We start from the raw sequence: 57671 nt of genomic DNA on the forward strand, positions 1-57671 counted from the left end.
GAAGTAGCCAAAAAATTTGAAACTTATATCAGCCTTGTATTAGAAAAAGAGCAGATGATGAGCTTTAAATACGAGCTAGCTTTGCCCCATGGGCTCGTTTTTTTTGAAGCAAGAATAAATAAAATAACAGAACATAACCAGTTAATGGTTATTATTCGAGATATTACAGAACAGCATAAATCAGATGAAATAATTAGACATCAAGCGTATTACGATAGTCTAACTTTACTACCAAATCGTTTTTTAGCACTTGATCGTTTGTCGCAATTACTTATTGAAGCACAAAGAAATAACGAAAAAGCGGCAGTACTGTTTTTGGATTTAGATGATTTTAAAAAAATAAACGACTCTTTAGGCCATGAAACAGGAGACAAACTTTTAATTGAATCAGCGCAAAGGCTGCAAGAGGCACTTCGAAAAGACGACACGGTAGGGCGACTCGGTGGAGATGAGTTTATCGTATTACTAAGAGGTATAACTGATCACCATGCAGCGCTAAAAATTACTGAAAAGCTGCTCAATAACTTTAGAGCTCCTTTTAAAATTGAAGGCCGGGAGCACATACTTACAGCGAGTATTGGTGTAGCCATATATCCTGAAAATGGCACTACAGTCGCTGATTTACTACGAAATGCCGATACAGCAATGTATCAAGCAAAATCATATGGTCGTAATACTTATTCATTTTTTACTAAAAAAATGAACGTAATTATTCAGCGCCGACTAGTAATAGAAGAGCAGATGCGTGACGCCCTTGAACGCAATGAATTCGAGCTATTCTACCAGCCCCAATTTGACGCCAAAAATAAACACATCATTGGTGCAGAAGCGTTATTACGTTGGCATAACCCTGTGTTAGGTAATGTAACACCTGATGAGTTTATACCTATTGCCGAAAATACAGGATTAATTGTACCTATTGGCAAGTTTGTAATTAGCCAAGCTTTACACTTTTTAAACACATGGCAAAGTACCTGTAAACGCCAACAAAAATATACAATGGCTGTTAACTTATCACCTCGCCAATTTAGAGACGTAGGACTACTCAGTTTTATTCAAAACTCATTGAGTGAAGCAAACGTAAACCCCGAAAGTTTAGAGCTTGAAATAACTGAGGGAGTATTGATGAGTTGCCACACTAATGTTGTTGATATACTGACTGAAATTACTGCATTAGGCATTAACTTATCAATGGATGACTTTGGTACAGGTTATTCGTCATTAAGTTATTTGAGAGAATACCCTTTTAATGTACTCAAAATAGATAGAAGTTTTATTGACGGTATTGTACTAAACAATGAAGATTGTAATCTCGTAAAGGCAATTATTGCTATGTCACACAGCTTAGGACTGACAGTGGTAGCCGAAGGTGTAGAAACAAAAGAGCAGCATACTTTATTGAACGAATTGGGTTGTGATTTTATGCAAGGCTTCTATTTTAGTAAACCAATACCAGCAAAACAGTTTCTTGATTTTTCGATGAATTTTGATAAAAAGTAAGATTAAACACTCGATTGTAACAATTCATTGCACGGCTATTGACCTTATTGTCCCATCGCGAGTAACCTGTTATAGAAACAAATAAAAAGGATTCTATAATGCGTTTAAAACCTCTTGTAGCTACATTAGTAGCTACATTTTCTTTATCACTTTCAAGTAGTGCCATAGCCGACGAAGGCATGTGGCAACCACACCAACTTCCAGAGTTAGAGTCAATATTAAAAGCCAAAGGGCTTGAAATTGATGTTGAATCTATTTCTAAATTAACCGAATTCCCAATGAATGCAGTAATTAGCCTAGGTGGTTGTACAGCATCGTTTGTATCGCCTAAGGGTTTAGTTGTGTCAAACCATCACTGTGTTTATGGCTCGGTTCAGTACAACTCAACGCCTGAGAACAATATTTTAGAAAATGGCTTTTTAGCTAAAAGTCCTAAAGAAGATTTACCTGCAGCGCCGGGCTCACGCGTATATGTAACAAAAACGGTTACCAACGTAACAGATGAAGTAATTAAAGGTACTAACGAGTTAACAGCAAAAGCACGCTACGACGCACTCGAAAAAAATGAAAAAGCGCTAGTAGCCCAATGTGAAGCCGACGAAAGCTATCGTTGTAACGTGTATTCGTTTCATGGTGGTTTAGAGTTTTACCTAATTAAGTCACTTGAAATTAAAGACGTACGCTTAACTTATGCACCGGCAATGGGCGTAGGTAAATACGGCGGCGATATAGATAACTGGATGTGGCCGCGCCACACAGGCGACTTTGGATTTTACCGCGCTTATGTAGGCAAAGATGGAAAACCTGCAGAGTACAGCGAAGACAACGTACCTTACGTACCTGACTCTTACCTAAAAGTAAGTGCCAAAGGCGTGCAAGAAGGCGACTTTGTAATGGTTACAGGCTACCCAGGGCGTACTAACCGCTACCGTATAGCAACAGAGGTAGATAACGTATTTAACGACAGTTACCCTAAAGCACGCGTTCATAACTCAAAATACGTGTCGCTTATCGAAGAAAACTCAGAAGACGGCAGTAAAGCGCGTATTGCTTATGAAAGCACCATTGCAGGTTATAACAACTATATTAAAAACTATGGTTCGATGATCGAAAGCTTCAATAAAGGCACTATGCTTGAGCGCAAAAAACAGTTTGAGCAAGAGCTAACACAATGGATCAATAGTGATGGTGAGCGTAAAGAACAATACGGAAGCGTATTAGATGAGCTATCTGATCTAATTGCACAATCACAAGAGCACAGTGAACGCGACAGAATGTTAGGTTATGTACATCGCTCACAAATGATCAGCACAGCACGACGTTTATACCGCCTAGCTTATGAAAAACAAAAGCCAAATAGCGAACGTGAATCTGGTTATCAAGAACGTGACTTACCTCGCATTAAAGCAGGGCTTGAGCGTATGACGCGCCGTTATGATAGCAAAGTAGACAAAGCTATTTTACTGCACTTTTTAGAACTGTATGCAGCACTTCCAAAAGAAGAGCGTTTTAGCGACGTTGATAACGTATTTAAAGTACAAAATGGGTTTGATAAAGCAACCCAAAGCGCGTTACTTGATAGCATGTATGAGCAGTCAAGACTCGATAATGCCACTGTTCGCAATTCATTATTTGAGCAATCGTTTAGCCAGCTAAATCAAAGCCAAGACCCATTTGTGCAGTACGCTAAAGCAATCTTTAAAGTAATGAAAGCACAGGAAGATAAATCAAAAGCACTTGCAGGTAAATTACAAGCAGCTCGCCCCGAGCTAATGAGCGCAATAATTGCGTTTAACAAAGCTAAAAACAAACCTGTATACGCCGATGCCAACAGCACACTACGAGTAACCTATGGCACTGTAGGCGGCTACTCACCTCAAGACGGCTTGGTAGCAACACCTTTTACCTCGCTTGAAGGATTACTAGCTAAAAACACCGATGTTGACCCATTTAATGCACCTAAAAAGTTACAAGAGCAAATTAAAGCCAAGCTTTATGGTGATTACACGGGTGGCATGAATACAGTACCCGTTAACTTTTTATCAAATGTAGACACTACCGGTGGTAACTCAGGTTCGCCAACACTTAACGGTAAAGCAGAGCTTGTAGGCTTACTGTTCGACGGTGTTTACGAAAGTATTATTGGTGACTGGGATTACAACCCTGAGCTTAATCGCTCAATCCACGTTGATTCACGCTACATGCTGTGGGTAATGGATAAAGTAGATAATGCACAAAACTTGTTAGACGAAATGACAATCGTAAAATAAGTAATTAGTGAGATAAGAGAAGGGCGCTTACCGTAAAGGAAGCGCCTTTTTTGTTGATGTTTGATTCGTTTATTTATGGCTACTATTTGATTCGTTTATTTATGGCTACTAATTGCCAGCTATAAATATTATGCTTTCTGTAGCCTATATAAACATGTAAAAAAGAGGAAAGTTCCTCTTTTTTCACTAAATTAATGACTACTCACATAAATGACCGGTTATCGCTCAAAGCGGGGGCTTGCGTCAGTAAAATTTAGAATTGAAGCTTTGATTATAAATTTTTGGTACCTTATGAAATAAATTAAAAATTTCTACCTAGTTGTAATTGAATAGCTTTAATAATATCGTGTAAAACAGTCCGTATTTACTATAAAAAAGAAGAAATGCAAAATCTAGTCACTTTGATTTTTATTACTATATTAACAACGCTTGCTTTAGTAGCGATTTTATTTGTTAATAATTTTGGTGTTGGGTTTTCTAACAAGATAACCGACTGGTCAAATACTGCGACTTTATTTAGTGGTACTTTAACCCCCATACTCAGCTTTTGTAGCCTGCTACTCATTCTACATACATTGCGCCAGAATCACGATGCTCTACAAAACTCAAAAAACTCAATAGACCTCTCAGCAGCGCAACTTAATAGATCGGAAATACAAGCCAGATTAAGCAATTTTGAATCTTCATTTTATAGCTATATGAAATTTCTCACAGAGCTGGTTAATAATCTTTCTATTTCACGAACTCAAAACAGTGATTACCTTCATGACTTTAATTTCGATCATAGTTTATTTAATGAATTTAAAGGAGAATTTTTTGTAGATAATTTGGAAAATATTAATTTCGAAAAAGCTAAAGGAAATGAAGTATTTAAATCGATTGTTAATACTATTGAATGCGTTCACTACTGTTCTAATGGGAGAGGTAATTTAGCAGATATAACAAAATTAGTTCTTGAGATGGACGGAAGCTTTACAAGAAATTATCTTAAACTTCTTTGTTCAATACTTAACTTTGTTGATCAGGCTGATGGTATAGAATTTAAAGATATTTATTTTAATATTATTAAAGCCCAAATAAATGAATATGAAAAGTCTTTCATTTTTTTAGTCTTACTAGCAAATGATCCAAGCTTTAGGGACTTGAAAGAGCTAGTTGTTAAATACAGTCTTTTAGAAGATATTTCATGTATTATAGATGAAACAGGTTTAGATGGAATAACCCCACTTCAAATAAATATTGAAGAAGCATTACTTTCAAATTATGTAAGTGTAAATAATAACTGTTTTATAAGTGCATTCGGTGCAGAAACACTGCTTGGAAAACTCTCAGTGGAAGCCTATAAAAATGAAAACTAGCTCACTTATACAATATTCCTATCGAAGCTTTTGGTTATCTAATGCAGTATAAAAAAAGAAAAGGATTTAAGTTGTAACTCAGGCATCATTATCCAAACTTTTCAAAATTAGATATTGCTGGTTGCCGATTATTGTCTTAGTACCATTTGCGGACATTATAACTAACTCGTTTATGCCCCAAAACGAGTTAACATGAATGGTTTAGGTGTCTACTTTTGTGGAGTCAGATCATAACAACTGAAGAGCACCAAGAAAATTTCTGGCACTCTTCAGAGGAGGCTCATTAGAACTTACTGAAATTATTTATTAGCGGCTGCATGCGGTTGTGGATCTTTCGCCAGTACGGCTTTTGACTTGCTGCTAGAGTAAATGAAATATAGTGCAATGCCCAAGCAAACAATAGCTCCGAGTCGGCTCGGCGAGAATGGAATTGGTTCATTTCCCAGCCAACCGAAATTATCGATCAGCATACTCATGGTCAACTGCCCAAAAATGACGGCGACAGTGGCAACAGCTGCGCCAATGCGCTGAACGGCCAGTACCATAATAACGATATATGGCACACCAAACATTGCTCCCAGCAGTTGCCATTTAGGAACGTCCATCAGGGTCAAGGCGTGTTTAGGTTCGAAGAAAAAGATCAGCAACCCCGTCACTAGCGCTCCAATCGAAAATGTTAGGAACGCGCTTTTGAATACACCAACTTTACTTCCAAGCTGGCTGTTGATAGCCGCTTGAATACTCAGCATAGCTCCACCGATGATGGTGAGAATAATCATGATAATAGTCATAAAGTTACCTTAGCCTTGTGCAACCATAACCAGCGCTACAATGATAAAAATCAGCGCGATTATACGTTTAATGTCAATTTTTCTGTGTGGCGTACCAAGTAGGCCAAAGTGATCGATTATTAGGCTCTTAAAGACCTGACCTGCTAGGATGCCAATCATGGTCATGGCGATGCCGATTGCCGGCGTTGTTACGGTCAGGATAATAACGTAAATAGGTCCTAGTATGCCGCCAAGCAGTTGCCAAGATGGCTGTGCAAAGAACGATGGGCTGTTACGCGGGCTGAAAAATAGCATCAGCAAGAAAGTAAGCGCCGCGCCCACTCCAAATACACTAAAGGTGGCCCAGAGATCACCGACTTCCTCGCCTAGTGGTCCTAGCAATCCAGCCTCTATGGACAGCCCCATACCTCCGGCAATTACAATTAAAATTAGTATCAGTTGCATATCAATCTCCTGTGGTTCAGGTAGATAATGTTACGCCTTAACATGGATGAGAAAAATGCTACAATTAGATAAACACCTTTGCAGGATATGCATAAATGAGTAAACCTGAGAACATCAACATACGCGCCTTGATGATTTATATAAATGTTTATGAAACACAGAATTTCTCTGTGGTGGCACGGGGGAAAGGAATATCAGCCTCTCAGGTGTCGCGCGTTATCCATCAAATAGAAGATGCACTCGGACAACAACTCTTTTATCGTAATACTCGGGCAATCATTCCGACGGAAAGCGGCCACCTTTTTATCCGTTATGCACGTGCTATGACGAGCAGCTTGGAGGAGGCGCGACGAGAACTCAACGAAAGAACGCTAGAACCTTCAGGTATGGTCCGCATAAACGCACCGGTATTCTTTGGACAGCGACATGTAGCACCGGCGTTAGCTGGTCTAACTAAACGATATCCAAGGCTAAGCATTGATCTCACGCTGACCGATGATTACATCGATCCTCACCGGGATTCAGCTGACGTAATTTTCCGGATTGGCGTGCTAACAGACTCCTCATTTCATGCTCGTGTGTTTGGCCAGCAGTTCTATCATCTAGCTGCATCACCAGATTATATCCGTCGACACGGCATACCTGAATCACCTGAAGAGTTAATCCATCATAAATGCTTGGTCTATCGCGGTTCGTCAGGACCAAACCGCTGGCTGATGCGTAGGCACGGGGAGAAATGGGTGCACTATCCAGTATCGCCCCTTATGTCATCCAATAATGCTGAAACGTTGTTGATTGCTGCACTCGGGGGAATGGGGATCGTGCTGTTTCCTGATTGGCTGATTGGAGACCAACTCAAGCGAGGAGAACTAATCGTACTACTGCCGGAGCTGGATAAGTCTATAAAAACGGAGTCGCAACACATCGCGGCAATCTACCCGAATGCCCGTCATCCTTCGCTGAATGTTCGGGCGATTATCGATTACTACCTTGATTCGTTCGGTTCTCCGCTTTACTGGCAGTTTGAATAAGAGCTGGTCGCTAGAAACATCGCATGTGATTTGAATAAGTTTAATACCAAGTAAGATTCATACTGAGTGCTTTATCATGCTAAAAAGGCAGCGTTCGATAATTGGAGTACTGCTTTTCTAAAAAGTTTATGTCCAAAAGTGTTTTAGAGCGACTGTCCGCTTCTCGCTCTTATCCGCCTTTAACTTAAATCAAATCACCTCACCACCCTTTAATATATTTCATGTACATTTTATAACCAAGAAGTGCTAGGTTAGTGGTAAATTAATTGAAGGAAATAATTATGAAATTAGAGTCATTAGCACTGCACCACGGTTACGAATCTGAGGCTACGACCAAATCGGCAGCCGTGCCTATTTATCACACTTCTTCTTATACATTTGATAACACGCAGCATGGCGCTGATTTATTCGATTTAAAAGTACCTGGAAATATTTACACCCGCATAATGAACCCAACCAATGCCGTACTTGAACAACGTATTGCAGTAATGGAAGGGGGTATTGGTGGGCTAGCTGTTGCCTCTGGGATGGCTGCTATTACGTATGCTATTCAATGTTTGTGCGAAGTAGGCACTAATATTGTAAGCACCAGCCAAGTATATGGTGGTACGTATAACTTATTTGCTCATACACTACCTAGGCAAGGTATTGAAGCACGCATGATTAAAGCCGATGACTTTACCGCGTTCGAGAATGCAATTGACGACAACACCCGTGCTGTTTTTTGTGAATCTATTGGTAATCCAGCAGGTAATATTGTTGATATTGAACGTTTAGCACGTATTGCACACAGCAAAGGTGTGCCGCTTATTGTTGATAATACCGTGGCTACGCCGTATTTATGCCGCCCATTTGAGCTGGGCGCCGATATAGTGGTTCACTCGCTGACAAAGTACATAAACGGGCACGGTACTGCCATTGGCGGCATGATTGTCGACTCTGGTAAGTTTGATTGGAAAGCGAATGCCACGCGTTTTGCAATGATGAACGAGCCCGATCCGTCGTATCACAATGTGGTTTATACCGAAGCTTTTGCTGAAGCTGCATTTATCGGTCGCTGCAGAGTAGTGCCACTTAGAAATACTGGCGCAGCGCTTGCGCCTAAAAACGCATCTGACATTTTAATCGGCCTTGAAACCTTAGGTTTAAGAATGGATCGCCACTGCGAAAATGCACAGCAGTTAGCTGAGTATTTAGAAAATCATCCAAAAGTGCTTTGGGTTAATTACGCAGCGCTTAAATCAAGCCCGTATAACGAAATAAGCCAAAAAATTACCAGTGGTAAAGCATCGGGTATTTTAAGCTTTGGTATTGCTGGTGGCCTAGAAGCGGGTACTCGTTTTATTGATGCGCTAAACATGATTTTACGCTTAGTTAATATTGGCGATGCCAAGTCGCTTGCATGTCATCCAGCGTCAACCACACACCGCCAATTAAATGATGAAGAGCTTGCTAATGCGGGCGTAAGTCGCGATTTAATTCGTTTGTCGGTCGGTATTGAAAACATTGTAGATATAATTGCCGATGTAAGCCAAGCGCTCGATAAAGCTTAAAATTACATTAATTAGAAATGCTTGTTCAGCTTTACTGTAAATACAGTATTGTTTGTTAAAAAGGTTTAGGTTTTCTAAACCTTTTTAGCCATTCATTTAGCTACAGTTTAAATACAGGCGGTAGGCTAAATATTTATTACTTTAACCTAAATAAAATGGGCTAAAAGTAGTGATTTTTCACAATAGTTGGTATGTTACAAGTAACATTTTATTTAATTGTGTGTGATGAAAAAAAACAAACGTTCTTCTCTTCAAGATATTGCCGATGCGGTTGGTGTAACCAAAATGACGGTGAGTCGTTATTTACGTAATCCCGAAAAAGTATCAGAGTCTACTCGCACTAAAATTAGTGCAGCTATTGATACGCTAGGTTACATTGCAAATAAAGCCCCTGATTTACTCTCTAATGCTAAAAGTTACTCTATTGGTGTACTAGTCCCATCGTTAACGAATCACGTGTTTGCTCAAGTTATAAAAGGCATTGAAGATGTAACAGGGCCTGCAGGGTATCAAACAATGTTAGCCCATTATGGTTATAACCCTGAAATTGAAGAAAAACGGGTTGAGTATCTATTGTCGTATCACGTTGATGGTTTAATTTTATCAGAAACCACACACACAGACAGAACGCTAAAAATGATTGAAACGTCAGGCGTACCTGTGATTGAAATAATGGATACTCATCACTCTCCTATGCAGCAAGCGATTGGTTTTGATAACGTTAAAGCCGCTTTTGATATGACGACGGCACTTTTAAATAAAGGCTATCGCAATATTGTTTATATAGGTGCAAGGCTCGATGTACGAACACGCCTAAAATTTCAAGGTTATTCAGATGCTATGTTAGCTAAAGGCTTTACGCCTAAAAGTGTGATGACTGATCAAGCTTCATCTTATAGTTTAGGCGCTGAACTTTTACAAAAAGCGCGTACTGACTACCCAAATACTGACTGTTTGTTTTGTACTAATGATGATTTAGCAATTGGGGCTATTTTTGAATGCCAGCGAAACAACATTTTAGTGCCTAGCCAAATAGGGATTGTGGGTTTTCATGGTCATGATATTGGCCAAGCAATGGTGCCTCAATTAGCAAGTGTGATCACCCCTCGTTATCAGATAGGTAATGTTGCGGGAAGAGAGTTGTTGAGCCGCATTAATTCCGATTTGGATACTAGCATGAATTATAAGCAAGTAATTGATACTGGTTATATAGTTCATCTAGGTGAGAGTGTTTAAATACTTAAATTACCTGAGCCTAATTACCTGAGCCTAAATAACAAAAGGCTCAGGTAATTTTTATATGTGTGATGATAAATCTACGTATTGTAAATTTACAAAAACAGAGAAATAATCATAGCGACAAGTGCGCCAACAGTACCAATAATAGTTTCCATTACTGTCCACGTTTTAAGAGTTTGCATTTCGCTCAAACCGAGATAGCGACTCGCTAACCAAAATCCTGAGTCGTTTACATGGGAGAGCACAATAGAGCCCCCACCAATAGCGATGGTGACAGCGGCAAGCTGCGCTCCATCAAGGCCTAAAGGCTGAAGCATTGGAATAATTAAGCCACACGCTGTAAGCATAGCTACAGTCGCAGAGCCTTGAATAACCCGCACAGCGGCTGATAATACAAAAGCGAGTATTACAATCGGTAAGCCTGAGCCAGCTAAGTAATTACCTAGTGCCGTACCTACTCCTGAATCAACTAATACTTGTTTAAATACCCCACCGGCACCAGTGACAAGAATAATAATTCCCGCAGGTTGTAAGGCACTACCACAAATTTCCATGATTCTAGCATTAGGGACACCGCGCCTTGCACCGAGCAAATAAAATGCCATTAGGCAGGCAACTAAAATTGCTGTAAATGGATGACCTATAAAGGCTAACCAATTATATAAATCAGAGTCTTTTTCAACAAAGCGGCTACCAATAGTATTTAAACTAATCATAATTAACGGCAGAGCAATTAAACCTAATGCTAATCCAAAACTAGGCGCGCCTTTACCAACTCTTTGGTTATCGTCGATTTGTTCGTGTTGTGGGAGTTCTACATGAATAGATTTAGAAATAATAGAGCCCCAAATTGGACCTCCTATAATCATTGCCGGTATGGCAGCAATAAGGCCAAATAAAATCATATAACCATAGTCAGCGCCTAATTGAGAGGCAACCAAAATCGGCCCTGGCGCAGGAATAAGAAACGCCTGACAAGACGCTATCCCAGCAAGTAGCCCAATACCAATTTTAACAACGCTGCCACCGCCTTTTCGTACCACAGCAAAAACAATACCGATTAAAAGTACAACGGCTACATCAAAAAAGAGGGGGAGGGCACAAATAAAGCCCGTAAAGGTAAGCGCCCAATTAGCGTTTTTTTCTCCAAAACGGTGTAAAAGAGTGTGGGCAATACGATCCAGCGCGCCGGTTTCTTCCATTACTTTGCCAAACATGGCACCTAAAGCGACCACAACCGCTACAAAGCCTAGTGTTCCGGCCATTCCTTTTTGAATTGTAGCGGCAATTATTTCTGGGCTCATTCCTGAGAATAATCCTGCAATCATAGAAACAAGGATCAAAGAGACGACAGCATGTAGTCGTACTTTCATTACTAAGAAAAGCAATAAAAATATGGAGCCTGCCGCTGTTAGTATTAATGATAAATCTGACATTTTTCCCTACTTATATTCAGTGTGAATTATGATGTTTAGTGTGTTTAACTTCACTTTCGTATTTGTTACGGGTAACATGTTACCCGTAACTCAATATAATATATACATTGAAAATAATTAATTATTAAATTAAGGCGAGGGTAAATACATGAGTAACACAAATGTAGGTCGTGTTTATATTGTAATGGGGGTTTCAAGCACAGGAAAGTCAAGTGTGGGTGATGCATTAGCAAAGCGCATTGGCGCTAAATTTATCGACGGAGACGACTTACATCCCAAGGCTAATATATTAAAAATGTCATCTGGGCAGCCTTTAAACGATGCTGATCGTGTGCCTTGGCTAGAAAGAATACGTGATGCTGCATTTAGCATTGAAAAGAAAAATGAAATTGCGGTAATAGTCTGCTCTGCATTAAAAAAGAAATACCGAGAACAAATATGTGACGGAAATATAGGTATTACCTTTTTACATCTTTATGGTGATTTTGAACTGGTTAAAAGCCGTATGCAGGACAGAAAAGGGCATTTTATGCCTGTTGATTTACTCAAAAGCCAATTTGAAACGCTAGAAGTACCAAAAGAAGATGAGCCCAATGTTATAAATATAGATATTAATAACTCATTTGAGCAAGTAGTCGAAAGCTGTATTAGCGCAACTAAATGAATAGCCACAACACGTAAAAAGTTTTTAGTTAATCAATTAACTGTTACTTTTAACATTTAAAGGCTTTATTTGTTATGAGTTAGCGTCTGCTCGTGGTGTTTCTAAAATCGCTTTTTTTTCATCTTCAGATAATATTATCCAATCAAAAATTTCTTCGTTAGTACGCCCACAACCGGTGCAGTAACCGCTGCGCCTTTCGCATATTCCTAGGCAATCAGTTTTAAATTTAGATTGTTTTTTGTTTTGATTTAATTGGCGCATATTAAAGTCCTAGTGGTGGTGCAATTTCAAAGCGAGAAGAAAACCCGTTACCTTCTTGATTAGTAGCAAGTGTAATGACTGGGGTTTTAGTATCAAGTACAAAGGTGCTGTAAATTGAACTTGCTGTTTCTTTTTGGCTTTCCAACCAACCTGTTTTGGTTAAGCATTGGCGTAATTGCTTAGCCAGTTTTTGATGAGACTTTATTGTTTGCGTTTGTGTTTTAACAGGTGTTTGGCATTGGTAGCTTGCTTGCTCTGACTTATTTAAAGTAACCGTACAGTTTGCTCCAATCATATGAGCACTAGTACGCCATTGATTAGTAAACTGGTTATTTACTTTATCTGTTTTGATTGAATTAAAACCAGACTCATAACTGCTTATAAGGTTATTTATGGTGCTGCATTCGTCGGGTGTTACTGTGGTTTTTACAGACTGATTCGTTGTAGTAGTAGTGGTTGTTGTAGTTGTAGTCTGATTAGTTTTGCTGGTACAGCCCGCTAAAATAAACGCGACAATAGAAGGAATAATATAGTTTTTCATGTTTCACAGTAACCGATTAATTTAGCCACGCACTATATCACACGTGATTTACTGTAAAAATAAAAAGGCCCATATAAATATGAGCCTCTTTGTTAGTTGCAACTAATGCTATTTATGGCGACCTTGCAAGCATTTAACTACATCTTCAAGGGCTAAGCCTTGGCGTTGTAGTAATACTGTCAGGTGATAAATTAAATCAGCAGACTCGTTTGTTAGCTCATCGTTATCGTGTTTCATAGCGGCAAGAGCAACTTCTACGCCTTCTTCACCTACTTTTTGACAACTACGGCTTAAGTCTTTTGCAAATAATGACGCTGTGTAGCTTTTTTCAGGGTCGTCGTTTTTACGCGCAACAATCACATCTTCTAACTGTGCCAAAAAGCTTAAACTTGGTTTTGCTTCATCACCAAAACAGCTTTGTGTGCCTAAGTGGCATGTTGGGCCTTCTGGGTTGGCAAGTACTAAAATTGAATCGTAGTCACAATCTGTATGCACAGATACTACGTTTAAGTAGTTTTCTGATGACTCGCCTTTAGTCCATAAACGCGATTTTGAACGCGAGTAAAACGTTACCTTATTGGTATCAAGCGTAACAGCGAGTGCTTCGCTGTTCATAAAGCCTTGCATTAAAATAACACCAGAGCGGGCATCTTGAATAATAGCAGGGATCATGTCACTTTTAGCGAAATCGACCTGAGCTTGGTTTTGTTGTGTTACTTGCATAATCTTGCTGCCACTTGGTTATCTGTTAAAAATTGTTTTAGTTCGCCAATGTTAATCACATTTTTATGAAAAACGCTGGCAGCTAATGCACCATCTACTTTGCTTTGTTTAAATACATCAACAAAATCTTGCATACTACCCGCACCGCCAGAGGCGATTAAAGGAATGTCACACAGCTCGCGAATTTTACTTAGTTGCTCGTTGTCGTAACCGTTACGAACGCCATCTTGGTTCATACAGTTTAATACAATTTCGCCTGCGCCTAGGTCTTGTACGCGTTTAACCCATTCTTGTGTTTTATAGCGCGTACGGCTTGATGCATTAGGATCGCCGGTTAATTGGTACACTAAATACTCGCCGGTAATTTCATCAAAAAAGCTATCAATACCGACAACAACACATTGCTTACCAAACTCATCGTGTAATTCTTTAATAAGTTCAGGACGCGCAATAGCAGGGCTGTTAATGCTGATTTTGTCTGCGCCGCGCTCAAGTACCCGCGCTGCATCAGCCACTGATTTAATACCGCCCGCTACACAAAATGGAATATCGATATTACGTGCAATGCTCTCTACCCAGTTTACATCAAGTAGGCGTTTTTCAACGCTTGCGCTGATTTCGTAAAAAACCAGTTCATCGGCGCCAGCTTCGCTATAGGCTTTAGCCATTGTTAAAATATCGCCAACTATTTCATGGCCTTTAAACTTAACGCCTTTAACTACTTGGCCGTCTTTAACGTCTAAACACGGGATTATGCGTTTTGATAACATGCCAATGCCTCCTCAACGCTAAATGCGCCATCAAGCAATGATTTACCTAAAATAACGCCGCCCACACCAAGCTCTTTAAGCTTTTTAATGTCATCTAGTGAGCTTACGCCACCTGAGGCTTGCACTTTAATTGTGCTGTTGTGGCGAGTTAGGTCTTCGTAAAGCTCAAACGATGGACCTGTCATGGTGCCATCTTTACTGATGTCCGTGCATAAAAAATCAATAACACCTAAGCTTACATAAAAATCTACCAGCTCAAGTAAACCAAATTCAGATTCACTTAACCAACCGTGCGTTGCTGGTGCCCAGCCCGTGGCTGTTTTATTTACATCAAGAGCAATTACAAAATGCTCTGCGCCAAATTGCTCAATCCAGGCTTTTACTTGTTCGCGTTTTTCTACTGCCATTGAACCAATAACAACTTGGTTTGCACCGGCTTTTAGCCAATCACTTACATCTTGCTCTGAGCGAATACCGCCGCCCACTTGATACGGTACGTTAAGTGCTTTGGTTGCAGCTTGAATATGTTTCCACTGTTTTTTACTTGGATCGCGTGCACCTTCTAAATCAACAAGGTGTAGTTTACCCGCGCCGCTGTCGGTGTATTCTTTTAAACGCGCGCCAAGTTCGAAAGGGTAAAACTGTGCTGTGTCGTATTTACCTTGGTACAAGCGCACAATTTGATTTTGTAATACGTCTAATGCTGGAATAATCACAAATAATCTCTTTTTTGTTAGTTAATGGGCAGCTTACAACTGCCAATCAACAAAATTTTGTAATAAACGTGCGCCAACTTTTGCGCTGCGCTCTGGGTGAAATTGCATGCCTGCGTAATTGTCTTTAGCAACAATGGCTGAAAAGGTTTGACCATATTCGCCGCTCACTAGTGTGGCGTCGTTTACGGTATGCGCAAAGCTGTGAACAAAATAAACTTGCTCATCAAGCGTTAGCCCTTTAGTTAATGCATGCTCTTTGTTAACGCTTAAGTTATTCCAACCCATATGCGGCGACGTTAAGTTGCCTACATCAAGCGCTTTTACTTGTCCTGGTATTTTACCTAGGCACTGTACGTTACCTTCTTCGGTGCTTTCGCACAGTAACTGCATACCTAAACAAATACCCATAAGCGGGCGCTGGTATTCATTTATAGCTTGTTGCCAGCCGTTATCTACTAGGCGTTTCATAGCAACCGACGCGTGACCTACACCTGGTAGTATAGCGCGCTCAAAACCCGCTAATTGCTCTGGTGAAGTAATTACTGTTGGCGTTTGGCCTAGGCGTTCAAACGCAAAGCGTACTGAATTTATATTGGCACAACCGGTATTAATTATGGCAATCATAAACATCCCTTAGAGCTGGCTGTTTGTTGGGTCGTGTCTTGTGCTACTGCCATACGAAGAGCACGTGAGAACGCTTTAAATAAGCCTTCTACTTGGTGATGACAGTTACCGTCGCTTACCGATAAAATAAGGCTAATTGCGGCGTTATCACTCAAGCTTTTGAAAAAGTGCTCAACCATTTGCACGTCTAAGTCGCCTGCTTTTTCGCGGCTAAAGTTAGCGTTTAATACAAATGATGCACGGCCCGATAAATCAATTTGTGCTTCAGCTTTACACTCGTCCATAGGAAGCGCAAAACCATAGCGTGCAATTTGCGATTTAGTGCCAAGCGCTTGTTTAAGTGCGACACCAAGAGCAATACCAATGTCTTCAACAAGGTGGTGCTCGTCTATGTGTAAATCGCCTTTGGCTTTAATGTTTAAACCAATGTTTGCGTGGGTGCGAATTTGATCAAGCATGTGATCAAAAAAGCCAAGTCCGGTGTCTATGCTGCCATTTTTAGTTTGATCTAAGTTTATGGCTACATCAATTTGGGTTTCTTTTGTGTTGCGTGTAACACGACCTTCGCGGTTTGCGGTAGTCAATTTAGTTACTATCGCACTCCAATCGCCGTCGTATAAAATACCTTCACAACATAGATTTTGAGCAAGGCCAATATCAGTCTCGCGGTCGCCAATAACAAAAGAGCGCGCTAAGTCTACTTTGCCAGAGCGCATAAGCTCGGTAAGTAAGCCCGTTTTAGGTTTGCGGCAATCACAGTTTTGCTCATCAAAGTGTGGGCAAATTAATACCTCGTCAAAGCTAATGCCTTGGCTTTGCATTATGTCCATCATTTTGTCTTGTGCTATGTCAAAATCAGCAGTAGGAAAGCTATCTGTGCCTAAACCATCTTGGTTAGACACCATTACTAAACGGTAACCTGCGGCTTGTAATTGTAATAACGCAGGAATAACACCAGGTAAAAATGCTAGCTTTTCAAGGCTATCTACCTGTTTGTCGGTAATTGGCTCTTCAATAATAGTGCCGTCGCGGTCTATAAATAAATAGGGGTTACTCATGATACTTCGTTTCCTGCTAAAGATGCTGCGGTAGCCGGCGTTTGTAAGCCATCTAACCAAATTTTTACTTGTTCAAGTTCTTGTTCACTGCCAATTGAAATTCGTAGCCAGTCGTCTTCACCGTATAGTGTAAAAGCGCGCATAACCAAACCTTGCTCAAGTGCAATTTTAAAGTAGTTTTTATCGGCTAATTTTAAAGTAACAAAGTTACCTTCACCAGTGAGAATTTTTAATGCAGCAGGGGAGGCGTTTAGCCAATCTACCAACTTAGCTTTTAAGCTATTTAAAATAGTAACTTGGCGGCGCATTGATGTAATTGCATCGGGTGCAATTGCTTGCGCTGCAATACTTGCTACAACGCCAGATACCGGATACGGCGCAATAACTTTACGAATTGGCGCTAGTGTTGCTGCTTGTGCAAGCGTAAAGCCCGTTCTGAGCCCTGCTAGCGCAAAGGCTTTAGAAAGCGTACGCAAAACCACTACATTACTAAACTCATTAATAAGTTTTGTGGCGCTTTGCTCTGGGCAAAACTCTATATAGGCTTCGTCAACAATAACCAGTGCTTTACCCATAAGTGCTGTTGCAATCGCTTTTACTTTATCAAGTGGTGTTAGGCTGCCCGTTGGATTATTTGGGTTACAAATAAATACCAGTTTTGAGCTGCCAACAGCTGCGACTATTTCGTCAGCACTGCCATTTAATAATAACTCTTGGGTAAGCGCGTTAATACTAACATTGTGTGTATCGGCGGTAACTTTGTACATACCGTAGGTTGGTAAAAATAGCGCAATACTATCTTTAGCTGGCTCACAGTATGTGCGCACTAAAAGCTCAATGCCTTCATCTGCGCCGCGCGTCATTAATACATTTTCGCTTTCAAGCTCTGTATAAGCGGCGTAACGGTCAATAACCAGTTGCGGTTGTGGGTCGGGGTAGCGATTTAAATCCTCAATACTCAGTTCAAGATTTTTAGCATACGGGCTTTCGTTAGCATTTAGCCACGTAGTACCGGTTAGCTTTTCACTTTTTGCAGAGCTGTATGCAGCAAGGGCTGCAATATTCTTAGGTAATAAGCTAGACGCTTGTGCGCTCTCATTGCTCATTTTTAATTGCCTCTAAACGAATTGAAACCGCATTAGCGTGGGCATCAAGGCCTTCTGCATCTGCAAGTGGTAAAATTGCTTTTGAAAGCTGCGTTAAACCACTTTTAGTAATTGTTTGCACTGTGTATGTACGGAAAAAATCAAGCAAGTTTAAACTCGAGTAAGTTGCACTGTAACCATATGTTGGTAACACGTGGTTAGTACCCGATGCGTAATCGCCTGCAGATTCTGGTGTGTAGTCACCTACAAATACTGAGCCTGCATTTTTAACTTTATCTAGGTAAGGTGTTGCATCGCCTAGTTGTAAAATTAAGTGCTCTGGTCCATATTGCGCCGATACATCAAATGCTTGCTCAACTGAATCAACCAAAATAAGTGAAGAATTAGCGAGCGCTTGCTCGGCTGTTTCTTTGCGGCTCAAATTAGCTAATTGGCGTGTAAGTGCCTGCTGAGTTTGTTCTATAATACTTTCGCTGTTACATAATAAAATAACCTGCGAGTCTGCGCCGTGCTCTGCTTGTGAGAGTAAATCGGCGGCTATAAATTCTGGGTTTGCACGTTCATCTGCTATAACTAATACTTCAGACGGACCTGCTGGCATATCAATTGCCATACCTGGGATAGTTTGCGCAACGAGCTGTTTAGCCATTGTTACGAAGCTATTACCTGGGCCAAAAATTTTGTTTACTTTAGGAACCGATTCGGTGCCATAAGCCATTGCTGCAATTGCGCCTGCGCCACCACTTTCTATCAAAGTAGTAATGCCACATAACTTAGCTGCATATAAAATAGCAGGGTTAATTGCTTTATCACCTTGTACAGGCGTAGCTAGTACAACGGTTTTAGCGCCGCTTAACTGTGCTAATACACCTTGCATAATAACCGACGATGGCAGCGGAGCACTGCCACCGGGTACATAAATACCGACTGCTTCGATGGCTTGATATTTCAGTTCACATACAACGCCTGGTTGGGTTGATAATTTAATATCTTTTGGCAACTGCGCTTCGTGAAAACGTTTAACATTTGCATAAGCGGTGTCAATTGCGTATTTAAGCTCAGCACTTAGTGCTTGCTCTGATGCGTTAATTTCATCTAGCGGTACACGCAAACGTGGGTTAGCTCTATTATCAAACTCTTTGGCCATGCTAAGTAAGGCTTCATCGCCTTGCTCTTTTACATTAGCTAAAATAGTTTTACATATTGCTTCAACCTTTGCGCTTACAGAAACTGCAGGGCGCATTAGCGCCGCTGCTTGTACTTGTGAAGATTCCTCATTCCAACGAAGCATGGTACTTACTCCATCATTTTTTCAATTGGCATAACTAAAATAGAGTTAGCGCCTAGGGCCTTTAACTGCTCCATTGTTTCCCAAAATAATGTTTCGCTGCTTACCATGTGAAGTGCTACGTATTCTTCATTACCCGCAAGGGCAAGTAGAGTCGGTTGACCAGAACCAGGTAAAATTTCACAAATTTCATCAAGTTTATTTTTTGGTGCGTGTAGCATGATGTATTTGCTTTCTTTAGCTTGTCTAACACCACGTAGGCGCGGCATAAGCTTATTGATTAGTGCTAGTTTGTCAGCGTCTTGCAGATCTTTATTTTGAATTAAACATGCGTTTGATTCTAAAATTGTATCACCTTGAATTAAGCCGTTAGCTTCAAGTGTTGCGCCAGTAGATACCAAATCACAAATTGCATCAGATAAACCTGCACGTGGTGCTACTTCAACAGAGCCAGTAAGCATTACTGTACTTGCGTTAATGCCTTCGCGCTTTAACCACTGAGTTAAAATTTCTGGGTAGGTAGTTGCAATACGTTTGCCTTCAAACCAGCTTTTATCGCGAGCGCCTAGCTCTTGTGGCCATGCAAGTGCAAGACGACAGTAACCAAAATCTAGTTTTGAAAGTTTGTTTACTTCGCTTGGAACACCTTGGCGTTCACGTTCTGCTTGAACTTCTACTAGTACGTTTTCGCCAACAATACCTAAGTCACATACACCGTCCATTACTAAACCCGGAATATCGTCATCGCGCACACGTAGTACGTCAATTGGCATATTAGTTGAGTGTGCAATTAAGCGTTGTTCACGAAGGTTAAGTTTAACACCTAACTGTTTTAACAGATCTTGACAATCTTTAGATAGGCGGCCGCCTTTTTGGATGGCGATACGTAGACGATTACTGTTGTTCATTATTCATTTTCCTTTAATTTAAAAACTAAAAACCCCGAGGGGAACCTCAGGGCGAAAATGAATCAATGTTATTTGAATCGCCAGAGGTTCCTTTTAGGAATAACCTCTCAGCGAAAGACCTGACAGGTTATTCCGGTGAATGGTGGTGATGATGTACTGTTGTCAGGTTTAAGCGCATTTTTTATCCTATATAACTGCCCGTTGCTTTGTTAACGTGCAGTTGTTATCTGTTTAAATAAATTTCGCATTCATAAAAACATAAACAGCGATATTATGGCAAGTTTTTTTTAGCTTAATTAAAGCATATGTTATAACTGTCGATAATATTAAGATAATAAGCGCAATTTTAGCGAATAATTGTTTGTTTATCATTCAAATTTAGCATTTTGATAATCAAACAGTTAAATAAGGAAGTACGTATGGATATCATGATCCCTTATTTAGGAAGAATCACCAGGCTAGAAGTTGAGTCAAAAGGCGCTTTCCATATTGCGGGTGTGCAAAGTGGATCGGCTACTGAAAAAGTTGAACTAGAGAATAAAAAAAGGCGTGAGTTACAGAAAAAGAAAAAGCTCAATATGCTTGATGATCAAAGTAGTAAAAAAAAGTCTAACGTAGACGATGACGAAAACCCCCATTTAGATACATGGGCTTGAAAATACCAGCTTTACTAAATACATAAGCAATTAACTAAAAAGGCCCTTGCGGGCCTTTTTACTATGTATTTTGCTTATGCCAATTAGCTTAAACTCTTAAGCAGATTGGCATTACTCTTGGTTTTTGCTTTTAAATATATAAAAGCTAAATATAGCGAACACACATACCTGAGCTACAATACCTTGCCATGTTGACTTAATACCAAGCCATGCTATTTCCAAGCTCATTGGTAGCGGGGCAATACCTATTATATCGGCCTCTTGTAATGCAATAACGGCTTTGCCCATAAGCACAAACGAGAGTGCAAATAATAGGTAAGTGGTAATTGCAAAAAACTTAGCAACCGGTAATTTAATTGAGTACTTAATTAATACCCACGTAATAATAGCCAGTATTGCTACAGCTATCGCAAAACCCGATGCAATAGATGAATATTGAGCAGGCGAGCTTTGCGTTAATAAAGACTGATAAAACAATACGGTTTCGAATACTTCACGGTATACGGCAATAAAAGAAAGCCCCGCTAATCCCCAAAGTGTCCCCGACTCAAGACGCTTATCTATATTGTCTTTTATATATTTTTGCCATTGTTGAGCACTTGTTTTACTGTGCATCCATACGCCAACATACAGTAAAATTACAGCGGCAAACAATGCGCCAGCACCTTCCATAACTTCGCGACTTGCACCACTTATTTCTATTAATGTTTGCGCAGCAGCCCATGTTAAGCCACCGGCAATAAGTGCTGTTACCCAGCCAATATGTACGTATTTAAGCGCATCTTGACGTTTCGTTTTAATAAGCACAGTCATAAGGGCAATAATAACTAAGAGTGCCTCTAAGCCTTCTCGCAGTAATATTATTAAACTCGCTGAAAGTAGAGCGCCATCAGTTAGCTTGGTTTCGTTTAGCATGCTATCTGCTTTAGCTAGTTGTGTTAGTGCCGCACTTACTTTTTCGGCAACGACGGCTGTATCTTTTTCGTTTTTGAATGTTTGGCGCAGGTTCATCAGCTGTACTTCGATGTTTTTACGCAGTGTTTCGTCGTAGGCATTTAAGTTGTTTTCAACAAGCTCAAAGCCATCTAAGTATGCGCTAATTGCTAAATCACTTGCTTGTGAGTAATTGCCTTTAGCATGCGCGGCTTGCGCTGCAAGTAATTGCGTGCGAGTAACTGTTATCGGATTTTTGTTAGCGCTAAATAATTGCTCTGGATTACCACGAAGCCATTTAACGTAATGTGCTTGTGCTTCACTTTGACCTGCCGATAATTGTGCAGGGTTTAGGTTTACAATCTGCGAAGCGGTAATGTTTTGTTCTACATTTTGTGGTTTTTGAACATCTTTAAATGCCAAGCTACCTACATAGAAAGCTAAAGACCATCGTTGTTGTTCATTAAATTGGGTAAAAGCAACCATAGGTGTGTCGTCAATGCCGTTACTTACAGCGTCAAACAACCCCATTAATGAGCGGTTAGTTGCACGTTCTTCGTCGGTAAAGTTGGTAGGTTCTGGCGATAAATCTTTTGCAAGCGGGCCGTCGCCTTGACCACTTTGGCCGTGACACATTGAGCAGTTAGTAGCAAAAAGTGCTTTAGTTTGCTCAACCGGAAGCAGCGATGTAGGTAACGATAGTTGTGGCATAAAGGTAAGCAGCGACTCACGAAGCGCTGAGCTTGCTGCACGTACATCGGCAACACTCGCTTTATTAGCAATCGCTGTATGCAGTGCTTTAGCTTGTGCCTTTACTGTATCAAACTCATTGGTTTGGCTTGATAGCTGTCCAGCTTGCTCAATAATAACGTGCGAAAATTCAGTCATTTCTTGATATTCGTCGGGGTCTAGTATTTCACCATTTCCAACAGCTGCCACGTAATCTACACCTATATACTCTGCAAGCTGTGCAATTTGTTTTATTTTTGTTTGCTCATTAGGTGAGGCCGACACATTAAAGCTTGCCATAGCCATTATAAAAAGCACAAAAAAACAATGAAATTGTCGTTTGCCCATAGATACCAAATTTAAAAACACGTGAGAATTATTTTTGGACATTGAAAAGCCCTACAGAGGAAAAGCCAAAATTATAATTGTTTTCATTTGCATTTCAAGCGGATTAATTTAAACAAAGAAGATAAATAAAAAGGATAACAATTTATAGAACTTTAAAGTGTTTTTGTAACATGTGAGTAACAGTAACCAAGTGATTTATATAATAACTTGGTTACTGAGTTGATTGCTCACAAAGCATTTATTACTTTGCTTGCTCAGCTGACTTAATGCTGCTTTGAATAAGCGGCGAAATAGTTAAGCCTTGTACAATAATAGAAAATATAACCACAACGTAGGTAACAATAACGATTAGGTTATGTAGGTCAGAGCCGCCTACAAAAACTTGCTCGCGTGGGATTGCTGCCGCCATTGCCAGTGCAAGACCACCGCGTAGCCCACCCCAGGTTAAAATTTTAACACTGTGTTTATCGTAACTTCTAAAGCGTTTAAAGATAACAAAGGGTGCGCCTACACTAATAAAGCGTGCTAGTAATACTGCAGGTACCATTAGTAAGCCTAAGCCAATTTCACCAAGCGTGATTGGCATCGTCACTATTAGCATACCTATTATTAAAAACAGTAGGGCATTTAAAAAGCTATCGGTTGCATGCCAAAAATCTTTTACGTAACGAGTGTCTTCAGGCCCCGTGCGCTCAGTTGCTTTAGTACGAGTAATGTTACCCATTAATATGCCGCTCGTTACCATGGCAAGTGCGCCTGATATTTCCCAAATATTTGCAGCAGCAAAACCTGCGGTAGGAATAGTTAAGGTTATCAATAAGCGAATGTTTACATCGCGGCTGTTAATAATTAAAAAGTGGCCAACCAAAGCGATAACCAAACCAAACGCAATGCCGCCTAGGGCGTCTACAAAAAAGAGTTCTGCTATATCGCCAAATTGTGCATCGGTGCCATAAAAAGCAACCGAAAAAATGGTCGTAAATATTACTAAACCAATACCGTCGTTAAATAGCGACTCACCTTCTACTTGAACTGAGATTCCTTCTGGCGCTCGCATTTGTTTAATAATAGCAAGTACGGCAATAGGATCGGTTGGGCTAATAAGCGCGCCAAATAATAAACAGTATATAAACGGTACATCAAAGCCAAATAAGGCAAACAGATAAAAACTTAAATAACCGACTATAAAAGTGGAAGCAATAGTAGAAAATAGCACTAGTGCGGTTATTTCCCAGCGCTGTTTACGAAGCGCCATAAGGTTAATTTCCAATGCGCCAGCATAAAGTAAAAATCCGAGCATACCTTTGAGTAATAACTCGTTAAAGTTAATACTGGAAACAATTTGGGTCATGGCTAACGCATTTTGATCGCCTAATAATTTAACGGCAATAATCAATAATAAAGAAATAACAACTGAGCCTGTAGTAATGGCAATTGTAGTTTGCATTTTGAGGATATATTGGTTTGCAAAAGCAATAAAAATTGCAATGGCAGAGAGAAAACAAATGAGATACCAAGCATTCATTGGCTAACCTTACTATTTTTTTAACGACACACGAAAAAGAGGATTATAAACCCGCGTATGGTACTCCTGTAATATTTCAGAGTCACAGTTTTTATGCCTAAATATAGCTTTTAATACGGATTATTTTTAGTAAGAGTTAATAGGAAATTAGGCTTTGTAAATATTGTCATTATTAAATTAAATGTACGTTATAAATACACAGTGTATTGTAAAATCGAATGATTAATTTCACTATTTAAAGTGCGTATTAATTCGTAAAGTAAAAGTGGGTTTTGTAATTACTTGCCCTTAATGCTTTGCTTACGTAAAATCCCGCTATTATTTATTTTAAAGTGATTGGTATTATCAAACAGCTGTTTAGTGCAACCGGGCCTTTAGCGTTATCTTTAGATGGGTATATGCCTCGCCAACCACAAATTGATATGGCAATAGCTGTTGCGGATGCATTAAAAAACAGTTCGCAATTAGTTGTTGAAGCAGGCACGGGTACGGGTAAAACATTTGCATATTTAGCCCCTGCACTTAAGTCAAAAGGGCGCACGATAATATCAACAGGTTCTAAAGCTCTACAAGAGCAGCTTTATCACCGAGATTTACCGCAACTAGTTAAAGCTTTAAGTGCTTCAAAAAAAACCGCCTTATTAAAAGGGCGCGCCAATTACCTATGCACCTACCGACTTAATCAACATGTTGCACATGTACCTACTGACGACTCTGACGTAATGCATCAACTAGCTATGGTAGCTAAGTTTGCAAGCGAAACACAATCGGGCGATTTAGCCGATTGCATAGGTATAGAAGATGATGCCAAAGTACTGCCTTATGTAAATTCAACAGCCGATAATTGTTTAGGCAAAGAGTGTCCAGATTTTCAAAGCTGTTATATACGCAAAGCACGTTTAACTGCGGCCGATGCTGATGTGGTTGTTATTAATCACCACTTGTTTTTTGCTGATATGGCTGTAAAAGAAAGTGGCTTTGCTGAACTTATGCCAAAAGCCGACGCATATATATTTGATGAAGCCCATCAGTTAAGCGAAATTGCTAGTGATTACTTTGGTGAAAGTTTAAGCACTAAAAAGTTGGTAGATTTAATTAATGATTTACGTGCTATTTATAGAGCTGAAATTCCCGATATGCTGCAACTTGGTAAAAGCTTAAACAAGCTTGAGACAAGCGTTGCTGATTTACGATTACAATTTGGTGTTGATGGCAGCCGTGGCGATTGGCGAGAAAAACTAAGCGATAAACAAATTTGCGCGGCGCTCCATCGTGTGATCAGTGATTTAGATTTTGTTTATCAAGTACTCAAGCTTTGCCTAGATAGAAGCGACAAAATTGAGCATCCATTTGAACGTGCACTTGCGTTTAAAGGGCAGTTAGAGCGGGTTTTTGATACAGCCCAAACCGGCTTTAGTTATTGGTATGAAACAACGCGCCGTTATTTAACAATTAATATAACGCCATTGAATGTATCAGCTAAGTTTGCTCAAATGATGCAAGACACGGGCGCAGGCTTTGTATTCACTTCTGCAACACTTTCGGTTGATAACAAACTAGAGCATTTTAATGCAAGCCTAGGTTTGAAACCAAAACAAAGTATGATGGTAGATAGCCCATTTGATTACCCTAATCAGGCGCTGCTGTGTTTACCTCGCTACTTACCCGAATCGCATGCTGATAATATGCCGCATGCGATTGTAAAACTAACGCTTGAGCTTATAAAATCGGCACAAGGGCGTTGTTTTGTGTTATTTACTAGCTATCGAATGATGCACTTAGTGGCCGAAGGGCTAACTACACAAATAGACTACCCAGTTTATATGCAAGGGCAAATGTCTAAGCGTATAATTTTAGAGAAATTTACTCGCCATGGTAATGCGGTATTACTCGGCACGGCTTCTTTTTGGGAAGGCGTTGATGTACGCGGCAGTACATTAAGCTGTGTTATTATAGACAAATTGCCATTTGCAGCCCCTGACGATCCATTGCTACAAGCTAAAATGCAAGATTGCCAAATGCAGGGAAAAGACCCTTTTTCACACATACAATTACCGCAGGCTGTTATTGCGCTAAAGCAAGGTGTAGGGCGTTTAATTCGAGATAGTAAAGACAAAGGCGTACTTGTAATATGCGATAATCGCTTAGTTACGCGCCAATATGGCCAAGTATTTTTGAAAAGCTTACCACCGATGCGCCGCACGCGAAGCTTAGAAGATGCCAATACATTTTTAAAACAAATTAATTAGAGTACTAAAATGATCAAAAGTAATATCCTCGCCCTTGATGCTTCAACTGAAGCACTTTCAATTGTCTTACATTACCAGGGCCAAACGTTTCATCATTTTGAAGAGTGTCCGCAGCAGCACAGCCAAAAAATACTTCCACTTGTGGATGAACTGTTAACTAAAGCAAACTGTAAATTAAAAGATTTAGACGTAATCGGTTTTGGCCAAGGGCCAGGTAGTTTCACCGGTGTACGTATTAGTGTTGCTATAGCGCAAGGTTTAGCGTATTCAACTAATTTGCCGCTTGTTGGTGTGTCTACACTGGCAACTATGGCTCAACAAACGTTTGAACAAAATCGCAGCCTGAGTGTTTATCCAAGTATAGATGCGCGTATGGGTGAGATATACTTTGCACATTACCAAGCGCAAAATAATCTAATGCTTTTAGTTAACCAAGAATGCGTTATAAAACCTGATTTACTAAACAATGAGTATATAGCAACCACTGAGCCATCTGTAGCAGTGGGCACAGGTTTTAAAACCTATCCTGATGCGCTTAATGACTTTGAAAACGTGACAATTAATACTGATATTACATTGCCTGATGCACGTTATATGTTAGCGCATGTTGAAGCCGCGTTTTTAGCGGGTGACGTTGTAAAAGCGAGTGACGCTCAACCTAAATATGTGCGCGATACGGTAACGTGGAAAAAGCTACCAGGACGTGAGTAATCATATTATTTGCAAATTGGTTGTTTTTAAATCATAATTTTATGCATTATTAAGGTTGGAGACGCGTAATGACGCTGCCTATTGGTTCAGGTTTTTTTACCGGAGATATTCCGGGTAGGGTTAGCTCTATTAAAGTTGTTACTAATAAACCACAGAGTTTATTAGACCAACCGGCTGCTAAAAAAACAAATACCGATTACGTAAAAAGCAGTATTGAGGGTGTTGAACTGGCTAATCAGCTGTTTAAAAGCAGTGCTAAAAGCAATGAATACAGCCAAACAATTTACGACCAACCAACAGCTCAAGTAAGCAAAGCGATTTCTACTTATACTGAATTTGCCAATTTAGAACGCAGAGCAGAAGTACAAAATTTAATAGGCGTTGATATATACGCTTAATGCTTATTTAATCGCTTTAGATAAATTCAGCTATAAAATTTAATAAAAAGCCCGAACATTTGTTCGGGCTTTTTGTGTTCAAATCCACGTAAAGCTTACTGTTTAATAAAGCCAATCAGCTTATCTGCTATATCAGTATTATTTTGTGAACCAATAAATTGCTCACTGCCTTTACCATAGACAAATACCTGCACGTCTACAGCGGTATGTCCGCCTGTTGTCCAGCCAGTAAAGCTTGCATCGCTAATAATACTTTTAACAGCTAAATTAAGCGCTTTTTCACCCATTTTTTTAGCTTGCTCAAGTTTTATTTGGTTTTCAGTTGTAAATTCAATATTGGTGTTAGCAGTCCATACTGGTTTTAAATCATCAGAATCCAGTAAAAGTTGAGTTAGTTTACCAGCAGTTGCTTTAACACCTTTTACTACATCAGTTTCCCATTTGTACTGACCATGTGCGCCAAGGGTTAACCCTCCTGTAGAGTGATCTGCAGTAATAACTAAAATAGTATCTTCGTTTTTATCTACATAGGCTTTTGCTTTTTCGATTGATTTAGCAAAATCATCCATCTCAGCCATTGCACAGGCAATATCGTTAGAGTGACCACACCAATCAATTTGGCTGCCTTCAATCATCACAAAAAAGCCTTCTTTGTTTTGATTATCTAATAAACCAAGTGCTTTAGACGTTAACTGAGTAAGACGAGTTGGGTTTTCATCTAATGCAAAAGGTAAGCCTTTAGATGCGTATAAACCAATTGCAGGTATTTGTGTAATTTGCCCTAGGTTTTTAATGTCGTCGCCATATTGATAACCAGCGGCTTTAAATTCATCAACTAAATTACGGTCATCACGAATAAAGTATTTAGTACCGCCACCAAGCATTAAATCAACCGGTAATTTACCCGCAATTTTATTGTCGATGTAGTCATTGGCAATGTCATTATAATTATTACGTGATTCATTATGCGCCGCAAAACTTGCTGGAGTAGCGTGGTTAATTTGTGAAGTTGCTACAAGCGCTGTTGTCATACCGCGCTCTTTTGCTATTTCAAGCATGGTTTTAACTGACTTTTTGTCTGTATCTACTGCAATTGCGCCATTGTAACTTTTATGACCGCTACTGAGTGCTGTAGCACCTGCTGCGCTGTCTGTCACATAAGTATGGTCATCAGGGTAGGTACGAGCCATACCCTTTAAAATAGTGTCAAAAACCGTGCCTTCTACTTCTTTTGTTGCAGGGTCATCTTTAAAATAGCGATAAGCCGTGGTGTAAGCCGGACCCATGCCGTCACCAATCATATAAATTACATTTTTAGGTGCTGATTCTGCGTAAGCACCAGAAGCGGTGCATAAAAGCGCTAATAAGCTGATCTGTTTTTTCATGGTTGTGTACCTTATGAGTGTACCTTATTTAATAGCCGCTGATATTGTATACAGATAGTATGATAAATAAATGAATATCTAAGATATTTATAATTTGGGGTTATATGAATAGAATTGTAGTTAACGCTGTTAGTTCTATTTATTTAAACTATACTGGTTATAGCTTAACTACATATAATGCTATCACCTTTTAATTGTTTAAAAGGTATACAAAGCAAACATATTTAAAAAGATCAGCTTATTTTTTTTGTAATTAAACTTATGATATTGTTTAAATTTTATTTTATATTTTTTGCTTTCTTTAGATCATCAAGATAATTAAATAGCGAATTTTGCACCATTTTCTCGGTTAGTGGTCTGACAACTTGTATGCTATAAATAATGATGCCCTAAATTAATAAAGGACTTGCCGTGCAGCCATTTAATATTAAAACCAATAACTTGAATATTCATGGCTTAAAAGTAGGTTCTGGGGATGAAATAGTAATAGCGTTGCATGGTTGGTTAGATAACTGCCACAGTTTTATACCAATGTTAAGTAAAGCTAAGCCAAAGCACACTTGGTACTGTATTGATTTTGTGGGGCATGGTTTATCATCTAGGCGAAGTGATGATGCACATTATTATTTTGTTGATTATATTGATGATGTGTACCAACTTATTAATGCGCTTGGTGTTAAAAAAGTTCATTTAGTTGGACATTCGATGGGAGCCATGGTTGCAGGGCTTTTTGCTAGTTGCTTTGGTGATTATGTAAAATCTGTTACCTTTATTGAGGGGATTGGGTGTGTTACGACTCCTAGCGAAGGTGTATGTGAACAGCTAAAAAGTGCAGTATTAAATAGAGCGCGTTTAAAAAATAAGAAGCAGAGAGTTTATAAATCGAAAGAGCTTATTTATGAAGCACGTGCTCAAACAACTGATTTGAATAGTGAGCTTATTGCTCTTTTAATGCAGCGAAATATAAAATCGGTTTTAGATGGTTATACATTAACAACTGATCCAAAGCTTAAAAATCACTCAGGTTTTAGGTTTGATGAGGCGCAATGTATTGGTGCAATAAAAGATTTAATTGCACCGTGTCAATTAATTTTAGGTAGCGAAGGTTATTCGTTTGTAAAACAAAATCTGGCAAAGTATATTAGTTATTACAATAGCTTAAAGGTAATTAATGTAGATGGTGGGCACCACTGTCATATGCAAAGTAGTGAACACTGTTTTAAGCATATTCAAGACTTTATGCTGCAAAATGGTGCATGTTAATTGTAAGTTTACGTAAAATGTGGGATTATTCCTCCATTAGAGTATTTGCTCAATTGTTAAAGCGCCTTACTTAGATTAAGGTTAATAAAAATATAACTATAAACAGGGGCTAAGAGTGGAAAAAATTTGGCTTAAGCGCTACCCAGAAGGTATGCCTGAAACTATCGATCCTGAGCACTATGCCTCATTACTCGAAGTGTTTGAAAAAAGTTTTACCGACTACAAAGATTTACCCGCATTTACAAATATGGGTAAAACCTTGTCTTATGATGAAATTGATACTGCAACTAAAAAAGTTGCGTCTTATATTCAAAATGATTTAGGCCTTAAAAAATGTGACAAAGTGGCAGTTATGATGCCTAATTTGTTACAAACGCCTATTGCTATTTTAGGTATTTTACGTGCAGGCTGTGTTGTTGTTAATGTAAACCCACTCTACACAGTGCGTGAACTTGAGCACCAACTTAAAGATTCTGATACTTCAGCAATTTTTATATTGGCTAACTTTGCCGATACACTCGAAAAAGCGCTACCGCATACCGATGTTAAACATATTGTTGTTACCCAAGTAGGTGACATGATGGGTGGCATTAAAAAGCATGTTGTAAACTTTGTTGTTAAGTACATTAAAAAGATGGTGCCAAGCTACACTTTGCCAAATACCATAGATTTTTGCGACTTACTTAAAGCCGACGAAAATGCCTATGTACGCCCAGAGGTTAACTTAAGTGATTTAGCTTTTTTACAATATACCGGCGGAACAACGGGTGTATCTAAAGGCGCAATGTTAAGCCACGGTAATATGGTAGGTAATCTTGAGCAAGTTTCAGGATGTTTAGACCCAGTGCTTGAGCGCGGTAAAGAAGTGGTAATAACTGCGTTACCGCTTTACCATATTTTTGCATTAACGGCTAACTGCTTAACATTTATGAAGTACGGCGGATTAAATGTACTTATAACTAACCCACGCGACATGCCTGGTTTTATTAAAGAATTAAGTAAAGCTAAATTTACTGCTATTACGGGTGTAAACACTTTATTTAATGGTTTGTTAAACACGCCAGGATTTGCCGAACTTGATTTCAGTCATTTAAAAATGTCACTTGGTGGCGGTATGGCTGTACAACGCCCAGTTGCTGAAAAATGGCAAACAGTTACAAAATCTAAATTAATGGAAGGGTATGGTTTAACCGAGTGTTCTCCTTTAGTTACCGTTAGTCCTTATGACTTAACGGCATATAATGGCTCAATTGGTTTACCGGCTCCAAGTACCGAAATCAAATTAATTCTTGATAATGGCCAAGAAGCAGCAAAAGGTGAACCAGGAGAGCTTTGGGTTAAAGGCCCGCAAGTTATGCTTGGTTACTACAAACGCCCAGATGCAACCGCTGAGAGCTTACAAGATGGCTGGTTTGCTACCGGTGACATAGCAACTTATGACGACGAAGGTTTCTTTTATATAGTCGATCGTAAAAAAGATATGATTATTGTATCTGGCTTTAATGTTTTCCCTAATGAGATAGAAGAGGTAGTGGCTATGCACGAAGGTGTGCTTGAAGTTGCTGCTATTGGTATTCCTCACGATGTAAGTGGTGAACAAGTTAAAGTTTTTGTTGTTAAAAAAGACCCTTCTTTAACTGAAAAAGATATAATAAGTCACTGTCGTGATAATTTAACTAATTATAAGGTCCCAAAACTGGTAGAGTTTAGGGATGAGTTACCTAAAACTAACGTAGGTAAAATACTCCGAAGAGCCTTGAAAGATTAGCAACCTATAAAAAAGCCGACATATGTCGGCTTTTTTATTGTAGGAGATTAAGTGCAATACCAATTGATCGAAACCCAAAATCAACTGAACACTTTTGTTGAACAAATAAAAAATAAGCCTATTTTAGCTATTGATACTGAGTTTATGCGTCGTCGCACTTTGTATCCAGAAGTTGCACTTATCCAAGTTTTTGATGGTGAGCATTTAGCGCTTATCGATCCGTTAGCTGAGCTCTCATTATTCGATTTTTGGGAAATACTAAAAGATCCTAGTGTTTTAAAAGTACTGCATTCTCCTTCAGAAGATATTGAGGTTTTTCAAAAATACGCAGGCTTTGTTCCATCCCCACTTTTTGATACACAATTTGCGTTGCAGTTACTTGGGGAAGGTAACTGTATGGGCTTTGCCCTTATGGTAAAAGAGTTGCAAGGTATTGAAATAGATAAAAGTGAGTCACGCACTAACTGGCTGCAACGTCCGTTAACTAAAAAACAGTTAGATTATGCTGCTGCAGATACTTTTTACTTATTGCCGTGTTTCGAGCTGATTATAGAGCGTATTAATGCCGCTGGGTTCTTTGACATTGTAATAAACGAGAGTGAGCTGATAGCTAAAAAACGTGCGTTTCAAACACCAGACGAGCTTTTATATAAAGATATTAAAAATGCATGGCAACTCAAACCGCACGAACTTGCGGTTTTAAAAGAACTTGCTGTATGGCGCAGAAACAAAGCCATTAAGAAAAATTTAGCGCTAAATTTTGTGTTAAAAGAACATAACATGACTGAAATTGCCAAACGTGGTCCTTCAAGTTTAAATGCTCTACGTCAAATTCCAGGAGTTGAAGCTATTGAAGTTAATCGCTCTGGTGTAGATATAATCAAGTGTATTGAAGTTGCCAAAGCAGTACCAGATGCTGAGCATCCTGAAGTACTTAAGCGCTTAATTGATTTTCCTACTTATAAAAAAGTAGCCAAAGATATTAAACAAAAGATCACTAAAGTCGCTAAAGAGCACAATATACCAGAAGACGTTATGGCCTCTAAAAAGCAAATTAATCAATTGATTAGTTGGAATTGGAAGTTAACTAATGAGCAAAAACAAAGCCATATTAAGCCTGATTTATTAAGCTCTTGGCGCTATAACTATGTTAAAGACGCTTTAAAAGAATGGGATGTTTGATCGTATTTAAGTCTCTAAGGTTAGCTTACATAGATAACTTACTTAATAGTGTATTGAGCTAACAGGTATAAATACTAAGCTATTATAAGTGCACCTATTATTGGGAGGCAGTTATAATAGCTTTATTAATTTATTTGCTATTCATTTAGTGGTGTTTTTTATATACCACTGTTATTAAAGTGCTTTTTATGAAAGTTGAAACAATAAAACGTAAACTATTAGAACTATGTAAACCAGCTTGGATACTAGCTATTTTGGTTGCTTTTAATGGTTACTGGCTAATTAAACCTGTTGTTGCACGTATGCTCGAAATGCTACCGGGTGTATCAAACTGGTCGCTCGATTGGTTAAATTTAATTGATAAAATAGGAATAACAGAACTACCGCGCTTTATTTTAGGTGCAGGCTTAATAATAATGTCGGTTGGCTTAGCTTTAAAAGCACGTTTAGCGTGGGCTTTTTCACTGATACTATTAATAGTGGTCGCGGTTATTAGTATTTCATCGTCAAGCTCTGGGCTAATATTATTGTCTTACACTATGGTTGTGAGCATGTTACTACTCGTATACTGGAAAAGCTTTGATGGCTCTAGTATTACCGCAGGTAGTTTGTTTGCTCTAACCAGTACAGGCGCATTAATGCTTTATGCTGTGTTTGGCACTTTGTATTTAGGCAGCGAGTTTAGTACCCCTATCACCGATTTACCCACTGCATTTTACTTTTCTATTGTGAGCATGTCGACGGTAGGCTATGGCGATCTTTACCCTGTAACGTCTACAGCGCGATTATTTACCGCATCAATTATTGTTATGGGTATTACCGTTTTTGCTACTTCGATCAGTGCTATTATAGGCCCTGTGATTGGTGGTAATCTTAAAAAAATTGTTAAAGGTAGGATTTCGAACGTAATGAGAAAAAATCATTTTATTATTTTAGGTATTTCACCCACCGCACACAGTGTTTATGCCGGTTTGGTAGAGCGTGGCGATGCAGTTACTTTAGTGTGCCCAACTGGGTCTGAACACGAATATCCGGTAGATGCAGACATTGTTTATGGCGACTCAAGCTCAGCCGATATCTTAATCGAAGCGGGCGCTAAAAAGGCAAATTATATTTTAGCGTTACGTAATGATGATGCTGAAAATGCGTTTAGTATTTTAGCGGCTAAAGAAGTTGCTGGCGAGGACACCAAAACAATTGCTTTGGTTAATTCAAGTAAACATATTCCGCAAATTAAGCGCGTAAAACCTGACGTGGTATTTTCATTGCAACTACTCGGTAGTGAGCTGCTAGTGAGAACGCTAAAGGGTGAGACTATTGATAATAAATTGATCACTAAATTGTTCTTTGGTGATGCAGAATAAGCTCGGCTAATTACGGCAATGCTTAACTATTTATATAATAACCTTAAGTGTTAACTAAACTAGTTAACTTCAAGTTGAAATATAAGAGCTTAAATAACTCTCTTATTTTAATTTTAGGGTGAAGCTAAAAAGTAAAATTGTTAAACATAAAAAAGCCGTTCACTTTAATGAACGGCTTTTTTGCGAGCAGTAATTTAATGCTTAATTACTGCCTTATACTTTTGGCTCTTCGTCAGGTAAGGTTACGTTTAGCTCAAGCACAGCTAAGTCATCTTCGTTCTGATCAAATTGAACTTGGACTGCGTCACTGTTCACGTTAACGTATTTACGGATCACATCTAAAATATCTTGTTTTAATTGTGGTAAGTAATCAGGCGTTCCTCGTTGAGAACGTTCGTGCGCGACTATGATCTGCAATCGCTCTTTTGCTAATGACGCACTGTTTTTCTTTTCTGAGCGGAAGTAGTCAAGTAAAGACACGTTAACCTCCAAATATCCGTTTGAATAAACCTTTTTTCTCTACATCTAAGAAGCGAAAGTCGACAGTCTCACCTAGTAAGCGGCTAATCGCATCTGCATAAGCTTGGCCTGCATCAGATTCTGTATCCAATATAACAGGTTGGCCTGAGTTTGAAGCACTTAATACCGCTTGCGATTCAGGAATAACCCCTAATAATGGGATTGACAGAATATCTTGCACATCTTCTACCGATAGCATTTCACCTTTTTCAACACGACCAGGGTTATAGCGTGTTAATAGTAAGTGTTCTTTAATATTTTCTAGGCCTTCTTCAGCACGTTTTGATTTGCTGTGTAAAATACCTAAAATACGATCTGAATCTCGAACTGACGACACTTCTGGGTTTGTTGTTACAATTGCTTCATCAGCAAAGTACATCGCCATCATAGCGCCAGCTTCAATACCTGCTGGTGAATCACATACTATGTAATCAAAGTCTTCTTTTAGTTCATTTAGTACGCGTTCAACACCTTCACGTGTTAAAGCATCTTTATCACGAGTTTGTGAAGCAGGTAGTAAAAATAATTTATCTACACGTTTATCTTTAATAAGCGCTTGGTTAAGGTTTGCCTCACCATTAATTACATTTACAAAGTCATAAACAACGCGGCGTTCACAACCCATAATTAAATCTAAGTTACGTAAACCAATATCAAAGTCGATAATAACTGTTTTATAGCCTTTTAACGCTAAGCCTGTGCCAATTGCAGCACTTGATGTTGTTTTACCAACACCGCCTTTACCTGAGGTAACGACAATTACTTTTGCCATGAGATTTATCCTTTAACCAAAGCTGAAATTTCTAATGATTCGTCTTTTTGTTGTATTTGCACTGCATTTCCCCAATGTTCACCTTGTAGCGAATCACTGATCCAGTAATTACCATCTATTGAAACCAGCTCGGCTTCAAGTTTTTGGCAAAAAATGTGTGCTTCTTTAAAACCTTTTGCGCCAGCAATAGCGCGACCGCGTAGCGTGCCATAAATATGCACATTCCCATCGGCAATGACCTCCGCACCATGGCTAACTGCGCCAAGTACTATCAAATCTCTATCTTTTGCATAAACTTGTTGTCCAGAGCGAACTGTACCGCTGATAATTTGCGCTGGTAAATGCACCGTTTTTTCTACAATCGATGTATTGGGCTCTTGTTTAACAGGTTCGCTCTTAACGTCTTGTGAATAATTTAAAACAGATAAGCCAGCAGCCTTTGCTTGAGTATGTTGCTCATCTGAGCCATTACACACACCAACCGCATTAAAACTCATTCGCTCGATTAATGATTTTAAGTGAACAAAATCAAGTGAACTGTTTTTAATTTCTATTAAATTAACGACAATAGGCGCACCCTCAAAAAACTTAGGGGCCTGGGCTATTTTTACATACAGTTGTTCTGCTAAAAGGTTTATATCAGTACTATAAAGATGCAAAACTGATAACGTAAAAAGATTCCCTTTTAACTCAAAAATTTGGTCCGACATACACGCTCAATTGATTTGTCTGATTAGAAATTAATTTTAGATAAACGTAGGCTGAATAGGGCCTTTATTGAAATTTCTAATCTAATTTTTCTAACTTATTATTACTCTCATGTTATAGTGTGCGGCATTGTTAAGCAAGAATTTATAGGGCCATAATGCTCACTGCAGTATATAAAAGTAAGAAAAAAGCGGATACGTTCTTATTTGTTGAAAAAAGAGATGATTTTAGTAAAGTTCCGGAACCTTTGATGACCATGTTTGGTCAACCTGTTTATGTGATGATCATCAATTTAGCAAAACGTGAGCATTTAGGTGGGGCAGATTTAGAAACTGTAAAAGCAGCGTTATCAAATCCTGATAAAGGCTACTACTTACAAATTCCACCACCTGAGCAAAATTTGCTAAGCCAATTAAGAAAAGACAATGGAGTTGATAGTGATTAAAAAACTTATCGTTATATTATGTGGTGTATGTTTAAGCTCACCTGTTATGGCAAAAACTCAGGCTGAATTTCAAGATTATTTAGCGAATTTAAAGCAAGAAGCTATCGCAAAAGGTTACGAAGCCAAACTTATTGACGATGCGTTTGCAACAGCAACGTATAAAGAAAAAGTGGTTTCGGCTGACAAAAACCAGCCAGAAGTAAAAGAAACCCTTGAAACGTATTTACCAAAACGTGTACCACAATGGAAAATTGACCGCGCACGTAAGCTTTACGCAGAAAACAAAGAGGTACTTGAAAAAGTAGCGAAAGAGTTTGGCGTACAAGCACGCTTTATAGTCGCGCTTTGGGGGCTTGAAAGTAACTTTGGTACAATTCAAGGCGGTCATAACGTTATTTCATCATTAGTGACACTTGCTTTTGATGGACGCCGAGAAGCACTCTATAAGCGCCAACTTTGGGCTGCACTGGATATTTTAAAGTCGGGCCACATAACGCTTGATAAATTTAAAGGCTCTTGGGCAGGCGCAATGGGGCAAACGCAATTTATGCCTACCTCTTTTAATGCTTACGCGGTTGATTACAATAACGATGGTCGTAAAGATATTTGGACTACAAAAGAAGATGCTTTTGCCTCAATTGCTAATTATCTAAAACAAGAAGGCTGGAATGACTCTCTTACGTGGGGTCGCCAAGTTCAGTTACCTGAAAACTTTGATAGTAAATACGTTTTAGTGCGTGGTACCAAAACTCGCAAGCAGTGGTTAGAATATTGGAATGACTCAGAGCGCTCATTAGCTGATTGGCAAGCACTGGGTGTTCGTAAAGCTGATGGTTCTGATTTACCTAATGTAGACGTACGTGCTGCGCTGGTTATGCCTGATGATATAAATGGCCGTATGTACTTAGCGTACGATAACTACAAAGTGTTTATGCATTGGAATCGCTCGTATTACTTTGCTACTAGTGTAGGTTACTTGTCGGATAGAATTGGTTATCCAAAAATCTAATTTTTAAAATATACCTATAAATAAAGCCGCAATTGCGGCTTTATTCTTTTTTGAATATCTTTTCTTTTAGGTCAATAACTTTACCAATTCCAGAACCTAGCTTCATTAGCTTATTAAGTTGCTCTGGCGTTAAACGCTGTAGTTCTGATGACCATTTAGTGACAGTTTCAAGTAGGTTGTGAATCTCACCCATTTGTTTTTGTGCATAAAGCTCATCGTCGTTACTGGCTTCGTCTAATAAGTTATCGCGTAGTAGCGTTAAGGTGGGCTCAATTTCACGCTTTTTACGTTCTTCAAATACGCGATTTGCCATATCCCAAATATCGCCAGCAGGGGCGTAGTACTCTTTACGATCGCCAGGAATATGCTGTACTTTAATTAACTGCCACGATTGCAGCTCTTTAATGCCCATACTTACATTACCGCGAGAAATACTAAGCGCATCTGCAATTTCATTAGCTGTCATTGGGTTTTTAGTAATAATCAGCAAACCACACATTTGTCCGATAGTACGATTGAATCCCCAGCGGCTGCCCATCTCACCACAATGCATTACAAAGGCAAAATTCTTTTCGGATAAACTCATAGCTTAGTAACTTTCAGTAATTTCAGAAAGTAAATGCTAGCACGCTCATTTTGGATAGCAAGTTCTTAGCCATTTTATAAATTGATTTTAACGACTAAAGTATAATTTAGATTAATATTTATACATCTATATTGGGATATGTTGTACACAACAATACGTAAATAAATCCTTATTTTTAATTTTTTCACATACGATGGAATGACTATGAAAGCTGCAATTAATAATGAATACAAAGGTAAATTAGAAATAACAGACCTACCAATTCCTGAGGTGGGAATAAACGATGTTTTAGTAAAAATAGCGGCCTGTGGCGTTTGCCATACCGATTTACATGCCTGTCATGGGGATTGGCCAGTAAAACCAAAAATGCCATTAGTACCAGGGCACGAAGGTGTCGGTGTTATCGAAAAAGTCGGAAGCAACATTAAGCACTTAGAAGTTGGCGATAGAGTCGGTATTCCTTGGCTCTATAGTGCATGTGGGCACTGTGAGTTTTGCCTAGATGGCAAAGAAACACTGTGTTTATCGCAGCACAATACGGGCTATTCTATTGATGGTAGTTATGCAGAATATTGTTTAGCGCATGGCGACTACGTTGTAAAAATACCTCAGGGATTAGGCTTTTCTGAGGCTGCTCCATTATTTTGTGCAGGTGTTACAACCTATAAAGCATTAAAAGTATCTGGTGCTAAACCAGGGCAGTGGGTTGCTATTGTTGGTGTAGGCGGGCTTGGGCACTTGGCCGTGCAATATGCTAAAGCAATGGGTTTTAATGTAATAGCTGTTGATACAGGCAAAGAAAAACTCGCGCTTGCTAAAGAGCTAGGCGCAGATATCACCCTCGATTTTAAAGAGGTGGTTCCAAGCGAAGCTATTTTTGAACAAGTCGGTGGCGCGCATGGTGTTGTGTGTACTGCAGTGTCTAAAGCTGGGTTTGAACAAGCCTATAAAAGTGTACGCCGTGGCGGTAAATGCGTATTAGTGGGATTACCTCCAGAGGATATGCCACTTCCTATTTTTGATACTGTGCTTAATGGCGTTTCAGTAGTTGGCTCTATTGTTGGTACACGTAAAGATTTGCAAGAATGCTTGGAATTTGCAGCGCAAGGTAAAGTAAAAGCGATTATTGAAGAAAAACGCTTAGAGGACATTAACGAAATTTTTGATGATATGCTCAAAGGTGAAATTAACGGTCGCATAGTGGTTACTATTTAATTTAGATTAAGCGTTTATAAAACACAAAAAAGCACGGCTTCTAAATTAGAAAACCGTGCTTTTTAAGTATTTAACTAACCTGAGCGCTGAAAATAGCTGCTTGAGATAGATTTATTATCCAGAGTTCAGGTTAGCTAGTTAAAGTGTGTAACTAAAACTTAGTTTTGCATTACGCTCTTCCCCTGGCATACCACCTAAAAACATCGCTTTTGAGTAATACTTTTTGTTGAACAAGTTATTTAAGTTTAACTGCATATGCCATTTATCAGTTGTATACGATACAGCTGTATCGTAAGTTGTGTAACTTGGTACATAACCATCAGGAATCGAAAACGAACTTGAATTAGTACTTCTGTTATCTACAAATGTAATACCACCACTTATATTTACAGCTTCAGGTAAATTAAACATATCTGCGTAGTAGGTTACCCACGTACTTGCTGTTACGTAAGGCACACCTTTTTGGCGTGTGTCGTAACTGCTGCTGTTAGGATTACTTTTGTCACGTGCATCTTGATAAATACCGTTTACGTTTACTTTCCATTTATCGTTCAAGTAAGCATTTAAATCAAGCTCAACACCTTTTGTTTGCTCTTTACCATCATAATAGCTTTCAGGTACATCTGAGCCTGATGTTAAAGCGTCATAAAGCGGGTTTGCGTATTCTAAATTAGTACGAGAGCTTTCAAATATAACAACAGATGCGAGTAGTTGGTCATCAAATGCTTTAAATCTAAAACCTAGGTCGTTACTTATAGACTCTGAATCTTCTCGGTCAGCTTCATTACCCGCCACAGAGCCTAATACACTATACGCTGTACGCCCTTTTGAATGATTTACAAATACAGATAAATCTTCAGATGGCTGATACGTTGCACCAAGGTTATACGTTAAGCCAGAATCTGATGTACTCGCTTCAGGTGTTGGCTCTGCACGGCTAGAACTGTAACGCTCATCAACACCAAAGTGCTCATAAGTTTGCTCAATTCGGTTATATGCCACACCAATACGCGTTGTAAGTTCTTCAGTTATGTAACCAACATGTTGAATGCCTAAGCCCCATGCTTGTACTTTTTTATTGTAGTCACTTGTTTTAAGTGGATCGTAATCTTCAAAGTTACCGGTTGGCCAATTTGGTTCTCTTATATCGTAAATATACGGTAAAGAACCTTGGTACGTTACATCACCATCATTGTTTGTGAGTACGTAATCTTGATCCCATATTGAGAATTGTTTAAAGCGAATATCTCTATCTTCATAGTTGGCGTTAACAAGCAATTCGTTATCTACGTCGCCTAACATAAAGTCATAACGTAAATCTAAAAAGTACTGCCACGATTTTTCGTCCGCTTCTACTTGGCGGTATTCTTGGCGGCGTGCTGCAAACGGGTAAAGTACGCCGTCTTCAACTAAAGGTGCACGAGGGTCATTATTAATAATGCCACTGCGCGTTGAATAGACGTAGTTATATGCACCTGTTTGGCGTGCAAAACTAGATGTGTAGTTGCGGTACTGTAGCTGCTGGTTTAAAAACAAATCGTCAGTAATGTAATAGTTATGCGTTAATTTAAAACGCAACTCTTCACCTTCGTTAGCATCAGCCATTGGTGAAATAATACCATTTGTGCCAAAGCTATAAGGTGTTAAGCCATCTGATGCTGATAATGAATTAGCAAGTTGGTCGCGTTGTGCATCACTTAACTGTACGCCGCTTCCTGTCGGATCGTTTACTAAATCGGCACCAGTTACTTCACCCGCGCTTAAGCCATTTGCAGTTTCTGCATCGTAAATACGAATAGGGTGACCAATAGAATCAACCGCTATTTCATCTTTTATATAGGCTGCAGAAAGCATGATGTTTTGTCTGTCGTTTAGCACGTATTTAAGCGAGGTATAAATTTCGTCGCGATCTTCTTTTAAATCGCGAAAGCCGTCACTTGACGCTGTTTTAGCCATTACACGATAAGCTAAATCATCTGTTATAGCGTTAGTACTATCAAACGATAATGAATAGCTATCCCACTGGCCAAGCTCAGCCGATACTTTGTGTTTTTCTTCGAAATCGGGTTTTTTTTCAATTAGGTTAATTACGCCACCTGCACTACCAATGCCATATAAACCTGTTGCTGGGCCTTTTAAAACCTCAACAGATTCAACATTTGTAAGTGAACGAGTTGGGTTAAATGTATTACCCAGGCCTGCACCACCGTACATACCATCGTAGGTGTAGTTTGCATCTAAACCACGAATTACTAAGTTATCACCAATACCGTAATTATTACCTGCTTGTGTTAAGCCACTTACGTTTCTAACTAAATCTTGTAAGCTATCCACACCTTGAGATTCAATAAGTTCTCGGTCAATAATTACAACCGGTGCAGGAGTTTCCATTAAAGACATGTCTGATTTAGTAGCAAGACCAGAGCTCATCACCACGCGGTTTTGCTTTTCGTATACGCTGATGCGTTCAATATCAGCATCAACTTGTGTATTTTGGGCAAATGCCATATTTGCATTTAAACAAGCAAGAGTAATAAGAGAGTACTTAAACGTTTTCATAGAGTGATAACTATTCGCGTTATTGAATTTGCGCGAATGATAATGGTTATTGTTTTTAAAGTGAATAGAAAGTTCATTTTATTTGATTAAATAAAATTGTTCGGATAATTAATAGACAAAATCGAGTCTAATAGGGGGGCGGTGACCCTTTTATGGCATATTCAAGATAGGTGAGAGTTTTATTAAGGCTGAGTAAACTCAGCCTTAATAGTGTGTATTTACAACTGGTTTTTATAAACAACCCCTGCTTTCATTACAAAAGGTACTGCCTCTAAGGTTTTAATACTTTTAAGAGGATTTGCTTTAACCGCAATTATATCAGCTGCAAATCCGGTTTTAATTTGTCCTAACTGAGTATCCATTTTTAATAACTTAGCGCTATTAATAGTTGATGCTTGAATGGCTTGTAGTTCTGTCATGCCAAATTCAACCATGCGGCTAAACTGTTTTGCATTATCTCCGTGCGGGTAAATTGCTGCATCGGTACCGAACACCATTTTAACACCCGCTTTTACAGCACGGCTAAAGCTATCACGTTGCCTTTTAGAAACTTGGCGCTCTTTATTTAGGTTTTCTTCGTCTACGCCGTTTTGCTCGCCATAAGTGAGCGTGTATTCGGTGTTATAAATATCCATAGAAAGCCAAGTTCCATGCTCTTTAGCAAGCGCTATTGCCTCGTCATCTAAAAAGCTCGCGTGCTCTACGCTATCAACACCTGCTTTAATCGCTGTTTTTATACCGCTTGTACCGTGCGCATGGGCAGCTACTGGTAAATCTCGCATATGGGCTTCATCAACAATGGCTTTCATTTCTTCAAAAGAATACTGCTGTGCACCTACTTTAGTCCCTTTTGAAAATACTCCACCTGTGGCGCAAAACTTAATAGCATTTGCCCCGTATTTAATATTTTCGCGTACTTTTATACGCGCAGCCCATGGACCGTCTGCGACGCCACTTGAAGTATATTTAAGCTCAGGAGGTAATCGGTTGTTATCACAGTGCCCGCCAGTAATGCCGAGTGATGGGCCTGCAGCCCAAATACGAGGGCCAACTATGTCACCCGCATTTATGCCGTCACGCACGGCTATGACGCTGTAACCTTCTGCGCCAACATTACGTACTGTTGTAAATCCAGCTTCTAAGGTTTTTTTAGCAAAATGAGCCGCTTTAATCGCCATTCTAGGAACTGACTGGCCTAAACGTTCACTGCGCGGAACCGTAGGGTCGCTCGTTAAATGCACATGCATATCCATTAAACCTGGCATAAGGGTTAAATCAGGGAGTTGAATATGTTTATCATCTTTAGACAGCGTTGGTTTTTTATTTTGTTCAATGTTTGTAATTACGCCATCATCAATAGTAATTAAAGGGGATTTAATGAGCTTGCCATCTTTAACATCAACCATGACTTTAGCTGATAGGTATGTAACTGCATGGGTATTAAAAGCGGTTAAGCAAAGTAAGGCAATAGAGGTGCTGAGTAGTTGTTTTTTCATTTTATTTTTCTTTTAAATCATATTTTAATTAATAGAAATGTAACAAGTTCAGATAAAAGTGCAAATTTAATACGATGAATGCAATCTATCGTAATTTCTTTATTAAGCACGCTTTAATGCGCATAATTAAAAAACGATATTAAAAAGGATTAACATGAAATCAATTAAATTAGCATTGGTTGCCAGTGGCGTTATGTTTGCTTTAAGTGGCTGTATGAATACTGAGCTTAGTACACACACTAATACCAGTACACAGTTAAACACAGTTAACGCATCGGCAGGTATTGTTTCAGAGCTTTCAGCAGAGCAACAACTCGATGTACTTGTTGTACAGTATTACGATGAATCGCTCACATATAGCCCCATCAGCGCAACTTACAATGGTCGTAATGAGTTTAACGATCAATTCACGCCTATGATTTCAAAAGAAAATAGAGCAAAAAAAGCCGCTTTTTATAAAAAATATCAACAGCGATTAAACTTTATAGATAAAGCACAGTTAACAGGGCAATCGCTTTTAAGTTTTGAAATATTAGAGCGTGACCTTGCACTTAAATTAGAAGGCATGCAGTTCCCTGATTATTTACTACCAATAAATCAAATGGCGGGTGCGCATAACACCTTTGCAGGTTTTGGTTCAGGTCAAAGTGCTCAGCCGTTTAATACCGTTGAAGATTACACGGCTTTTATCTCGCGTAGCGAAGGTTTTGTAAAGTGGCTTGCAAGTGTAGAGCGTTCAATGGCGCAAGGCATCAAACTAGGTATTACGTTACCAAAACCACTTGCTGAAAAATTACAGCCACAATTTGCAGCTCATGTAGTTAAAAATCCAGAGGATTCACTATTTTGGGGACCAATTAAAAAATTACCAGAATCGTTTAGCGAACAACAAAAGCAAAAAATTACAGCGCAGTATCGTCAATTGATTATGCAGCACTTAGTACCGGCTTATAAAAGTATGAGTGACTTTTTAGCTAATCAATATATTCCTAATAGTCGAGAAAGCGTAGGTTACAGTGACTTACCAAACGGTAAAGCATGGTACGAATACCAAATTAAGAAAAACACGACGCTTAGCTTATCTGCAGACGAAATTCATGACATTGGTTTAAGTGAAGTGTCGCGCATTTTAAGCGAAATGAAAAAAGTAAAAGAAACCGTAGGCTTTAAAGGTGAGCTATCTGAATTTTTTGATCATTTACGTGATTCAGATGAATTTTACTACGACACGCCCGAGGAGTTAATTGCGGCATATGAAAACGTTAAGAAAAAAATAGATGCGCGTTTACCTCTACTTTTTAACATAGCACCCAAAGCACCTTACGTTGTAAAAGCGGTTGAAGCCTACAGAGCGCAGTCGGCAGCTGGTGCATCTTATGCATCTCCGGCACCTGATGGCTCTCGCCCTGGTATCTTTTATATCAATGCTTATAACTTAAAAGCGCAGCCTAAATTTTTACTTGAAACTTTATCGATTCACGAAGCAGCCCCGGGTCATCATTTTCAAATAGCACTTCAGCAAGAAATAGAGGGCTTACCTGATTTTCGTAAATTTGGTGGCTATACCGTGTTTGCAGAAGGTTGGGCGCTTTACGCAGAAAGCTTAGGTAAAGAGCTAGGCTTATTTACCAACCCTTATATGTGGTATGGACGTTTATCGGATGAGCAATTACGCGCTATGCGATTAGTGCTCGATACAGGTTTTCATGCTAAAGGCTGGACGCGTCAACAAGGTATTGATTACATGCTTGCAAATTCATCTATGGCTAAAAGTGATGTAATTGCTGAAGTAGAGCGATATATTGCATGGCCAGGACAAGCGCTTTCTTACAAGTTAGGGCAATTTAAAATTCAAGAATTACGTGATTTTTCTAAAAAACAACTGGGTGATAAATTTGATATTAAAGCGTTTCACACGCAAATATTAATTGATGGCGCATTGCCAATGCCAATTCTAGAGGAAAAAATTAAGCGTTGGGTTAAATCTCAAAGCTAATTTGTAGCGCAAAGCCAGTACTTTGAAAGGGTATTGGCTTTGCGCCATTTACAGCAATACGGTAGAATGCGCGCTCTTTAGGGGGCACGAGTAAACTATGTTTGATCAACAATTAGCAAATACACAATTTTGGCTTAAAAAAAGCTTAAGTGACATGAGTCAAAACGAATGGGAAGCCATTTGTGATGGATGCGGAAAATGTTGTTTAAATACGTTTATTGATAGCGAAGATGAAGACGAATTTACCGCCACCGATCAGTTACGCGAAGGTGAGCAATTAATATTTACTAATATTGTATGTCAGTATCTCGATAACAACACCTGTGGTTGTAGCGAATATGAAAACCGCCAAACGCTTGTTCCTTCTTGTGTAAAACTCACAAAAGAAAACCTTAAAGACATCTTTTTTATGCCACAAAGCTGCAGTTACCGTCGTTTACATGAAGGTCGTGGTTTGGCTTCTTGGCATCCGTTATTAAATAATGGTGATAAAACAAAGATGCATGAGCTAGGTATTTCTGTAAAAGACAAAACAGTAAAAGATTGCGATGTAAAGCTCGACGACTTTGATTTGTACATTGCAGAATGGCCAACAAAGGACGTAGATTAATGAGTAAACAACAAGCCGTAATTGGTTTAATCAATCCTAAAAGCCCGACTAATGTTGGTGGTGTATTGCGAGCAGCTGGCTGTTTTGACGCTAAACAAGTTTTTTTTACAGGCAATCGCTACTTAAATGCCAAAAAATTCCATACAGATACAAAAAATGTAGTGGAGCGTATTCCTTTAACCGAAACAGATAATTTAGAAGCAATAAAGCCACAAGGCGCAACGGTTGTGGTTATTGAGCTTATTGAAGGTGCAACACCTTTACCTGAGTTTAAACATCCTGAAAATGCATTTTATGTATTTGGCCCCGAAGATGGTTCTGTATCAAAAGACGTCTTAAAGTGGTGCGATGAAGTGGTATATATTCCAACTATTGGCTGTATGAATTTAGCGGCAACCTGTAATGTAGTTTTGTATGACCGCTTAGCTAAATTAGGCGGCGTTGAGAGTAGTGACGATACTATTATTAGCTCTCGTGATACAAACAATAAAATGAGGTGGCAAAAAAGCTGATTAGTTAAGGTTTATTTGTGCAAAAGTGATAGTAGTAGCTAAACTTAAAAACACTATTAATCACAAATAGATACTAAAATGCGCTGGTTTTATTTTATATTATTGCTAACAACTAGTAATAGTTTTGCTGAAACATCGGTTGAGTATTTTCAAAATGGTACTCAACACACCTTAACTGGGCATTCCCATAAATCAGGGGTGCTCTATGAAGCTAAAAACTCCAAACAAACACTTCATCTAGCCACACTCGATTGGCCTCCCTATATTGGTAATAATGTATGTAATAAAGGCTGGGGTTATCAATTTTCAATTGCCTTGTTAAATAGTAAGGGCTACAGCGTATATATTGAATTTTTGCCTTGGGCAAGAGCGGTACGAAATGTAGAACTAGGCAGGGCTGACATACTAATGCCTGAATACTTTATAGAAGATACAGCCCCCTCCGATTATGTTGATGGTAAAACACGTCGAGAGTTACTCGGCTTATCTAATTCGTTTAAAGGTGGCGAAATTGCTTTTTTAAAAAGGAAAGGCGATACAGACCATTTCACAGGAAACTTGAACTCGCTCAAAGGGCTTAAGATTGGTGTTGTTCGAGGGTATCAAAATACGCCAGAGTTTGATGCCATGATGGACAATGGCGAGTTTGAAGTTATCACCTCTGTTGATGATTTACAGCTTGTTAAGCTACTGACTGCTAAGCGTGTTGATTTGGTTATAGGCGATCCTCAAGCTTTGAAATCATCTGTGGCTTACTCCTCTTTAACTAAACCTGAAAAACAGTCTTTGCTTTCTTCCATTGAGCAAGAAAGCATTCCTTTGCAATATAACTCGTTATATTTTGCCATTAGTAAGCGTGCGCATAATTGGCTTTTAGTATTAGAGGATATAAACGAAGGGCTTTATCAGTTTAATAACAGTGGCGAAATAGACCGAATTATTAGGGCGACCAACACGCAATGTGAATAACGTTACTGGAACGTTCCATAAGTGCGCTAACTAATTTATATTTAAACATGTAAAATCGTTTTCAACTTGTTAATGGAGTGAAAACGACGTGAGTGAAATAAATACAAACCAATCATTCGCGGTCAACGAACAGCCAAATAAAAATTATCTGTTTCCACTGACTGCAATGACGACCCTATTTTTTTTATGGGGTTTTATTACTGTTTTAAACGATGTACTAATACCACGCTTAAAAGGCGTATTTGATTTGAGCTTTTTTGAAGCGATGCTAGTACAGTTTTGCTTTTTTGGGGCTTACTTTATTGTTTCTATTCCTGCGGGGCTTTTAGTTAAGCAATTTGGTTACAAAAAAGGGATTTTAACTGGTTTAATTGTGGCTTCTATGGGGTGTATGTTGTTTTACCCTGCTGTTGTAGTACATGAATATTGGCTATTTTTAGGCGCTTTATTTGTACTTGCTGCAGGCGTAACAGTACTTCAGGTTTCTGCCAATCCTTATGTTGCTGCTCTTGGCAGCGAAAAAACAGCTTCTTCTCGTCTAAATTTAGCACAAGCACTTAATGCGCTTGGTACTACCGTTGGGCCTTATGTTGGTGGTTTATTATTTTTCGGTACTGCAGGTAGTTTAGCCGCATCTGCAGCAACTGCTGAATCTGTAAAAGTGCCTTATTTAATGCTTGCTGGCGCTTTATTACTTATCGCTATTGTATTTGCCTTTATAAAGCTTCCAGAAATTGAAGCCCACAAAGAGGAAAATAATACAGCAATTGAATCTCGTTCGTTAACGCAAGCACCGCACTTAACTATGGGTGTACTCGCTATATTTTGTTATGTAGGTGGAGAGGTTGCCATTGGCAGCTTTTTAGTTAACTACTTTGGTGAGGCGCACATAGCAGGGCTTGAAGAGCATACTGCGGCTGCACTTATTAGTTACTACTGGGGCGGGGCAATGGTAGGGCGTTTTATTGGCTCTGTATTATTACAAAAGATTGCACCTTCTAAAGCTATAGCGTTTAATGCATTTAGTATTATTGCGCTATTATTGATCACTATTTTTACTCAAGGTGACGTCGCTTTATACTCAGTATTGGCAATTGGTTTATTTAACTCAATTATGTTCCCGACTATATTTTCAGTTGCAATCGAGCGACTAGGATCATTGACGAGCAAAGGTTCTGGCTGGTTATGTTTAGCAATTGTTGGTGGTGCACTTGTACCATTACTGCAAGGGTTTATAGCTGATACAGTAAATATACAGCAAAGCTTTTTTGTTCCAATGTTATGTTATGTATTTATTGCATGGTACGGTTTAAATGTTGTTCGCTTAGCAAATAAGTGGAAATAACAGACTATACAAGAGTGACTGAATACGTATTCAGTCACTTATAAAGCTACAGTTAATAGGAACGTTCCATAAAAAATAAATCTAGTCATTAATTATTTTAATATTAGCAAGTTACCCACCAAAGCCTATTTTTTTACAATCCTTTATTCTTATTTTTCATCAATAACCTAACTGTAAGTCTCTTTTACTAGGACATTTAGCTAAATTTTTGCTAAAACAGTAAGGCTAATAATGATAAATAATAAAAAGGATGTATATGCTTAACTCGTTGAAATTTACTTCCAAAGTGACTATTGCAGCCTCCTTAATTTTGGTTTTGGTGCTAGGATTATTTACTTTTAATAACTACATTGCGATGCACAAGCAAACCGAGCATCAGTTAAGCCTGGTATTGCAACAAAATTCCGAATCTGTTTCACAAAATATAGCGAGTTGGTTAAATGCAAAGTTGGCGATTGTAATATCAATTGCTAAAACCCATAAAGCGAATGATTCTAAAGCACTCACCCTTTCACTATTAAATACAGCAGAGCTTGCTGGAAGCTTTAAAAATACGTATATAGGTAAATCTAGCGGCACGTTTATATTAAACGATCAATCAGTTGTATTACCTCCAGATTTTGATGCGACTTCTCGTCCTTGGTATAAATTAGTCGAAAACAAATCAAATACCGCTTTTACAACTCCTTATATCGATGTGACCACTAACGAGCTTACAATTTCAGCGGTAGTACCCATACTCCAAAATGGCCAATTTAGCGGCGTTGCAGGTGCCGATATTGATATGCAGACCGTGACAAAAATTATCAACGATATTGACTTTTTAGGACTCGGTTATGGTTTTTTACTCGACAGCAAAGGCCAAGTGTTAAGCCATCCAAATGCTCAGTTAAACTTAAAAAATACATCAGACATCTTTGGCACTAATACGCCTTTACAAAGTGAGTTTACCCAGTACGAGATAAACGGAGAGTCTAAGCTTATTTCGTTTACAAAAATTAGTGGTATTGAAAACGTAGATTGGTACCTAGGTGTTGTTATAGACAAAGATAAAGCGTATGCCAGTGTCTCTAATTTTGGCCAAACCGCAGCTGTTTTTATGGTGATAGGAATTATCACTATTATAATTATGATGCAGCTTTTATTACGCTATTTAATGCAGCCAATGAATCGTTTAAACGATGCTATTAAAGATATAGCACAAGGTGAGGGCGATTTAACAAGGCGTTTAACCGTTGAAAACGACGATGAATTTGGCGATTTAAGCTATTCATTTAATATTTTCATCGAAAAAATTCAGCATTCAATAGAGCAAGTAAAAGAGTCTACAAAGCAATTAGATACAGCTATTGAGAGCTTGGTATCACAAACACATTCTTCGCTGTCTATGTATGATGATCAAAGTAAACGAACCGATAGTGTTGCAGCGGCTATCAACCAGTTTTCAGCTACATTAATGGATATTTCAAGTAATGCAGAGAGTGCATCGCAGCTTGCTAAAAATGCAGATGAACATTCAACACAAAACCAAGAAGCATTAAGCCACAGTGTTGCAACTATCCACCAGCTCTCGGGTAATATGGAAAAAGCTCAGCAAACTATAAACAGTTTAAATTCGCATACAGCCAGTATTGGCCAAGTGCTTGAAGTTATTAAAGGTGTAAGCGAGCAGACTAATTTATTGGCACTTAATGCCGCAATTGAGGCCGCTAGAGCAGGAGAGGCGGGACGCGGTTTTGCCGTTGTAGCAGATGAAGTTCGCCAATTAGCGCACCGCACTCAACAGTCAACGCAAGAGATTGAAGACACGGTTAGTCAGTTGCAAAAAGGCTCAAACCTTGCTGTAGAGCTTATGAAAACAAGCCTTGAAGGCAGTGAAAAAAGCGTGCAACAAGCCGATGCTGTTGGCAATTTAATGAGCCATGTTATACAAGCGATTCAACAAATTAACGATGCAAATCACTCTGTGGCCACTGCAACAGATGAGCAAAACCAAGTTGTTAAGTTATTAGATACAGATATTCAAACAATTAATTCGCTTTGTATACAAGGCAAGGCCAACTTAAATGACACGCTTGACGAATGTACCAAACTAAAACAACAGTTTAGTGCTTTAGAAAATATGGTTCAAAAGTTTAAAGTATAAAATTAATGACTAAAAAAAATGTGAATAAACCAAATTGGCTCAGTCTGATAAATATCGACAGTGTTTATAGCTCAGACATGCAACGCAAAGCGTTTTCTTTATTTACCATGATTGGGATTTCAATTGTGTTGATCGCAGTATTAGTGTTTTTTAATTATAAGCTTTATTCGCCACTACTGACCGCTTCATTAATTATCGTTAACATTACAAATATAAGCTGTTCTATCTATTTTATAAAAACGGGTAATCTGCAAGTTGTGGCATTAATAAGTATGAGCATTGTGTGCATGATGTTTGTTGCACTTGTTTATACCGGCGGTAAAGATAATACCGCGCTATATTGGCTAATGTTTTATCCTGTCGTAACGTTTGCATCTTTAGGGGTTAGACTAGGTGCTTGGTTAGGCTGTACCTTACTGTTTTCTTGTATTGTTATTTTATACGGCCCTGACTTTGGTCAAGTTAGCTATGGCAACGTAGAAAAAACACGTTTTATAGCGTCCTTTTCTATGGTGTTTTTATTCTCATTTATTGGTGAGTATTTTAGGCATAAAAGCCATATGGCTATTGCCGATATTACGCTGGAGCAAAAACAAGATGCTTATACTGACCCCCTTACTGGTATAGCAAACAGACGTTTTATTACCTCTCATTTTTTAAAGCTTGCTCAAACACGCCCAGAGCAGTACTTACCTTTTTCAATTTTGTTAATTGATTTAGATAATTTTAAATCTTTAAACGATACGCATGGTCACGATTTTGGTGATACGGTATTAATAGAATTTACCAAACTTCTTGAGTCTCAATTTTTGGCAACTGCGTTAAAGGCCCGTTATGGCGGTGAAGAATTTGTCGTTATTTTACCGCAGCTCACTGCCTCTACAGCCACTGTAATTGCGAACAAATTTCGAGAAGCCGTGGCAGGGCATGTTATATTCACTGATGACAAGCAGTGTATTTCAATCACCTGTAGCATTGGTATTTCCCAAGTAAATAAAGTAACTGATTATGATGATTCATTAAAGCAAGCTGATGAAGCTCTTTATAGTGCAAAGGCTGCTGGTCGCAATAGAGTCGTCTCAAACTAGTTGAAGGATTAATATGTCTCAAAGTAAATTAATATATGTTCATGACCCAATGTGTAGTTGGTGTTGGGGTTACTCTCCAACCTGGCTTAAGCTAAAGTCAGAGCTTGCTGGTAAAGTAGCAATTGAATATAAAGTCGGTGGCCTAGCACCTGATAGCCAAGACCCAATGCCACAAAATATGAAAGAGATGCTAGAGGGGACTTGGCATAAAATTTCAGCGCAGTTAGGTACGCAATTTAATTATAACTTTTGGCGTAATTGCCAGCCAAGGCGTTCAACGTATCCCGCATGTAGAGCTGCACTTATAGCGCGTAAAGCGGATAAAGAAGCTCAAATGGTGGCTGCAATTCAACACGCTTATTACCTAAACGCACAAAACCCGTCTGATGAAAGTACATTAATTAGTTTGGCTGAAAAAATTGGCTTAGATAAAGATGAGTTTTCGGCGCAGCTAGCGTCAAGCGAGCTTAATGATGAATTTAAAGCGGAGTTATCGTTTGTTCGCACTTTACCAATTCAAGGTTTTCCCTCACTAGTGCTTATTAAAGATAATAAAGCTCACCCTATAGAAATTAATTATACCGATTGGCACTATTCCCTTAATCAAATTAATTCAATTTTGGATTAACCACCTTATTGCATCTTCTTAATAGGGGGTATTTGGCCAGCAAGTACCCTTATTCGCGTTAGAACCTCCTCGTAAGTCTTAATTGTTACCATTGTCATAAAAGCGACTTTTTTGCGCAACATCCTTGTCATGTTTCATCTATAAACTCCTGCTCATTGAAATTATTAAGTCATAAATTATTTATATAACAAAGTTTATGACCTAAAAAAACAAACTAGCAAATCCGCTAACTAACGAGTAAAGGTGTATGCGATGAAAGGCGTTAAACCATTAATCTTAGCTGGTATTGTGGCCGCAAGTGCAGCAGTACACGCAAATGATTTAGATAAGGTTATTGATAAAAGCAGTGAAATTAATAAATCAGCTGCGCAATCACAAACAAAAATAGACAAGATTGCAGATTCAATGCAAGGACGTTTACAGCAATTTAAAACCCTCAATAAAGAGATTGATGGTTTAGCTGTATACAACGCCCAGCTAACTAAACAATTAAATAATCAAATAGAAGAGATGGAATCTTTAAACCTGTCAATGGATCAGGTTTCTATTATTGAACGTCAAATTACGCCGCTAATGCTTAGAATGATTGAAGGTCTTGAGCAGTTTGTATCTTTAGATATTCCATTTTTAGCTGATGAGCGCACTAAGCGTGTTACGTCTTTAAAAGAAATGATGAATCGTGCTGATATTAACTCAAGTGAAAAATTTCGTCGTGTACTTGAAGCGTATCAAGTAGAAGTAGACTACGGGCGCACTATTGAAGCTTATACCGCACTTTTAAATGTGGATGACAAAGAGCGTGAAGTTGATTTTTTACGCATTGGCCGTTTAGAGCTTATTTACTTAACACGCGATGGCAAAAAAGCAGGTAGTTGGAATGCAGATACAAAATCATTTGAAGCATTACCAGACTCTACAATAAGCCAAATTAATAAAGGTTTACGCATTGCGCGTAAACAACTTGCCCCAGATATGTTAACTCTGCCAGTACATGCAGCAGAATAAGAGGTTGAAAATGAAATTGTTTACTCAAATGACAAAAATAGCTCTTTTTGCTGCAAGCTTAAGCATCACTGGTGCAAGTATAGCGGCAGAGCCAATGAACTTAGATTCATTACTTAAAACGCTCGAAAATGGTAAATCAGCTCAAAGCGAGCAAAATAAACAACGTGAACAAGAGTTTGCTGCTCGCCAAAACGAGCAAGTACAAACACTTAAAAATACCCAAGCAAAGCGCAATCAAATGCTGGTGGAATCTGAGCGTCTAGAAACGCAATTTGAAGAAAACGAAGTAAAACTTGCTAACTTAACAGACACGCTTTCTAAACGAATGGGTTCGCTTAAAGAGTTGTTTGGCGTTCTTCAGCAAGTTGCAGGGGATTCTAGTAATAAATTTGCGACATCAATAGTATCTGCTCAGATTGCTGGGCGCAGTACGTTTATGGATGACCTTGCTCAAAAGATGGGCTCAACTTCAAAACTTGCTTCAATAGAAGATATTGAAAAAGTATGGTTTGAATTACAACGCGAAATGACCGAGCAAGGTAAAGTAAGTCGTTTTAACGCAAGTGTTATTGTTGAAGGCGGTACTAAAGCACAGCAAGAAGTTGTGCGAGTGGGCGCATTCAACCTTATATCAAACGGTAAGTATTTAGAGTTTAATTCCTCGACTAATTCTTTGAGTGAATTAACACGTCAACCTGTATCGCGCTTTACTGCAACAGCAGAAGAGCTACAAAGCACTAAAAGTGGCGTGGTGCAATTTGCACTTGACCCAACAGGCGGCTCTATTCTTGGTTTATTAGTACAAGCACCTGATACACAAGAACGTGTTCATCAAGGTGGCACAGTGGGTTATGTGATTTTAGGCGTGGGTGTTATTGCACTTCTTATATCACTAGAGCGTTTTTTCTCGTTATTAATCATGGGCGGTAAAATTCGTCGCCAGCTTAAAGATACAGTTGCACGTGATGACAATCCGCTTGGACGCGTAATGAAAGTAAAAGATCAATTTCCAAGTGTTTCACACGACACACTTGAGCTTAAATTAAGTGAAGCTATTTTACGTGAAATGCCAAAAGTGACGCGTAATTTAACACTTATCAAAATCATCTCTGTTGTTGCGCCGCTACTAGGTTTACTAGGTACGGTAACCGGCATGATCAATACATTCCAAGCAATCACCTTATTTGGTACTGGGGATCCTAAATTAATGGCGGGTGGTATTTCTCAAGCACTAGTAACAACGGTATTGGGCTTAGTGGTCGCCATACCAACGGTATTTTTATACACCTTACTTAATACTCGCGCTAAAAATATCTTGTTAACTATTCAAGAGCAGAGCGCCGGTATTATTGCAGAGCGAAGCGAGAAGGGAGCATAAACCATGGTGCTATTGATTGACTCAATCAATGCTATCCGTGATTTTCTCGACACCGGTGGCCAAGTTCTCTTGGTCATCGGGGTGTTAATCTTCGCGATGTGGTTATTGATACTCGAGCGATTTATTTACTTTTTTAATGGTTTTAGAAGCTACAAGCATGCGATTAAAGCCACTTGGATCAACCGTGCAGAACGAGATAGCTGGAATGCAGAGCAAATACGCGAAGCGATGATATCGCGAGCTGGTATGCGCTTAAACACCAATCTTTCTTTAATTAACGTGATGGTTGCTTTGTGCCCGCTACTTGGTTTGTTAGGCACTGTAACAGGCATGATAGAAGTGTTTGATGTAATGGCAATTACCGGCACAGGTAGTGCGCGCTCAATGGCATCAGGGGTATCAAAAGCAACTATCCCGACAATGGCAGGCATGGTAGGTGCGTTATCTGGGGTATTTGCCTCAACGTACTTACAACGAAAAGCTAAGCGCGAAGTAGAACTACTACAAGACAGCATGGTTTTAGACCATTAAGCAAAATTTTGATAAGCGGCTCTTATAAAGCCGCTCATCCTAGGAGAATAAAAATGAGAGCCCCGTTAGGAAACCTATTTCAAGAAGATGAAGCTGAAGAAATAAATATGACCCCAATGCTAGACGTTGTATTTATCATGCTTATTTTCTTTATTGTAACTGCCTCTTTTGTTAAAGAAGCCGGTATTGATGTTAACCGCCCAGAAGCTGCAACAGCGGTTAAAAAAGAGCGTGCAAATATCCTTGTGGCGATTTCTGATACAGGCGAGATTTGGATTAATAAACGTCAAATTGATGTACGCGCAGTACAAGCCAATATCGAGCGTTTAAAAGCTGAAAATCCACAAGGTAGCGTTGTGATTCAAGCAGATAAAAAAGCCACTACCGAAATGTTAATAAAGGTGATGGATGCCTCGCGCGCTGCGGGCGCATTTGATGTATCAATTGCCGCACAAGATGCGTCTTAAGGGCTAGTTATGTTGCGATATTTAGTTGCATTAGTGATAGCCGGTGTAGTGACCTTTATGTTGTTTTTAGGCATGCAGGCACTGATCACTGGCGGTGAAGGCGCTATAACGGATCCGGTTAAGGGTAACGTACTTGATTTTGTTCGCTTGAAAAAAGAAGAAACCGTACAAAAAAAAGAGCGCAAGCCACAAAAACCACCAACACCAAAAGAGCCGCCACCACCAATGGAATCACCGCAAATGAAAAATAGTGATGCTACAGCAAATGCTAACAACTTTGACTTTGGTGCCAATGTAGATGCGGATGTAAATTTAGCCGGCGGGTTAGCACTTGAAACAAGTGATGGTGAATACTTACCGATTGTAAAGGTGGCCCCTGTTTATCCGCGCCGTGCGTTATCACGTGGCATAGAAGGCTACGTTATTGTTGAATTTACAGTAACTAAACAAGGCACTGTACGCGACCCACAAGTAGTAAAAGCAGAGCCTGAGTCACTTTTTGATAGAGCTGCGATGGATGCAGCCCTTAAATTTAAATATAAACCGCGCGTAGTAAACGGTGAAGCCGTTGAAGTTGCGGGTGTTCAGAACAAAATATCTTTCCAAATTAGCGGTTAATTTGTAATTAACCACGAGTAAACGGACAGAAATGCGAGGCGATTATGAAATTACTACCTACAGCTAAACTTTTAAAGTTAACACTATTTTGTACCGCTGCGATCAGTACAAGTATTGTTGCACCAAGTGCTCTAAGCCTAATTCCAGGGCTAAATGTAGCTACTGCATATGCGGAGCAAGAACAAAAAACGAAACGTGTACCAGCACTGCGTGAAAAGGTTTATAGCCAGCTTGCTCGTGCCCAAAAACTTGCAGACGATGGCGATGTTAAAGGTGG

The 57671-nt window shown here is 39.0% G+C and carries 54 protein-coding genes (2 of these 54 cut by a window edge); 32 read left to right on the forward strand and 22 right to left on the reverse strand.

Features of this window, described 5'->3' with window-relative positions:
• The 3 genes from GQR53_RS01035 to GQR53_RS01045 all read left to right on the forward strand — a co-directional run.
• Positions 1-1500: the 3' portion of a bifunctional diguanylate cyclase/phosphodiesterase gene (locus GQR53_RS01035; protein WP_165742685.1), read on the forward strand. Its footprint begins 546 nt before the window's first position; the window shows 1500 of its 2046 coding nt (coding positions 547-2046); its start codon lies off the left edge, out of view; it ends in the stop codon at positions 1498-1500.
• Between the two features lie 98 nt (positions 1501-1598).
• Positions 1599-3770: a S46 family peptidase gene (locus GQR53_RS01040; RefSeq protein WP_165742629.1), complete on the forward strand. Its 2172-nt coding sequence runs from the start codon at positions 1599-1601 to the stop codon at positions 3768-3770.
• 383 nt (positions 3771-4153) lie between these two features.
• Positions 4154-5128: a putative phage abortive infection protein gene (locus tag GQR53_RS01045; RefSeq protein WP_165742630.1), complete on the forward strand. Its 975-nt coding sequence runs from the start codon at positions 4154-4156 to the stop codon at positions 5126-5128.
• 299 nt (positions 5129-5427) lie between these two features.
• Here the strand turns inward: GQR53_RS01045 and GQR53_RS01050 are convergent, their stop codons facing one another.
• Complete coding sequence (locus GQR53_RS01050; RefSeq protein WP_024590358.1) at positions 5428-5919, reverse strand: DMT family transporter; 492 nt, start codon at positions 5917-5919, stop codon at positions 5428-5430.
• A gap of 9 nt (positions 5920-5928) precedes the next feature.
• Positions 5929-6363 carry a DMT family transporter gene (locus GQR53_RS01055; RefSeq protein WP_024590359.1) on the reverse strand — a complete coding sequence of 145 codons (435 nt, stop codon included), beginning with the start codon at positions 6361-6363 and terminating at the stop codon, positions 5929-5931.
• A 95-nt stretch (positions 6364-6458) separates the two neighbouring features.
• On the opposite strand from GQR53_RS01055, the gene GQR53_RS01060 reads away from it, so the two are divergent.
• From GQR53_RS01060 to gntR, 3 genes are all read left to right on the forward strand, one after another.
• Positions 6459-7394, forward strand: coding sequence for a LysR family transcriptional regulator (locus GQR53_RS01060; RefSeq protein ID WP_024590360.1), 936 nt, complete (start codon positions 6459-6461; stop codon positions 7392-7394).
• A gap of 281 nt (positions 7395-7675) precedes the next feature.
• Positions 7676-8947: an aminotransferase class I/II-fold pyridoxal phosphate-dependent enzyme gene (locus GQR53_RS01065; RefSeq protein WP_165742631.1), complete on the forward strand. Its 1272-nt coding sequence runs from the start codon at positions 7676-7678 to the stop codon at positions 8945-8947.
• A 225-nt stretch (positions 8948-9172) separates the two neighbouring features.
• Positions 9173-10183 (forward strand): gluconate operon transcriptional repressor GntR, encoded by a 1011-nt coding sequence (gntR, locus tag GQR53_RS01070; protein WP_024604207.1) that lies wholly within the window; start codon positions 9173-9175, stop codon positions 10181-10183.
• A gap of 95 nt (positions 10184-10278) precedes the next feature.
• Here the strand turns inward: gntR and gntU are convergent, their stop codons facing one another.
• Positions 10279-11622 (reverse strand): gluconate transporter, encoded by a 1344-nt coding sequence (gene gntU / locus GQR53_RS01075; RefSeq protein WP_165742632.1) that lies wholly within the window; start codon positions 11620-11622, stop codon positions 10279-10281.
• A 148-nt stretch (positions 11623-11770) separates the two neighbouring features.
• Between gntU and GQR53_RS01080 the strand changes: the two genes are divergently transcribed.
• Positions 11771-12286: a gluconokinase gene (locus tag GQR53_RS01080; protein ID WP_165742633.1), complete on the forward strand. Its 516-nt coding sequence runs from the start codon at positions 11771-11773 to the stop codon at positions 12284-12286.
• A gap of 72 nt (positions 12287-12358) precedes the next feature.
• Here GQR53_RS01080 and GQR53_RS01085 read toward each other — a convergent pair whose 3' ends face one another.
• From GQR53_RS01085 to hisG, 10 genes are all read right to left on the reverse strand, one after another.
• Positions 12359-12547, reverse strand: a complete 189-nt coding sequence (locus tag GQR53_RS01085) for a DUF1289 domain-containing protein (RefSeq protein WP_165723885.1) — start codon at positions 12545-12547, stop codon at positions 12359-12361.
• 1 nt (position 12548) lies between these two features.
• Positions 12549-13088: a hypothetical protein gene (locus tag GQR53_RS01090; RefSeq protein ID WP_165742634.1), complete on the reverse strand. Its 540-nt coding sequence runs from the start codon at positions 13086-13088 to the stop codon at positions 12549-12551.
• Between the two features lie 108 nt (positions 13089-13196).
• The gene (gene hisIE / locus GQR53_RS01095; protein WP_007376299.1) at positions 13197-13811 is read right to left on the reverse strand and encodes a bifunctional phosphoribosyl-AMP cyclohydrolase/phosphoribosyl-ATP diphosphatase HisIE; all 615 of its coding nucleotides are present in this window, start codon (positions 13809-13811) and stop codon (positions 13197-13199) included.
• Positions 13802-14581: an imidazole glycerol phosphate synthase subunit HisF gene (gene hisF / locus GQR53_RS01100; RefSeq protein WP_002960269.1), complete on the reverse strand. Its 780-nt coding sequence runs from the start codon at positions 14579-14581 to the stop codon at positions 13802-13804. The genes hisIE and hisF overlap by 10 nt, the downstream gene beginning before the upstream one ends.
• Positions 14563-15297, reverse strand: coding sequence for a 1-(5-phosphoribosyl)-5-[(5-phosphoribosylamino)methylideneamino] imidazole-4-carboxamide isomerase (locus GQR53_RS01105; RefSeq protein WP_165742635.1), 735 nt, complete (start codon positions 15295-15297; stop codon positions 14563-14565). Before GQR53_RS01105 ends, hisF begins: the two co-directional genes overlap by 19 nt.
• Before the next feature lie 33 nt (positions 15298-15330).
• A complete protein-coding gene (gene hisH, locus GQR53_RS01110; protein ID WP_002960265.1) occupies positions 15331-15921 on the reverse strand; it encodes an imidazole glycerol phosphate synthase subunit HisH in 591 nt (196 codons plus the stop codon).
• Positions 15918-16979 carry a bifunctional histidinol-phosphatase/imidazoleglycerol-phosphate dehydratase HisB gene (gene hisB / locus GQR53_RS01115; protein ID WP_165742636.1) on the reverse strand — a complete coding sequence of 354 codons (1062 nt, stop codon included), beginning with the start codon at positions 16977-16979 and terminating at the stop codon, positions 15918-15920. The genes hisH and hisB overlap by 4 nt, the downstream gene beginning before the upstream one ends.
• The gene (gene hisC, locus GQR53_RS01120) at positions 16976-18085 is read right to left on the reverse strand and encodes a histidinol-phosphate transaminase (protein ID WP_149603695.1); all 1110 of its coding nucleotides are present in this window, start codon (positions 18083-18085) and stop codon (positions 16976-16978) included. Before hisC ends, hisB begins: the two co-directional genes overlap by 4 nt.
• Positions 18075-19376 (reverse strand): histidinol dehydrogenase, encoded by a 1302-nt coding sequence (gene hisD, locus GQR53_RS01125; RefSeq protein ID WP_024597350.1) that lies wholly within the window; start codon positions 19374-19376, stop codon positions 18075-18077. The genes hisC and hisD overlap by 11 nt, the downstream gene beginning before the upstream one ends.
• Before the next feature lie 5 nt (positions 19377-19381).
• The gene (hisG, locus tag GQR53_RS01130; protein WP_007376294.1) at positions 19382-20281 is read right to left on the reverse strand and encodes an ATP phosphoribosyltransferase; all 900 of its coding nucleotides are present in this window, start codon (positions 20279-20281) and stop codon (positions 19382-19384) included.
• 419 nt (positions 20282-20700) lie between these two features.
• Here hisG and GQR53_RS01135 point away from each other — a divergent pair, with 419 nt between their 5' ends.
• The gene (locus GQR53_RS01135; protein WP_096794606.1) at positions 20701-20937 is read left to right on the forward strand and encodes a hypothetical protein; all 237 of its coding nucleotides are present in this window, start codon (positions 20701-20703) and stop codon (positions 20935-20937) included.
• A gap of 111 nt (positions 20938-21048) precedes the next feature.
• Here GQR53_RS01135 and GQR53_RS01140 read toward each other — a convergent pair whose 3' ends face one another.
• A complete protein-coding gene (locus GQR53_RS01140) occupies positions 21049-22905 on the reverse strand; it encodes a cytochrome c/FTR1 family iron permease (protein WP_165742686.1) in 1857 nt (618 codons plus the stop codon).
• A 283-nt stretch (positions 22906-23188) separates the two neighbouring features.
• Complete coding sequence (locus GQR53_RS01145; protein ID WP_024597348.1) at positions 23189-24472, reverse strand: sodium:proton antiporter; 1284 nt, start codon at positions 24470-24472, stop codon at positions 23189-23191.
• A 332-nt stretch (positions 24473-24804) separates the two neighbouring features.
• On the opposite strand from GQR53_RS01145, the gene GQR53_RS01150 reads away from it, so the two are divergent.
• From GQR53_RS01150 to GQR53_RS01160, 3 genes are all read left to right on the forward strand, one after another.
• Complete coding sequence (locus GQR53_RS01150) at positions 24805-26721, forward strand: ATP-dependent DNA helicase (protein ID WP_165742637.1); 1917 nt, start codon at positions 24805-24807, stop codon at positions 26719-26721.
• Positions 26722-26730: 9 nt separating this feature from the next.
• Positions 26731-27432, forward strand: coding sequence for a tRNA (adenosine(37)-N6)-threonylcarbamoyltransferase complex dimerization subunit type 1 TsaB (gene tsaB / locus GQR53_RS01155; protein WP_165742638.1), 702 nt, complete (start codon positions 26731-26733; stop codon positions 27430-27432).
• Between the two features lie 68 nt (positions 27433-27500).
• Complete coding sequence (locus GQR53_RS01160) at positions 27501-27830, forward strand: hypothetical protein (RefSeq protein ID WP_165742639.1); 330 nt, start codon at positions 27501-27503, stop codon at positions 27828-27830.
• A 95-nt stretch (positions 27831-27925) separates the two neighbouring features.
• On the opposite strand, the gene GQR53_RS01165 is transcribed toward GQR53_RS01160, so the two are convergent.
• Positions 27926-29215 carry an alkaline phosphatase gene (locus GQR53_RS01165; RefSeq protein WP_165742640.1) on the reverse strand — a complete coding sequence of 430 codons (1290 nt, stop codon included), beginning with the start codon at positions 29213-29215 and terminating at the stop codon, positions 27926-27928.
• Between the two features lie 411 nt (positions 29216-29626).
• On the opposite strand from GQR53_RS01165, the gene GQR53_RS01170 reads away from it, so the two are divergent.
• The 4 genes from GQR53_RS01170 (at position 29627) to kch (ending at position 34792) form a co-directional block, all read left to right on the forward strand.
• Positions 29627-30478, forward strand: coding sequence for an alpha/beta hydrolase (locus GQR53_RS01170; RefSeq protein ID WP_024604836.1), 852 nt, complete (start codon positions 29627-29629; stop codon positions 30476-30478).
• A gap of 115 nt (positions 30479-30593) precedes the next feature.
• Positions 30594-32246, forward strand: coding sequence for a long-chain-fatty-acid--CoA ligase FadD (fadD, locus tag GQR53_RS01175; RefSeq protein WP_024604837.1), 1653 nt, complete (start codon positions 30594-30596; stop codon positions 32244-32246).
• A 51-nt stretch (positions 32247-32297) separates the two neighbouring features.
• A complete protein-coding gene (gene rnd / locus GQR53_RS01180) occupies positions 32298-33428 on the forward strand; it encodes a ribonuclease D (protein ID WP_165742641.1) in 1131 nt (376 codons plus the stop codon).
• 188 nt (positions 33429-33616) lie between these two features.
• On the forward strand, positions 33617-34792 hold the full coding sequence (kch, locus tag GQR53_RS01185; RefSeq protein WP_165742642.1) for a voltage-gated potassium channel protein: 1176 nt from the start codon (positions 33617-33619) through the stop codon (positions 34790-34792).
• A gap of 213 nt (positions 34793-35005) precedes the next feature.
• Here kch and minE read toward each other — a convergent pair whose 3' ends face one another.
• From minE to minC, 3 genes are read right to left on the reverse strand one after another with little or no spacing between them, the layout of a single operon-like run.
• Positions 35006-35272, reverse strand: coding sequence for a cell division topological specificity factor MinE (gene minE / locus GQR53_RS01190; protein ID WP_165742643.1), 267 nt, complete (start codon positions 35270-35272; stop codon positions 35006-35008).
• A 1-nt stretch (position 35273) separates the two neighbouring features.
• A complete protein-coding gene (minD, locus tag GQR53_RS01195; protein ID WP_024604841.1) occupies positions 35274-36083 on the reverse strand; it encodes a septum site-determining protein MinD in 810 nt (269 codons plus the stop codon).
• A gap of 5 nt (positions 36084-36088) precedes the next feature.
• Positions 36089-36793, reverse strand: a complete 705-nt coding sequence (minC, locus tag GQR53_RS01200) for a septum site-determining protein MinC (RefSeq protein WP_024596847.1) — start codon at positions 36791-36793, stop codon at positions 36089-36091.
• Between the two features lie 155 nt (positions 36794-36948).
• Between minC and GQR53_RS01205 the strand changes: the two genes are divergently transcribed.
• The gene (locus GQR53_RS01205; protein ID WP_008134235.1) at positions 36949-37236 is read left to right on the forward strand and encodes a YcgL domain-containing protein; all 288 of its coding nucleotides are present in this window, start codon (positions 36949-36951) and stop codon (positions 37234-37236) included.
• On the forward strand, positions 37229-38245 hold the full coding sequence (locus GQR53_RS01210) for a lytic murein transglycosylase (RefSeq protein WP_004334714.1): 1017 nt from the start codon (positions 37229-37231) through the stop codon (positions 38243-38245). The genes GQR53_RS01205 and GQR53_RS01210 overlap by 8 nt, the downstream gene beginning before the upstream one ends.
• Positions 38246-38285: 40 nt before the next feature.
• On the opposite strand, the gene GQR53_RS01215 is transcribed toward GQR53_RS01210, so the two are convergent.
• Positions 38286-38831, reverse strand: a complete 546-nt coding sequence (locus GQR53_RS01215; RefSeq protein ID WP_024596846.1) for a MarR family transcriptional regulator — start codon at positions 38829-38831, stop codon at positions 38286-38288.
• A 204-nt stretch (positions 38832-39035) separates the two neighbouring features.
• Here GQR53_RS01215 and adhP point away from each other — a divergent pair, with 204 nt between their 5' ends.
• On the forward strand, positions 39036-40046 hold the full coding sequence (gene adhP, locus GQR53_RS01220) for an alcohol dehydrogenase AdhP (RefSeq protein ID WP_165742644.1): 1011 nt from the start codon (positions 39036-39038) through the stop codon (positions 40044-40046).
• A gap of 138 nt (positions 40047-40184) precedes the next feature.
• On the opposite strand, the gene GQR53_RS01225 is transcribed toward adhP, so the two are convergent.
• Positions 40185-42605 (reverse strand): TonB-dependent receptor, encoded by a 2421-nt coding sequence (locus GQR53_RS01225; protein WP_165742645.1) that lies wholly within the window; start codon positions 42603-42605, stop codon positions 40185-40187.
• A 218-nt stretch (positions 42606-42823) separates the two neighbouring features.
• A complete protein-coding gene (locus tag GQR53_RS01230) occupies positions 42824-44101 on the reverse strand; it encodes an amidohydrolase family protein (RefSeq protein WP_165742646.1) in 1278 nt (425 codons plus the stop codon).
• Between the two features lie 154 nt (positions 44102-44255).
• Here GQR53_RS01230 and GQR53_RS01235 point away from each other — a divergent pair, with 154 nt between their 5' ends.
• The 14 genes from GQR53_RS01235 to GQR53_RS01300 all read left to right on the forward strand — a co-directional run.
• Positions 44256-46097, forward strand: coding sequence for a DUF885 domain-containing protein (locus GQR53_RS01235; protein ID WP_165742647.1), 1842 nt, complete (start codon positions 44256-44258; stop codon positions 46095-46097).
• A gap of 97 nt (positions 46098-46194) precedes the next feature.
• Positions 46195-46707, forward strand: a complete 513-nt coding sequence (locus GQR53_RS01240; protein ID WP_004334734.1) for a YcgN family cysteine cluster protein — start codon at positions 46195-46197, stop codon at positions 46705-46707.
• On the forward strand, positions 46707-47219 hold the full coding sequence (locus GQR53_RS01245) for an RNA methyltransferase (RefSeq protein ID WP_165742648.1): 513 nt from the start codon (positions 46707-46709) through the stop codon (positions 47217-47219). Before GQR53_RS01240 ends, GQR53_RS01245 begins: the two co-directional genes overlap by 1 nt.
• Positions 47220-47297: 78 nt before the next feature.
• Positions 47298-48188 carry a transporter substrate-binding domain-containing protein gene (locus tag GQR53_RS01250; RefSeq protein WP_165742649.1) on the forward strand — a complete coding sequence of 297 codons (891 nt, stop codon included), beginning with the start codon at positions 47298-47300 and terminating at the stop codon, positions 48186-48188.
• An 88-nt stretch (positions 48189-48276) separates the two neighbouring features.
• Complete coding sequence (locus GQR53_RS01255) at positions 48277-49533, forward strand: sugar MFS transporter (protein WP_165742650.1); 1257 nt, start codon at positions 48277-48279, stop codon at positions 49531-49533.
• A 256-nt stretch (positions 49534-49789) separates the two neighbouring features.
• The gene (locus GQR53_RS01260; RefSeq protein ID WP_165742651.1) at positions 49790-51679 is read left to right on the forward strand and encodes a methyl-accepting chemotaxis protein; all 1890 of its coding nucleotides are present in this window, start codon (positions 49790-49792) and stop codon (positions 51677-51679) included.
• Positions 51680-51684: 5 nt separating this feature from the next.
• Complete coding sequence (locus GQR53_RS01265; RefSeq protein WP_165742652.1) at positions 51685-52767, forward strand: GGDEF domain-containing protein; 1083 nt, start codon at positions 51685-51687, stop codon at positions 52765-52767.
• A 13-nt stretch (positions 52768-52780) separates the two neighbouring features.
• Positions 52781-53395 carry a DsbA family protein gene (locus tag GQR53_RS01270; RefSeq protein ID WP_165742653.1) on the forward strand — a complete coding sequence of 205 codons (615 nt, stop codon included), beginning with the start codon at positions 52781-52783 and terminating at the stop codon, positions 53393-53395.
• Positions 53396-53647: 252 nt separating this feature from the next.
• Positions 53648-54400, forward strand: a complete 753-nt coding sequence (locus tag GQR53_RS01275; protein ID WP_004334751.1) for a DUF3450 domain-containing protein — start codon at positions 53648-53650, stop codon at positions 54398-54400.
• Between the two features lie 10 nt (positions 54401-54410).
• Positions 54411-55778 carry a MotA/TolQ/ExbB proton channel family protein gene (locus tag GQR53_RS01280; protein WP_004334754.1) on the forward strand — a complete coding sequence of 456 codons (1368 nt, stop codon included), beginning with the start codon at positions 54411-54413 and terminating at the stop codon, positions 55776-55778.
• 3 nt (positions 55779-55781) lie between these two features.
• Entirely contained in the window at positions 55782-56309 is a 528-nt protein-coding gene (locus GQR53_RS01285) for a MotA/TolQ/ExbB proton channel family protein (protein WP_165742654.1), read from the forward strand.
• Positions 56310-56362: 53 nt separating this feature from the next.
• The gene (locus GQR53_RS01290) at positions 56363-56776 is read left to right on the forward strand and encodes a biopolymer transporter ExbD (protein WP_004334764.1); all 414 of its coding nucleotides are present in this window, start codon (positions 56363-56365) and stop codon (positions 56774-56776) included.
• Positions 56777-56788: 12 nt separating this feature from the next.
• Positions 56789-57394: an energy transducer TonB gene (locus tag GQR53_RS01295; protein ID WP_197098794.1), complete on the forward strand. Its 606-nt coding sequence runs from the start codon at positions 56789-56791 to the stop codon at positions 57392-57394.
• 44 nt (positions 57395-57438) lie between these two features.
• A protein-coding gene (locus GQR53_RS01300; RefSeq protein WP_165742656.1) for a hypothetical protein crosses the window boundary here: on the forward strand, positions 57439-57671 show its 5' end (the start). Its footprint extends 1096 nt past the window's final position; the window shows 233 of its 1329 coding nt (coding positions 1-233); its start codon is at positions 57439-57441; its stop codon lies off the right edge, out of view.

The sequence above is a fragment of the Pseudoalteromonas sp. Z9A6 genome, from assembly GCF_011378805.1.
Lineage (GTDB): Bacteria > Pseudomonadota > Gammaproteobacteria > Enterobacterales > Alteromonadaceae > Pseudoalteromonas > Pseudoalteromonas distincta.

Coding starts and splice junctions, on each gene's coding strand:
- hisB (WP_165742636.1), bottom strand. CDS start 16,979: ATGAGTAACCCCTATTTATTTATAGACCGCGACGGCACTATTATTGAA.
- hisD (WP_024597350.1), bottom strand. CDS start 19,376: ATGCTTCGTTGGAATGAGGAATCTTCACAAGTACAAGCAGCGGCGCTA.
- minD (WP_024604841.1), bottom strand. CDS start 36,083: ATGGCAAAAGTAATTGTCGTTACCTCAGGTAAAGGCGGTGTTGGTAAA.
- minC (WP_024596847.1), bottom strand. CDS start 36,793: ATGTCGGACCAAATTTTTGAGTTAAAAGGGAATCTTTTTACGTTATCA.
- hisH (WP_002960265.1), bottom strand. CDS start 15,921: ATGATTGCCATAATTAATACCGGTTGTGCCAATATAAATTCAGTACGC.
- GQR53_RS01145 (WP_024597348.1), bottom strand. CDS start 24,472: ATGAATGCTTGGTATCTCATTTGTTTTCTCTCTGCCATTGCAATTTTT.
- hisG (WP_007376294.1), bottom strand. CDS start 20,281: ATGAACAACAGTAATCGTCTACGTATCGCCATCCAAAAAGGCGGCCGC.
- GQR53_RS01050 (WP_024590358.1), bottom strand. CDS start 5,919: ATGACTATTATCATGATTATTCTCACCATCATCGGTGGAGCTATGCTG.
- GQR53_RS01060 (WP_024590360.1), top strand. CDS start 6,459: ATGAGTAAACCTGAGAACATCAACATACGCGCCTTGATGATTTATATA.
- adhP (WP_165742644.1), top strand. CDS start 39,036: ATGAAAGCTGCAATTAATAATGAATACAAAGGTAAATTAGAAATAACA.
- kch (WP_165742642.1), top strand. CDS start 33,617: ATGAAAGTTGAAACAATAAAACGTAAACTATTAGAACTATGTAAACCA.
- GQR53_RS01090 (WP_165742634.1), bottom strand. CDS start 13,088: ATGAAAAACTATATTATTCCTTCTATTGTCGCGTTTATTTTAGCGGGC.
- GQR53_RS01045 (WP_165742630.1), top strand. CDS start 4,154: ATGCAAAATCTAGTCACTTTGATTTTTATTACTATATTAACAACGCTT.
- hisC (WP_149603695.1), bottom strand. CDS start 18,085: ATGAGCAATGAGAGCGCACAAGCGTCTAGCTTATTACCTAAGAATATT.
- GQR53_RS01235 (WP_165742647.1), top strand. CDS start 44,256: ATGAAATCAATTAAATTAGCATTGGTTGCCAGTGGCGTTATGTTTGCT.
- GQR53_RS01270 (WP_165742653.1), top strand. CDS start 52,781: ATGTCTCAAAGTAAATTAATATATGTTCATGACCCAATGTGTAGTTGG.
- GQR53_RS01275 (WP_004334751.1), top strand. CDS start 53,648: ATGAAAGGCGTTAAACCATTAATCTTAGCTGGTATTGTGGCCGCAAGT.
- GQR53_RS01230 (WP_165742646.1), bottom strand. CDS start 44,101: ATGAAAAAACAACTACTCAGCACCTCTATTGCCTTACTTTGCTTAACC.
- gntR (WP_024604207.1), top strand. CDS start 9,173: ATGAAAAAAAACAAACGTTCTTCTCTTCAAGATATTGCCGATGCGGTT.
- GQR53_RS01245 (WP_165742648.1), top strand. CDS start 46,707: ATGAGTAAACAACAAGCCGTAATTGGTTTAATCAATCCTAAAAGCCCG.
- GQR53_RS01260 (WP_165742651.1), top strand. CDS start 49,790: ATGCTTAACTCGTTGAAATTTACTTCCAAAGTGACTATTGCAGCCTCC.
- hisIE (WP_007376299.1), bottom strand. CDS start 13,811: ATGCAAGTAACACAACAAAACCAAGCTCAGGTCGATTTCGCTAAAAGT.
- GQR53_RS01055 (WP_024590359.1), bottom strand. CDS start 6,363: ATGCAACTGATACTAATTTTAATTGTAATTGCCGGAGGTATGGGGCTG.
- GQR53_RS01205 (WP_008134235.1), top strand. CDS start 36,949: ATGCTCACTGCAGTATATAAAAGTAAGAAAAAAGCGGATACGTTCTTA.
- GQR53_RS01250 (WP_165742649.1), top strand. CDS start 47,298: ATGCGCTGGTTTTATTTTATATTATTGCTAACAACTAGTAATAGTTTT.
- GQR53_RS01215 (WP_024596846.1), bottom strand. CDS start 38,831: ATGAGTTTATCCGAAAAGAATTTTGCCTTTGTAATGCATTGTGGTGAG.
- GQR53_RS01280 (WP_004334754.1), top strand. CDS start 54,411: ATGAAATTGTTTACTCAAATGACAAAAATAGCTCTTTTTGCTGCAAGC.
- GQR53_RS01240 (WP_004334734.1), top strand. CDS start 46,195: ATGTTTGATCAACAATTAGCAAATACACAATTTTGGCTTAAAAAAAGC.
- GQR53_RS01140 (WP_165742686.1), bottom strand. CDS start 22,905: ATGGCTATGGCAAGCTTTAATGTGTCGGCCTCACCTAATGAGCAAACA.
- GQR53_RS01080 (WP_165742633.1), top strand. CDS start 11,771: ATGAGTAACACAAATGTAGGTCGTGTTTATATTGTAATGGGGGTTTCA.
- GQR53_RS01040 (WP_165742629.1), top strand. CDS start 1,599: ATGCGTTTAAAACCTCTTGTAGCTACATTAGTAGCTACATTTTCTTTA.
- GQR53_RS01285 (WP_165742654.1), top strand. CDS start 55,782: ATGGTGCTATTGATTGACTCAATCAATGCTATCCGTGATTTTCTCGAC.
- GQR53_RS01065 (WP_165742631.1), top strand. CDS start 7,676: ATGAAATTAGAGTCATTAGCACTGCACCACGGTTACGAATCTGAGGCT.
- gntU (WP_165742632.1), bottom strand. CDS start 11,622: ATGTCAGATTTATCATTAATACTAACAGCGGCAGGCTCCATATTTTTA.
- GQR53_RS01135 (WP_096794606.1), top strand. CDS start 20,701: ATGGATATCATGATCCCTTATTTAGGAAGAATCACCAGGCTAGAAGTT.
- GQR53_RS01165 (WP_165742640.1), bottom strand. CDS start 29,215: ATGAAAAAACAGATCAGCTTATTAGCGCTTTTATGCACCGCTTCTGGT.
- tsaB (WP_165742638.1), top strand. CDS start 26,731: ATGATCAAAAGTAATATCCTCGCCCTTGATGCTTCAACTGAAGCACTT.
- hisF (WP_002960269.1), bottom strand. CDS start 14,581: ATGTTATCAAAACGCATAATCCCGTGTTTAGACGTTAAAGACGGCCAA.
- GQR53_RS01085 (WP_165723885.1), bottom strand. CDS start 12,547: ATGCGCCAATTAAATCAAAACAAAAAACAATCTAAATTTAAAACTGAT.
- GQR53_RS01290 (WP_004334764.1), top strand. CDS start 56,363: ATGAGAGCCCCGTTAGGAAACCTATTTCAAGAAGATGAAGCTGAAGAA.
- GQR53_RS01160 (WP_165742639.1), top strand. CDS start 27,501: ATGACGCTGCCTATTGGTTCAGGTTTTTTTACCGGAGATATTCCGGGT.
- GQR53_RS01225 (WP_165742645.1), bottom strand. CDS start 42,605: ATGAAAACGTTTAAGTACTCTCTTATTACTCTTGCTTGTTTAAATGCA.
- GQR53_RS01265 (WP_165742652.1), top strand. CDS start 51,685: ATGACTAAAAAAAATGTGAATAAACCAAATTGGCTCAGTCTGATAAAT.